We start from the raw sequence: 57,671 nt of genomic DNA, 5'->3' as shown, positions 1-57,671 counted from the left end.
TGGGATAGGCTGGTACAATTTGACCTTTTAGGATTTTTTGAAGTTTGGAAGCCATAAGCCTTTTTGTCAAAGGCTTGAGATAATCGAGATAGAGAACTCCCTCGGTATGGTCGTATTCGTGCTGTATCATTCGCGCGGTTGTTCCACTGAATGTACGGATTTGCTTTTCAAAATTCCGATTATAATATTCAATCGTTATCGCCCAATTCCGCTTTACTTTGTAGAATAAATTTGGGATACTTAAACAGCCCTCTTCGTCTTCCCAAAGCTCTTCAGACCGTTGGATGATTTTGGCATTGATAAAAGTTTCCATTATGCCTTTATCATCTTGGGGGAAATAAAACTTTCTGTCTTCTTCTCCGAGGTTATCAAAAGTGGATTTACTGTCCACGATAAACAATTTAATTGGAAGTCCTATCTGTGGTGATGCCAATCCGCAACCATTGGCATTTTCCATAGTTTCCCACATATCGGCAATTAATTTATCCAATTCAGGATAATCCTTTTCGATGTCGTTGCATTCCTGTTTTAAGATATGGTGTCCGTATGCTAAGATGGATCGTTTCATTATTCTTTGGGTTTTTCAACAAATTTCCAAAGAATAAATATGCTAGGCAATGAACCTATGTTAAGTATTTATGCAGGTTTTTCGTTGATTTCAACGACGTTCGAGATTGCTATACTATTTGTCTGCGAATCCGGCTCAGCGCCTGCGGTGTTATCCCAATATAGGAAGCAACGTATTTTAACGGAATGAATTTTAAAATATCGGGTTGTTCATTGAACAGGTTTAGATACCTTTCTTTTGCCGTATGTTTTAAAAGCGATAATTCCCTTTTGCTTTTTTGCAAAAACAGTTTCTCCGACACAAAACGCCCTAAATAGTTTCCCGCTTTGGTCTGTGCATACACTTTTTGCAAATCATCATAAGATATTTGCCAAACCACGGTTTCTGCCAATGCCTGCAATTCGTATTCAGATGGTGTCCGGGTCAGGAATGAATTGTAAGCACAGGTAAATTCTTTATCAAAACAGAAATTAAAAGTCAGTTCGTTTTCATCATGGGGAATATAGAACCGAACGATGCCTGTTTCCACAAAGAAAAGATAGTTTTCTGTTTCGCCCCGCTGTGTAATGACTTCGTTCTTGGCAAAAAGCCTCCTGTCAAAGTGGGAAGCTATAAACTCCCATTCCGTTTCCTGTAATTTTATTATCCGCTCGTAGTATTCTCTGATGTGCCCCATAAAAATATTCTCTTTTTAGTCTGTCTTTCGAAAAAGAAAATACAAATTTAGTGTTTTTATAATAACCACATTTTCTCGCCATCTCTTTCTACTTCGATTAACTTACATTATTGGGAGGTAATTTAGAGGCTATTTAAAGGCTTAGCCAAATGGGGGGCGTCTCAACTCTAAGAATGTTTTCTTCATCTTCAAGGTCAAAGTTTATTTTATAAATCGGGTATAGTCTTAAAAGTGAGCGTGTTGTTTCTGGAGCCTCTTTTTCGGTTGAGACATTGGTTTTAAATATTTCAACTATTTTCATGTTTCTGTAAATCATAAAAGGTTAATATTTACTCCAAACCAGTTTTGCCTAATATCCAAAATGGTTTTACTTTCACTTGTTTACGGGGAAGACCTAATTCCTTTATAAAAAGGCTGTTTAGTTCCATGCACATGTGGCCGTCTCCTCCAATGTAAACCATAGTATTGTGCTCTATTTCCAAACTCCTACAATACGCAATTAAGCTGGTGTCTGAGCCATGTGCTGTTTTTTGAAAAAAAGTAAACCCAAGTGTTCCGTCAAAATCAGTAAACAATTGTTTTTCATCTTTTCCATAAATGATTCCGTCCATCTCATGTTGTGGTGTCAGATGATGCGTAAAACAATAGAAATGTGACAATGCGGTAATATCTCCTATAAAAAGGTGTTTGGGCATTGAGGTATCTAATGTGAATTTACCGAGCGGACTGGAAATGAGGACTTGACTGCCGATTTCCGTAATTTCTGCCCATTGGCTACCCGGCCCATCCGTATGTGCGCACACGGCAATATCTATATAACTTTTCTTTCCATCTTGCTGGCAACGCCAAATGGAATACGTTCGAACACGGTCTCGCAGTTTCCCCTTTTGATTTGGAAACAGGAGCAATCTTACATGCTGTCCCGGGATTAATTCTGTGAAATTGATATTTACCTCTAAGGTGAAATGGAATATTTTCTCTGCAATCTGTCTTTTTCCAATTACAGTTGCCTGATTCATAAATAACTTGGTGAAAATTCTTTCTTCTAAGTTCATCTTATCTTTATTTTATGGATGCAAACTTAGAAAGGAATATCTTGGATTTCATTCGCCCAGGTTAACAAATCACTTTTTTAATATCCTTTTACGTATCCGGCTTAGAGACTGGGGCTTTACTTTAATATAGGAAGCAATTAGGTATTAGGGAATCCGTTGATTTAAATCGGGATAGCGCTCTAAAAACTTCAAATATCTTTGTTCAGGCGTGTCAACATAGAATGAAGTTATGTTCGCTATCGCTTCCAGAAACAATTGCTCCGAAATCATTCTTCCTATTTTTTCACCTTGAATAATTTGCTCATACAACTGTTGTAGTCTGTCATAGCTAATGCATAACATCTCGACATTTTCGACACATTTAATAGATTTAGAGGAAGGTGTCTTCGTTAGAAAACTTTCATAATTGCAGACGAAGTCACTTTCCTTATCAAAATTATAGGCATGAGGTTCGTCTTCCTCTATAAAGTAAACCACTAAGCCTTTAATTAAAAAGCCGATTTCTTTACACACATCCCCTTGTGCCAAGAAGTATTCTCCCTTTCCCCACCTTTTAAAATGGAATAAAGAGTCTATCAGTATTTTTTCCCGCTCATCAATATTAATAAACCTTGTAATTTGGTCAAAGAGTGCCTGTTTCATATATCAAAGTATTGACTAATGGGTCTATTTTGTATAGTCAATATCTGTCATAAAATTACGAAAAACAAATGGATGGCTAAAGGCTTCATACTCTAGTCGTCAATTCCGAGTACAATAATTTTAGTAAGGTAATTATTGAATTGTAGACAGAATACTATAGTTACGATATATTGCGGAATTAGGCAAATTACTGACTAGATAATTTTTTTACTGGCATGTATTTCAGTAATTTTGATTTATAACATAAACTTTAAGTAAGAATGGAAAAGTATAATTACGGGGTCATTGGTCTGGGTGTAATGGGAAGAAATCTGCTTTACAATATTGCCGACAATGGTTTCTCTGTCGTAGGATTCGATTTAGATGAAGAAAAGGTAATAGAACTTCGTAAAGGAGTGGCTTCAGGTACAAAGGTTGTTGGAACTGTTTCTCTAGAGGAATTTGTGTTGAGTTTAGACAGTCCGCGAAAAGTTATTTTGATGGTTCCTGCAGGCAAACCGGTTGATGCTGTTCTTGAAAGCATAACACCGCTTTTGAGTCCGAAAGATGTTGTCGTTGATGCGGGAAATTCTTATTTCAAAGATACCGAGAGACGTATAGCTGATTTAGCTTCTAAAAACCTTCATTTTATGGGAATGGGCGTTTCTGGAGGAGAGCAGGGCGCAAGAAGAGGACCGAGTATTATGCCGGGTGGAGATTTGGAAGTTTTCAATTTGGTGAAACCTATGCTGGAAGTGATTTCAGCAAAAGTAAAAGGGGAGCCCTGCACCGCTTATATGGGGAAAGGAGCTGCAGGGAATTATGTTAAAATGGTTCACAACGGTATTGAATATGCCATCATGCAATTAATCAGTGAAGCATACGATTTACTGAGAAAAGGAGCTAATCTTAACAATAAACAATTGTATGAAGTTTTCAAAAGATGGAATGAAGGCGAGATGAATTCTTTCCTTATCGAAATAACAAGAGATATTTTCCAGCAAAAAGATGATGTAACAGACGGTTTTCTTGTCGACAAGATTTTAGATAAAGCAGGAGCAAAAGGAACCGGAAAATGGACCTCCCAGGAGGCTATGGAAGTTGGGGTATCTATTCCAACCATCGATATTGCAGTCACATCAAGAATTTTATCCGCTTACAAAGATGAGCGCGTAAAAGCTTCTCAATTATATGCTAAAGAAGAAGTAAAAACTCCTGAAAATACAGAATTGTTCATCAAAGACGTGGGGGATGCTTTGTATTTATCTACTTTAATCAGTTATGCTCAAGGTCTGGCATTATTGGTAAAAGCTTCTGAAGAATATCAGTTTGAAATTCCGTTAAAAGATGTTGTTAAAATCTGGAGGGGTGGATGTATCATCCGTTCGGTTTTATTGGAAAAATTCTATCTGGCTTATTCAAAATACGAGAACTTATCTAATATTTTATTGGATCCGGAAATTTCAGAAATTGTAAAAGATAAAATTTCTTCATTAAGAAAAACAGCTGCTTTTGCTGTATCAAACGGAATTCCAAGCTTAGGAATTCAGTCGGCTCTAGGGTATTTCGAAGCTTACACCACAGCATCTTTACCAGTGAACCTGCTTCAGGCGCAGCGTGATTATTTTGGTGCACACACTTACCAAAGAACTGACAGCGAAGGAGTCTTTCATACGTCATGGCAAAACCCAAATAACTGAATCTAGCAATGAGTGACAATACAATCCTGCATCCAACAACGATCGTTATTTTTGGTGCAACAGGGGATTTGGCAAAAAGAAAGCTTTTTCCTGCCTTTTACAATTTATATATCGATGGCAGAATGCCTAAAGGGTTTAATATTTTAGCTTTAGGAAGAGCCGAAAATACGGATGAAAAATTCAGCGCTTATATTAAAGAAAGTCTGGAGAGTTTTTCCAGGAAGACCGTAACCAAAGAAGATTGGGCTGGTTTTCAGGCTCACATCAGCTATTTTCAGCATCAGCTTGATGAAGAAAGCTCTTATCAGAATTTATATCAGAAACTGGAAAATTTTGATAAAGTGTACGGAATGAGAGGAAACAGACTTTTCTATTTGTCCATTGCACCAAACTTTGTATCAGTAATTTCAAATCATCTTAAAAATACTGCAATAGCATCTGATCCTGCAACAGATCGAATTATTATCGAAAAACCTTTTGGTCACAATAAAGAATCTGCCATTGAGCTAAATAATCTTCTTTCACAAACTTTTCAAGAAGAACAGATTTATCGTATCGATCATTATTTAGGTAAAGAAACCGTTCAGAATATTTTGGCGTTCAGGTTCGGAAATTCAATTTTTGAACCTCTTTGGAATCACAGACATATAGAATCGGTGCAGATTACGGTTGCCGAAGAAGTAGGAGTGGAAACAAGAGCCAGTTTTTATGAGCAGACAGGAGCTTTGCGCGATATGATTCAGAACCATCTTTTGCAAATTCTTTGTATGGTTGCTATGGAACCTCCGGCTTCACTTGAATCGGGTGAGATCAGGGATCGTAAAGTTGATGTTTTAAAATCCATCCGTAGGATTTCTCCCGAAAAAGTAGATCATTATGCGGTAAGAGGACAGTACGGACGAGGCAAAGTAAATGGGGTAAAAGTAAATGGCTATCGCCAGGAAGAGGGAATTGCTCATGATTCCAATACGGAAACATTTGTCGCGATTAAGTTTTATCTGGATAATGAAAGATGGGAAGATGTTCCTTTTTACGTTCGTACCGGGAAGAAAATGAAAGAAAAGCATTCTTATATAACGATTCAGTTTAAGCCACTTCCCAATTCTATGTTTTCAGAAAGCACCTCGCTTCTGTCGGCTAACCGATTGGTTATTAATATCCAGCCACAAATGGACATCAGATTGCAGTTTATGTCTAAAAAACCAGGCTTGTCTTTAGCGCTTAAACCTGTGGAGATGATTTTCGATAATTTTGCCTGTCAGACCGATACTCCCGAAGCTTATGAAACTCTTTTATTGGAAGCACTTGTGGGAGACCCTACATTGTTTATGCGCTCTGATCAGGTAGAAGAAGCTTGGGATGTGATAAAAACGATTCAGGAAACCTGGGAAAAAACCAAAGACCCATCTTTCCCAAATTATGCTTCAGGAGACTGGGGGCCTGATGACAGTGATGCACTGGTAGAGCGGCAGGGACATCAGTGGGTTTAAAATCTAATTGAAAGAAAATGAATATTACGATATTTGATAATCTGGATGCCTTATATAAAAAAGCAGCAGATACATTTGTTGAGCTTTCTGAAAAAGCAATCCAGAAGCATGATAAATTTGTGGTCGCGTTGAGTGGTGGCTCTTCACCGAAAGCCATTTTTAGCTTATTAGCTACTCCCGCGTACGCAGATAAAATAATTTGGAACAAAATCCATTTTTTTTGGGTAGATGAAAGATGGGTTTCCCTTGAAGATGAGAAAAGTAATTTTAAGATGACTCTGGAAGTCCTTTTGAATAAAGTTCCAGTCAATGAAAATCAGATTTTCCCCATGTATAAAGACGGAATTGAGCCTGAAAAATATGCTAAAGAATACGAAGCTCAACTCAGAAATGTCTTGGGAGCTGACGGTATTTTTGATTTCATCCTTTTAGGAATGGGGGATGACGGCCACACAGCTTCGCTGTTTCCAGGTGAAAAGATTTTACAAGAAAAAGAAAAATGGGTTGATGCCTACTATCTAAAGCCACAGGAAATGTTTAGAATTACGTTGACAGAACCTATTATCAATAAAGCTGAAAATATTCTGATTGTTACGTTTGGTAAATCCAAGAAAAACGCTTTGAATGAAGTTCTTAATGGTGTATATAATCCTGAACTATATCCGCTACAGTTAATTGAACGGAAAGCAGGAGTCCAGATTTTTACTGACAGAGAAGCTGGAGTTTAATGTTATTAACTATCGTCTTAGCTTACCCCATTAACGGAAAAAGCCGTTTGAATGATCTTCAAACGGCTTTTTTATCGCATTATCAGTTCTTCATTTTGATCTGACTATTTCTCCCACCATACCTTGGTATGGAAGTCATCACCACCCATCTGCTCTACGGCTTTGGCATAGTTTTCCGGATTAAAGCGGCGTACTTCATTCTTGTACATAAACCGTGTAGGCATAACGCCATCGTAAAACATATACGGTGTTTTAGGTAGTTTAGGATAGCCCGTACGGCGGTACTCAAACCACTGCTGGTAGTCCACCATAAAGAGACCTAAATATTTTTGAAGCATAATCCGCTCCAGCGTACCGTTGAATTTGGCCGCCTCATTGTTAAAATAGTCTGCCGGAACCTCACCGCCATACTGCTTGATCGATGCGCGTACGCCGTTTTCATAGGCTGTTTTTGCCTCGGCATCCATGCCCAGCGACAGATATACTTCTGCTTTGATGAATTCAACCTCTGAATAGGGCATCAGGATCTCCTGGATAGCGGTTCCGACTGCTTCTGGGTACATGAGGTCACCATTCGGCGTGCTCGGACTGAACTTATAAGCAGATAGGTCACCGGAGTGTCCCGCAGGGATCCCTCTATAGCCTATTTTTACGGGTTTTCCGTCGACCATTTCGGTTGCCTCGGTCATGATAAACGGACGGCGTGGATCATCCAGCGTATTCAGATTATCCACGAAAAATTCGGCCATCGCCGTAAAATTGACATAATCCTGCCGTCTTCCCCAGGCGTAATCATAAGGTGACAGACCGGTAATTTTTACTATGGCGGCGTCCTCATTGGAAGTAAAGATCGGGTACTGCATGGGGTTATCCAAGATGTTTTTGATCTTTTCCGCCGCGGGAATACGTTTGGACTGGCGCAGGTAGTAACGCAACAGGAGCGAGTTATTGAATTTACGCCACGACTCTTTCTTGTTGTTGTAGAGCAGATCACTTCCATTCATAACATCCTCGCCGGCATACAGCGTGTTTGCTGTCTCCAAAGCTTTGATCATATCTGCGTAAATCTGCTCCTGCTTGTCAAACTTGGGCTGGCTGATGTGTTCTTCTGCACGCAGTGCTTCGGACATCGGTACATCGCCAAAGCTATCTGTCAGTAGGCCGGCAATATAGGCCTTTAACGTGATAGCAACGGCCTTGTACACGGTCTGTCCGCTTGTTTCGGCTGCCGACTCCATTTCCCGGATATTCCGCAGGTACCGGTAACAGGTATTCCATGTACCGTCGCCGGAAGTCTCGGTAAAATAATACCGGTGCACGCCGTTGGCCGCACTCGGATTGGCCAGGCCGGTCTGCATGATTTCCCAGGTAAAGTCGTTGCTCCGTACAGTGAAATAAGTTGACATGCCATATACCGTTGGGGTAATTAATGCACTGGGGGTCACATTTTCGACTTTGTTAGGATCGATATTGATTTCATCAAAATTTTTGGTGCATCCCTGTAGTCCAACCATGGCCGACAAGAGAAGTGCAATGCTGATATGTTTGATTTTCATTGGTCTCGATTTAAAAATTAGCTCTCAGATTAATTCCGAACGTTCGTGTGCTCGGCATTTGTCCCATCTCTACACCGGGCATGATCGTGGCTCCATTTAACGCAGCAGTCTCTGGATCATACATCGGGAAGTCGGACCACATCCATAGGTCGCGGCCGAAAAATGCAATCGATGCACTGTTCATCTTCCAGCGTGAGACCAGGCTTTTGGACAGCCCGAATTCCAGGCGAACCTCCCGCAGTTTCAGATAGGAGGCATCAAAACTGTTGGTCTCCATATTCGCCCGGCGATAGTAGTCGCCATACCAGGTATTGATAGCCACCTCTTTGGTATTGGGGCGATAGGTACCGTCGCCATTCTCCACCACACCTTCACCGACGATAAATCCTGTCTCACGGCCTTTTAGCGTATGGGTTAGTTTACCTTGCTCGGTCATTTTGTGGTGCGTCTGGGAGTAGACAATGCCGCCGTATTGTCCATCCAACAGGAAGCTAAAGGACATATTTTTGTAACGGAACTCGTTGTGCAGGCCGCCTCGCCAGTCGGCGTAGGCATTTCCGATCTTGACTTTATCCGTAGGGCGAACAGCCAGACCGGTACTTGCATCAATCAGCACATCGCCATGCTCATTGCGTACAAGACCATAACCCCACAAGTCTCCCGTCGAGCCGCCAATGGTTGCCCGGATCTCTGCGGCTCCGGAACCGCTGCTTGCAATGATCTGATAAGGCGTTTCCACGCCTTCTGTCAATTCCAGTATCTTGTTGTCATTCTTCGACCAGTTTGCGGTTGCCGTCCATTGGAAGTTTTCAGTTTTGACGGGTGTTCCTGACACACTCAGTTCCCAGCCTTGATTCCTGATCAAGCCGCCATTAATGAGGGCCTGACTGAAACCGGTACTTACGTCCAGAGGAACGGTCAGGATCTGGTTTCTGGAACGGTTGTAGTAAAAATTGATATCCGTTGTCAACCGGTTATTTAAAAATGCAAGATTCAATCCTGCCTCGGTTGATGTGGATATTTCGGGTTTTAGATTTGCATTATGCAAGACCGAAGGCGCCTCGGCAGATCCCGGAAAAATGGAGGTCTGAAAATATTTCAACGTGCTATAGGGATCCGCGTCGTTACCGACCTGTGCCCAAGACAGTCTCAATTTTGCAAAAGATACCGCTGTTGGCATTGGCATGAGCTCGCTCAACACAAAACTACTGCTCACCGAGGGGTAAAAATATGATCTGTTATTGGCTGGTAGGGTGGATGACCAGTCATTGCGCGCGGTTACATCCAAAAAGATTTTATCCTTCCAGGAGAGGTTTACCAGACCAAATACACTTTGAATTTCTTTTTTTATCAGCTTATTTTCGGCAACCGCATTGGTAAGCGCATTGCTCAATTTGTAAACACCTGGCGAGATCAATCCGCGGGCCACACCGATGTCTTCCTTCATATCGCGCTTCATCACGTTACCGCCCAAGGATGCCCGGAGACTGAAATCCTCGCTTAGCTTGTCAGTGTAGGATAGCAACGCGTCGGTATTGGATTCCATATAGAACAGGTCCTGCTGCTTATAGTATCCCTTTGGAAAATTGGCGGTGTCCCAAGGCCGCTTTTGCTCGCGGCGGTCTGAACGCATATTGATGCCCGATCGTAGCATCAGCTCCCATTTGGGGTTAAAAGTATATATCCCCTGCAGCATACCATCGATGCCGTTGCTCACCAAACTATTCGTCATTTCATGGGCTATGACAAATGGATTTTCGATATACGAGCTAAATGGATGTATCTGTTCGAGATTCTCCATTCCTTTCTTCCATCTTGGTCGGTACCAGTTGAGGTCGATACTTGGATTTTGGAAGATCATGAAGTAAGCAATGGACTGATTGTTGTAGCCCGTTCCGGGGAGATTGTCGCTGTTTTTATTGGTGTAGTTGGCCTTGAAATTAATCTTAAGCTTCTCACTCAGATTGGCCGAACCATTGAAGGCAGCCACAAGGCGCTCAAACCCGGTATTGGGCATGATCCACTTATTCGAGGTATGTGTGAGTGATGTCCTTGCTGTAAATTTGTCCGTACCACCATCAAATGCGACGCTGTTCATATAGGTCGCTCCTGTACGGAAGAAACCTTTGACGCCGTCCTTATAAGGCACCCATGGTGTCCGTTCGGTACCTGTCGTCTCCAGTTCAGGATCGTACTGGAAATACATCTGCCCGTCAAATTTAGGTCCCCAGGCACTGGAGGTCGATCCGGTGTTGGAACCGTCCTCAGTCAGGCCGTAGGAATAATACAGATCACCATTGGCATTGCGGTTTAAATTACCTTGTCCATATTCATACTGAAAATCAGGCCATTTTAACACATTTTGAAAGCTGCTGTTTGAATTGACGGTTACCCCAATGCCTTTACCGTTTCTTTTTCCGGATTTGGTGGTAATGATCAGTGCGCCATTTCCTGCACGGCTACCATATAATGCGGTCGCGGCGGCGCCTTTCAGCACGGATATGGATTCGATGTCGTCGGGGTTGATATCGCCCAGTCCATTTCCAAAATCTACGGGAATATCTTTATCAGCTCCGCTGGAACCAGCGCCATAGGCATCGGTTACACCCGAACTAAATCGGCCATTGACCAGTGGAACACCGTCCACGACAATCAGCGCTTCGTTTTTGGTCGGATCCAATGAGCGGTCGCCCCGTAAGTTGATGCGCGCGGTGTTTAAGGGACCGCTGCTTGCCTGCGTGATGTTCAGTCCGGCGACCTTACCTTTCATGGCATCCACCCAATTGCTCGGTGCCGCATCGGTCATCTGTTGGCCACTGATTTTACTCACGGCATATCCGAGGGATTTTTGCTCGCGTTTGATGCCTAGGGCCGTCACCACGACTTCCTCCATCTTCTGATTGGAACGATGTAAGGTGATGGATGCGTTTGTTGCGTTCGCTGACCATTCTCGTTTTAACGGATCATAACCGACACTTTGAAAAGTCACTTGCTGACCCGCGTCGACCTGAATGGTAAAGCGGCCTTGATTATCTGTCGTTGTCAATGGGCTGCCGCCTGCGGTGATTGTCACGCCGGCTATAGGTTGATGGGTGTTGTCGTCCAGCACCGTGCCAGATACCGAAACTTTCTGCTGGTTCAACCATACGTGTTTGTTCCCGTGAGGAGAAAAGGAATGCGCCACTCCCGGAGCAAAACCTAATCCTACCAACAGTAAAAATGCGCGGCTAGTACGCCCGGAGTATCGGTGGAACGATGAGGTAACTTTTTTCACTTGTTTCATAATAGACAAATCATAAGGCAGAAATCACTGCCATCGATGCGGCAAAGCTAGTTACTCCGTATAAAGTTTATGTTAACGAAGGATTAACAATAAGATAATAAAACGCAAGATCACGCATAGATCGCGCGTGATTAATTCTCGCCAATGAGATGAGCAACCGAAGGGCTTGGAATTATGCAATTAGTGAAGTCTACTGTCCAAGCGGCCTTTTCTTCTTTTTGTTTTAATTTATTTTCAATGGCAGGTTTAACCAAATATGTATCAAAGGATCGTCCAGAGTTCGCGGTATATGGTATATATTGAAGATGATGCAATAATATTATCTGATAAGAAGCACTTCCTTCAATAGGACTTTCGGCTACCAAAAATGAATCATATTCGAAATTGAAAAGTGGTTCTTTTCAAATTATAATTCTTGTTATAAATATAGTATTTCTTTTTGCCCCTATATGGAGAAAAACACTTAATACTCATCTTCAAGGAAAGGCAAGGATCAATAAAAGGCAATCAATATTATTGTATTTAATTGTTCATGTAACTATGGGAGTTTCCCTAGTTAGTCAGATAACTGCGATAGTGAAATCATTTTTATAGAAAAGAATAAAGGCCAAAACTCATGTTTTGGCCTTTATTTTTAAAGGATAATTTGAATTCTTGCTCAGATTATTCATAGCTATTTATGTGTTTTGCATCCAACAATATTGACTAATCTTGATACCTTTTAAAAGAGAAGTAATGCTTTTTATCACATATTTCCTGTTGAAATTTAAATATAATGCCTTCTTCGGTTATGTAAAACATGTCAGCAACATCCCAGTCCTTAATACCACAGTTATTTTTCGGGTTTAATCTCACTTTTATGGTAGGATTGATTTTGTGATAAATAATTCCCTCTTCTATAAATTCATTTATCTTATAAGTACCTTTATTTGGATAATATATCTTTTCAATTTCCAGCCTTTTATCACTTTGTTTAATGTGTAAAGTCGGTACAATATTTCTTTTTTTACGTTGGTTCGTAAAAATGATTTTGTCGCGATGCAAATATCCCATCTGATAAATGATACAGTTGCTTAGGTTGACAATTGTATCAGGTTGATTGGTGTAAATGCTTGCGTATTGAGGCGCGCCTAGCCTTTGTCGGTATGGTTTTATTGGTACTAAATTCAATACTCTTTTTAACGTGTCAGATGTTTTTTCTATAAACAAGTAATGTATCCCAACCTTGGTTGCGGTATCCTGTTCCGGATAAGTATAAAACTCTTCCCGGCTGTAACAACTGAAATTTTTGAAATTAAGCGTATCCAAAATCGTTTCCTCGAATGTTGTTCGGTCAGGGAAGTTAATGTAATAGGTTGAACAGCTGCTAAGTGTAAACAGAATGGAAATAATTAGATATTTAAATAGATTCATTGTCGATCTTTTTATTCGTTTCACTTTGATCTTATTGTCCCATCAACCCCTATATGAAAAGTAGAGTTATCGGGATGATAAGGGTTATTTCTCATGTAATGGATCATTTTCTGTCCCTGAAAAGCCCTAAGTTTTGAGTTGATCAGGTTAAAATTCAACTGACGGTTATGTTTTAATCCAAAGCCCAATCTAAAGTAATCCATATTAAATTGCCGTTCATCCGGGGCGCCATACACCACCATGTTATTGTTTAGCGCGCTAGCCAACTCATAGCTCCCCTCAGAATATCCTGTAAATCTATTGTAGGCAACCTGGATATGATTTACTTCGATATAATCTTTATTCGAATGCCAGGCTACCATGGCGCTGGAAGTAAACCAACGGTCTTTTTGATCGGCCATCAATTTAGGCAGTACGCCATCATTTTGATAAAAGACGTGCACGTTTCCAAATTTTCCATACATTGATCCTACGCGTTGTGTTTTTTTACACAATGGGCCCGGTCGGGATAATAGTAATATATAACCTGTTCCGACAGATAGCGAAAGCGGGTAAACATTTTTAACAGCGGGAAATGAAAGGTCGGCCATGCTATAGAATGGCTGATAGTAACTGTCTGATTTATTGATTTCTTTGGCTTTGTAGGGAGACAGAACTGTTTGTACGGTAGAGTGGACCTGTGCTGCAAATCCCTTCCGTTTACCTGAAAAGAAGTTGTAAGTGCCATTTATTCCTATCTGCGCCACCACACCTCCGTAATCAGGGTTTACACTGCCTCCGAAATTTAGATTACCATAGGCATACAAGTTCTCAGCAAGATTTTTGGGTTTGATCAGTTTAAATCCGATGGTCAACGAGCTGGACATACCATACTGAAATAGGTTACTTTTGCTTCCATAGATTTGGGCACTACTGTCTAGGATGCAGCTAAGTAGTGCAATTGTACTATAAATAGGTGCTAATTTCATGGTATAAAATGTACTTGTAATTGGCTTATTACTTTAATTTTCGTAACTAAAGAAAAAAAATATCGAAATGTGTTGGGATTACCTGTTTTTGATTTAGCTATTAGATGGCTTTGTATTCATTTTTACTGCTATATAATAGGCGATCCAACCAATTTTTTCGGCAACATCGTCCTTATGGTCCGTATGGCAATAGCCAACTGTATGAGCAAACTCATGGCAAATATGTACAGCATAGGCGAGCTCGATAGGCAGGTTAGGCATATCACAAGAGATGGACTTATAATTTGAGGAAATATGCTTCGTGTTGGGACATGTTGCACCCAAAGCGCCACCACACCTGCCGGCCTGTATTGTCAAATCCAGGGTAACATCCGCATTTCTATATAAGCTATCTAGGACAGTTTTACCTTCGATCCTTTCTTTTCTTGATTCCCTTTTACCCCCACAGGAAGTACAATGATTTTTATATGCAAAATCCAGATTGTTTACTTCATCTTGAAACTCTTTTGAGTTCAGGATTTGAGAAGCCAGAACCATGGCCTTGCCAGCAATCTCCTTTGATAAAAGGGTAGGATTATATGTTTTAAAATCACCGACTCGTAAAGTGACATTTAAGGTACCTTTTGCCTGAGAAATAGGTGTTAGGAGGCTAGCATTGGTCTTCAAAAAACTGTCTCTTCCGACTGAATCAGTAATACAGGAATCCTGGCTAGTCAACTCATTCTTGGTTTTCGTCGTTTCGTTACATGCTACCATCATTATATGACAGATTATAGCAAATAAAATAATAATATATCGTTTCATAATTAAATATTTAAATGATATAAACTTATTGACTGGCACATTTCAGTCAATAAGTTTATATTCCCGGCTGAAATTTTAAGGCGATACTGGCAGCTTGGCTTTCCAATAGGTTACTATAACTGGATTTTAGCGGTATATTAAACCCTATTGTGAATTTGTCGGCAATTTTTATCCCGGTATTAAATTGTAACAAACTGAAGTCACGACGCCCGATTCTATCTGCAAATTTTTCATTCCCGAAGTAATATGAGCCTTTGATCCCCGCGAATAGATTCATTTTTGACAATGTCTCATCGGACCGCACAAGGTCTATTGACATAAATAACATGCCGGATAATTCACTAAAACTATAAGAGTTTGCCATGGGTTGATTGTCCTTTACCTCATCGATATTAAACTTATACTCCATGGGCACATATATTCTTAGCAGATGATCTTTTTTACCGGTATTAATTGTAGTGAACACAAATGGATATGTAAACGTAGCGTTAAAAAGCCCGCCATACGGGAGCTTATTTTTGCCTATATTTGTGCTGTCTATTTTTTTCTCATCTACCTGCGTTATTGTACTACCTATGGCTAGTTTGATTGGTAGTGATGGGATAGGAGCGATTGCGGAGATTAGTTCTGAATTTAGGGAATTTGACCCATCAAAATTTCGTTGTATCATAACATCTTGGACCAGCTTTAAATATTCTTGCTTATCTTTTCCAAAAAAATACTTTTTAGCCTGGTCCGGATCTCTAAACGGAAAGAATATTTTACCGCTCGCCCCCGTGTTATTTAAAGAGCTAAAATAATGAACCCCCTCTTGGTAAGCATTTTCTTCATTTTTTAATGCCAACGCAAGAATATTTTTCTGATCTAATGTAGAATTTACAATATTATCAACTTCCCTCTGGCTAAAGTGCATGATTTTATTCTCGGCAATGATGGTATTTGCAGCCTCTGTGTTTTCGCTGAATTCTTGTTTATCTATCTCAGCGATCAATTTAAATTCTTTTCTTTTCGCTACTATTTCCTGAAGTTTTTTCTCGCAATTATGTTGATATGAGGTTACTAAAGTCTCATCGATTTTGTCAGCCCAAAGGCCTTTTTGTTTCAAAATTATTTTTGTATTAGGACTTAACTCTGCTTGCTTGGATTTCACTTCGTTCACATAGCTGCTGCTGAATGAGGATACAAACTGTGCGTGGGAACTAATTGCTAGCATTGCAGAAGTAATGGTCAATAATAGTCTTTTCATATCAATTGGTTTTAGTTGTCAATAGCATTCCAGCATATTCAGGTTAATGGCGAGAATTTTAGCTTTTTATACTATTTGATTAATATTTGTTTGGTTTTTTCGATTATGGCTATGTAAAAGTTGAAAATAAAATTTGTATTACAAAATTTATCTAAAATTTCTGTTCAAGACATATGGTTTAATTCAAAAGTTCATTAAATTAGATTGAGCTAATAACCTATATAATTAAATTTTGAACTTATTTATGAAAACCAAGAAAGTATTATGTATCCACGGAATCGGTGGCAAGGATGCGTTAATGAATGAGAATATGGGATGGGTGAAAGACTGGCGCGAAGCTTTAATAGGACACCTCGGCCTTATGAATGATCAAGATGTTCAGTTTATGCCCTTTGATTCTTTTTTTAAACCATACGACGCAACTGCGACTGATTATCTTCGTTTTTTATCACAATCATTTCTAGGGCTTTGGGGTGATCGAAGGACGCACAAAGGCCTTGTTAAAGACTGGATGGATAACTATCCAGATATGGTTGTTGAGTTTTTTCAACATCCCGACTTAAGAATGAAGTTGCGCAATGAGCTAAAGAAATACATCACAATCTTAAAGCCCGATGTAATCTATGCCCACAGCCTAGGATCGCTGTTGTGCTACGACTATTTTTCACATCCGGAAAATCAAAAAGGACATGAAAATATAATATTGGTCACAGCAGGATCGCAACTGGGAAACCCTGGTTTAAAATATCACTTACCCTATCCAATCGTAAGATTACCATTAAATAAATGGTACAATTTAAATAACAATTATGATAATGTTTTCGCAAGACACGACATCTCTGTAAAGTTCGATAACTTTATGCAGATTGAAACCCTATTCGATGATGAGGATGATCCAATGAACCATAATGGATTGAGTTATCTCAATAATGAACATGCTATTTCAAAAGTTTGGAAACAGATATAAACATGTTTCCAAAAAAATTATTGTACCATTCATCATCCAGATCCGTATAATAACAGATCAACGCGTTAAGTATTCATCCACGATAGGCAGGTCAGCTTCAGCCCAATCGTAGTCCCCTAATTGGTCCACGTCTACCCATATTGCCTGCGCATGTTCCAGAGCTTCCACTTTTCCAGATTGTAAGCTGCATACAAAAGGGTAGAGCTGCAGCGAAAAGTCGGGGTAGTGATGCTCTACCATTGTAAGTGCACTGTGTATAATAATATCGATATTGAGTTCCTCCTTGATCTCTCTGCGTAGGCATTCTTCTTTGGACTCTCCGGATTCGATTTTCCCACCAGGAAATTCCCATTTCAACGGAAGTTTCATCGAGGTCGACCGCTGGCAGATCAATATTTTATTGGCGTGCTCAATGATCGCACAGGTTACTTGGAGCATAGTGGCTTAAAGATAATGATTCAGTTATAATATTGCAGGGCTTATACTAGTTCATCTGGTAATTCAAAAAAAGACCTAAAGCAATTGCTAGATGGACAAGCGTACTATAGCCCCACGAAATTCCATATCTCATTAAAGGCTTCATACTCTTGTCGTCAATTCCGAGTACAATAATTTTAGTAAGGTAATTGTCGAATTGTAGACAGAATACTATAGTTACGATACATTGCGGAATTAGGCAAATTACTAACAGTATCATAATGAGTTGGCTATCTTGTTGTGAACCAATATTATTAAACACCAAGATATCTGTTACTGTGAAAAGTATTGAACTAACAATCAGACATAAATAAAAGCTCTTTTCTGATCCGGTATTTTTCCTGCTCCAAATACCGGATAGCTTTAAATGTTTTTCCAATCCAATGTTTTTACCTTTCAGCCCACAAATTCCGATGTACATCATTATTAAATATATAATTACACACGAAAGAAAGACTGTTGATCTAATGATTATATCGATATTCATTTCAATAAGAGGTTAATTATTTTTTTCAATATTACGTTAAAATTCTATTAAAGCAATACCTGTCAATACAGATTTACTATTTAATCAACGGTAAGTTTTCATTCTCTTGGTCTTTTTTGCTCAAATTATTCACAACAGTCATTTGTTGCAAATGCCACAAAAGTCAAAGTTATTTTTTGAACAACATTTTTAAAGAAATGAACAACAATAATTCCAAATAAGATTTTAACTTTGTATTACCTGCCTAGGTTCAGACTATTGGACCTTAGTTAAAGTTGGGCCTCCCTCTGCCGATTGATGGGAGGCCCTTCTTGTTTTAAACCTATCAACTATGCCGTGCTGTTTTTTATCAGGTTCTGTAGCTAAACACTTTTGTGTAGTATTTTACACGTGGGGACGCTCGGTGCGGTGATAATTTATATTTTAGGAAAAAGCGTGAATAATGATTATAAGAGACTATGAGAAAAATACTCCAATGCATTATTTTAATATTTATTATAACTAGTTGTAGAAAGCAACATGACATTGTTGCTGAAAATGCCGATAAACAGACTATTGAATTTTTGCAAGCGGATTTTAAGAAGCAGACCGGTTACAATGATGTCGACTCCAATTTTGTAAATTCAAATTTTAAATCTGTCATTGATTGGAATACGTACCGTCAAATATCAAGCGATACAGTCTATGTGAAGGTAAAACTACTAGATCGCGTAGAAGTGTTATGGGACACTTTGAGAATAGATATCAAAGAGAATGTATGGATTAGAGCCATAAATAAGGAAAAGAAATGGGATTACAAGTTATTGACTTTTATCAAGGAAGATAATTTAGCCCCTTATTCAGGCGCTATCCTTGCTCGTTCTTTACCATCCACCGGTGATAATCTCTCCTTATTTCAGGATAACCTAAAAGTAGATAAGGAGCGTAAACTACGTGCGGGATGGGCCCCGGTACGAGAATGTATCGAAGCTTATGTAGAAGGACAATTGAATAGGGTAAGTTGTCAATATGATCTAAGTCGTGGAGGGGGAGATGATATTGATTTTGGTCGGCCTTCTCCTGGAGATTATAATAATGTGAACCCCGGTGGATCGGCTGGAGGAGGGGGGAATTCTAACAACAACGCACAACCACCTACAGCTGATGAGTTAAAACTACAACTAGAAGATAAACCGTTTGCATTAATACCTGATATTCCATGTGAGGTAATTAAGAAGTGGATTGCTACTGCTAAACATCAAGTTCAGCAAGCTCAAATAGATAAGTTGAATCAAATCCGGTTTAGCACGACACAAGTTCCCTGGGCTAAGAGCGAAGTAATTGCTAAAGTTCAAAAAATTGATGATGCCCACAGCACAGTAGTCAATATGGATTATTTTCCTATTACAGTTACGGAATTACCTATAGTAAATGGCAAAAGATTAACTCCTGCTGAATTTATCAAGCATATAAGATTAAATATCAATAATTTTATAAATAAAGATTATTCATCTTTTGCTCCATATAATTATCTAGGTATAGACGATACAAATTTATGGAATTCTTCAAATCCAATTAATGCTGTGGTTGGAATTGATATTCCCGGAGTTTTTGGTTCTTCAGATAATTTTTTTGATGACGATGCTGCTGTTATCGTAAGTAAGTCTGATGCTTCCGGATGGACATTTACAACAATATTTGATCCTATTTATGGATCCCATCCAGTATCGGGAAATAGAGATTTTGGGTTTACTCAGAACTCGAATGGTTCCTATACATTTTATACTAGAGGTGTAGATCGACTAACCGATAATTTTGGGGCTGTTCTTCAGCAATTAAGTGGTACACCATTTACAAAGGCTGATCAACTATGGACTTCCTTTCAGGAAATGGTCTCAGAATATGTGAATCAGCATGGAGGTTCTGCTGCTATAGCTCAACAAGAGATTCATAGGCCAAATTGGGCTTTGGTGAAAGATGTAATTGATGGGAAAAAACCGTTAAGTACATTAAGCAATGATTGTAAATAAATATATTTATCGTATGATTAGAAAAATAACGGCCAATTTGATTGTCGCATTTGTCATCATCCCATTTATTCTTACTGCAGGGAGTTGGGCAAATATTATTTCAGGAAACTATAGAATAGAAGATGCATATTACAATTCATTAAGTGAATATATAGGCGTAATCCTTCATGAAACTGCTTTTCCTATATTTTCAATACTTTATTTGCTGGTGATTTTATTGCCTTACCAATTAATCAAAGATCGTTATTATATAAAGAATGGTCATGGCATGAGTTTTTGGAAGAAGTTGCTTATCCTCACTGCCATGATAGCCTTGCTTTGGATATTAATTTTTCATTATCCGATCAGTGACTGGTATATCAAATTTTTATCCTATGTTATCGGAATTGCAATTTCCGTTTCAACAATATTATACTTTTCAGTGGATTGCTATAGCGAGAATAAGGTTTCAGGATAAATAAGCAAGTTTTCTATTTGTTAAGCCAATATATTGTTCGCATCTTTTATTCTTTTATAGTAATATTTGCTGTTAATATTGTGCCAATAATTTGAGTGGTCTGCCCCCTATATATCTAGCTGTTAGCATTACTTTATATTCTTTTTTTGCGTGGTTCAAAAGAATATAATTCTTCTTTTTCCACTTCAGAAAAATCTACTGTTAATGGAAAATCATCTTTGTTTCGATAAAAGCTTGCTTTGTCGAGCAATTCATATAAGCCCATTTCATGGAGGTCATAATTTTTTAAGTCTTTGCCCTGTAACAGACTATTTCAGCATAGTAATCATTTTTGGTAGATTCGTTATCACGCTTGATATCGCCAATTTCTGCGATTGCAAAATAATGAGCAACAGGCGTCATTCGTTTAGAAGCAATGTTCTATAATTCATTTGTGTTTGAGAACCCTTTAAGCTTATCTAAATTGTTTGTTTTTTTGTCTCTAAATTTTTGATATGATATTGAGCAATTTTTTGAAAAAAGAGCTATAGTTTCATCAAATGGCGTTGAGAAGAAATGATCTTTCGCATAGTTTTTATCGTAATTGAATCCTTCAAATAAAGCAATATCACACATGATGTCTTTTGTTAATCTAATATACTTGAGAATCCTTAGATCAGACTTTGTAGAATTTGTTGGATCCAAGTAAATCAGATTATTTTCTATCATTTTTAATGCATGGAAAAAAGATATAAATCGATACACTGTAGTATCTATATAATGTGAATTATCTTCATATTCACCATTTACATTGTGCCATCCCTCTTGATAATTTTGGAATAAATTTAGTAAACGATTTCTTAAAGATTCAGCAGAAGACAATAGGATACTTTTATGTTTGGCAATGTGTTCTTTTACCAACTTGGCTTGGCTAGAACGATGTTCATGTTTAATTTTATGAAGTAATAAACCTTTTTCTACAAATGGTTTGAAGACTATGGTAGTTGCAATTGATGTTCCTGCTGAGATTAATGCAATTAGTATTTTTTCATCCATATGAAATTTTATTAAAATAATTGAATTTTATGATGTTTATTAGGTTTGGCTAATTTTATTAGTAATTACATGGGGTTTATTATATTTGTAGTGCTTTAGGATTTTATATTGTACGGTTAATATCTTTCGAGTTTATGAAATAAATGTAATAAAATCAAGACTGCAATATCCATTAGCCTGGATTTCAAAACTTTCAATTTATTCTTATATTTCGTATCCAAATTAAGTACTTTATTATCGCTATAAGCTAGTGATTAAAGGTTATATTTGTAAGCATAAGTATATTGAAATTGACAAATGCAAAACAACTTTATATATCTTGATAATAATGCAACTACCCCGTTGGATCCAAGAGTTCTTGAGGAGATGATGCCGTATTTGACAGATATGTTTGGCAATGCATCTAGTAGCCACAAAATGGGAAGATTGTTAGATGCAGTGGTTAAGAGAAGTCGAATGCGAATAGGAAATCTTATTGATGTCAATGAGGAAGACATTTATTTTACGGCAGGTGCTACTGAAGCCATCAATATTGCGTTACAAGGATTACCGTCCATAGCAGGAAGAGCAAAACATATCATTACCGTACAGACGGAGCATCCAGCTGTTCTGGATACCTGTCGTTTTCTTGAAAACACCGGTGTTGAAGTGACCTACCTGTCCGTAGATGAGTATGGATTGATAGATTTTGATGAGCTTGAGAAAGCCTTCAAAGACAATACAGTCTTAGTTAGTGTGATGCATGTTAATAACGAGACTGGGGTGATCCAAGATATCGAGCGTATTGCGAGCATTGCACATCATCATTGCGCACTTTTTATGAGTGATGGAACGCAGTCAGTAGGAAAACTTCCTATTGAAGCGAGTTCATTCATTGATATACTTACTTTTTCGGCCCATAAGTTTTATGGACCAAAGGGCATTGGAGGAGCATACTTCAATCCTCGGATGAAAATCAAGTCATTGGTATATGGTGGTGGGCACGAACGGGGCTTGCGCAGTGGAACCCTGAATGTCCCTGGGATTGTGGGCATGGGGAAAGCAGCAGAACTTGCAGCTTCACAAATGACTGAAGATAAAGCACGTGTTGGAAAACTACGTGATACATTAGAACAACAATTATTAACAATAGAAGGAGCAGAGCGGAATGGCTCCAAAGAGCAACGAATTTATACGACAAGTAATATTCGTTTTGATGGTATTGACAATGAAGCTGTTTTACTTGGATTGAAAGATATCTGCGTGTCAAATGGATCTGCATGTCACTCCTTCGTAATGCAACCTTCACATGTATTATTGGCGATGGGTTTAACTAAAGAGGAGGCCAACACGGCTATCCGGTTTAGCCTAGGGCGCTTCAATACAGCGGAGGAAATCAAACAGACCGTAGATGCGGTAGCGAAGACTATTTCCCGATTACGGGCGATGGCTTTCTAAAATGAGGTGTAAAAATTATTAATGGCAAAATTATCATTTTCAGGACACGAAACCTTTTCGTGTAAAATATATTGGTTAAAGAAGGGGTATGACTTTGTCCAAGCAGGGAAGAAGTTTACAGACGATGATGCGGTAGTGGAGCTTGGCGTAGGAAAGAATATGGTTACTTCTATTCGTTTTTGGCTAAAGGCATTTGGTATTATAGATGAATTAGATCAAACAACAGAATTCGCCAATTTTATATTTGGTGAAAATGGTGTTGATCCATATTTAGAAGATACCATGACTTTATGGCTTTTACATTATAATTTATTAAATGTAGAAAAAGCTTCAATTTATTCTATTATCTTCAATGGCCTTAGACGTGAAAGATTAGAATTTACAAAACAACGTTTACTTGGATTTTTAAAACGTCAATTAGAAGAGGCAAAAGTAAGCTTTAGTGATAAGACATTAGATTCTGATGTCAAAGTTTTCTTTGGAAACTATACCAGATTTAGTAGTTCTGATGTAGAAGATGCATATAGTACTATTCTTCAAGAATTAGGGCTTATTGATCATTATGAACGGACTGATAATCAGAATAAACTAATAGATGTCTATGTCTTTAATATGAAGTCCAAAAATATTCCATTGGAAGCTCTTTTATATGCAATTTTAGACAAAAATATCTATGGAAATTCTATTAGTATTGGTCACTTAGCAAATGACTATAATTCTGTAGGTAATACATTTTTAATGACAGAAAGCGTTATTATAGATTATCTGCGCAATATTCCACCGTATTATGGAACATATTCTGAGACTGCAGGAAATCCTGTTTTACAATTAGTTCCTGGATTAGAAAAATATCAAATATTAAAAAACTATTATAATTTGGCGTATGCAGGTATATAGTTATTCTCCGTCCGTCAATATTATTCGTGACAAGGATCGCGAATTGAATTATGTAAAAACATTAAATGGGCAGCGAGCATTTGAACAAATTGTTAGTTCAGCAAATGTAGGTTATCGTACTTTCTCAATTATTGGAGCATATGGAACAGGAAAATCCACTTTCTTATGGGCACTTGCTCACGCTGTACAAAATGAAAATAAGTTTTTTGATCACTTTGATTACTTTATAAAAGGATATCAAAAGTATACAACATTAGATTTTGTTGGTGAATATACATCCTTGCAAGATATTTTTGCAAAGAAACTCAATTGCGAGTCTAAGGATGTACTAACCTCCTTAAAACTATATACCGAAAGCTTAAAGAAAGAAGAAACTGCTCTAATTATCAGAATTGATGAGTTTGGTAAATTTTTAGAGCATGCAGCTCAAAATAATCCTGAGCAAAGTTTTTACTTTATCCAAGAATTATCCGAGTTCGTTAATGACGATAGTGGTAATACTATTATGCTCACAACCTTGCATCAAGACTTCTCCGCATATGCATATCATTTAAGTGAAGCACAAAGGAAGGAATGGCAAAAAGTTAAAGGACGGCTACAGGAGATTCCTTTTAATGTCCCTTCAGAACAGCTACTTTTAATTGCTGCTGAGAGATTAAAAGATCAAATAAATCATAATGATAATTTGCAACTTTTAGAGTTGACAGAAGTAATAACAAAATCAAATGCTTTCCCTTCCAAAGAGTATTTTTCGTTAGATGTTATTAAGGCCTTATACCCACTTGAATTATTATCTGGAAGCATTCTGACAATGGCTTTACAGCGTTATGGCCAGAATGACCGTTCTCTTTTTACATTTTTGGATGCTGAGGACTACAAAGGTATTCGATATTTTCTGAAAGAGGAAAATAATACTTTTTATAGCCTAGGAGACGTATATGATTATTTAATTTATCATTACAGCCAACAGCTTCTTGTCAAACAAAATCTAGATTTTCAGATATGGCGTTTAATGCATGATAGTATTGAAAAAGCTGAGGGTATTTTTACAGGTGAGCAGCTAATTAAGTGTGTTTCTCTTATCAAAGTTATTGGTTTATTACAGTTGTTTTCTCGTAAGTCAATGTCAATTAATGAAGAGTTTTTAGCTGGTTATTCTAGAATAGTACTTGGATATGAAACCATCTTGGAAGAACTAAAACGATTGGCTAATCTTAGTATAATTCGTTACCGAGATAAAAGTAAGAAGTTTGTTCTAGTTGAGGAAACCGATGTTGATATTGATTGGGAGATTGAGCACGCTAAAAAATTTATTACAGAAATTAGGAGTATTGGATCCTATTTATCAGATCATATTGAGCTGCCTTCTTTACTAGCAAAACGAGCGTTATTGGAGAAAGGAACTCCTCGATATTTTACTTTTATATTCTCAGATCAGGCACTATCCTTAAAACCTATAGGAGAAATTGATGGCTATATAAATCTGGTATTTTCCACCAATGAAATCGATAATACGCGTAAATTAAGTGGCTCACAAGAAGAAGCAATTCTGTATGTTGTCTATAAGAAATCAAAAGAAATACTCCGCAATATTACGTTAATAGAGCAAATTAAATATGCGCGAGCAAAATATAGTGATGATAATATAGCGAAAAAAGAGTTTACAATTCAATTGGATCAGATATTGGAACTTTTAAAAGAGATGGTTCTGGAAGCACTTTATCGGATTGATCCAAATGAAATAAGTGTTTTTTATCGAGGAATTGATTGTACTGAAAAAATCAAAACTTGGCGTGAACTTAATGGTTTATTAAGTGATATTATTGATAAAACATATTTCGGAGCCCCTGTCTTTAAGAATGAAATGGTTAATAAGACCAAATTGTCTTCACCAATTCTGACCGCAAGAAAAGCGCTGTTCAACAATATCTGTGATAATATGGGAAGGGAGGATTTTGGCTTTAACCCTAGCCTATATCCGCCAGAGAAAACTATATACTATTCATTATTAAAAAGTAATGGTTTCTATAACAAAGGTGAATTTGGTACTTATGAATTAAATTCACCAAGCTCCGAAGATTTTCGTTTAGTTTGGGGTTTGTTTTTAGAATTTTTAGATGAGGCAAGAGTATCTAAAATTAACCTTCAAGAACTTGTAGAAAGATTATTAGAACGACCTTTTAAGCTAAAGAAAGGACTTATTGATTTTATTTTACCTTTGTTTTTACTTGTAAAGCAATCTGATTTTTCTCTTTTCAACAAAGATGGTTTTATCCCTCAACTGAATGCCAATATTCTTGACTTGATTGTTAAAAATCCTGGAGAGTTCTCAATAAAATCATTCTCTGCAACAGGAATTCATTTATCTGTATTTAATAAGTATCGCGAGTTGTTGAATCAGAATAAAGTTGAGAGAAGTTCGAACACTGGTTTTATTGAGATGATTAGACCTTTTCTGTCATTTTATATACAACTTCCAGAATATGCAAAACAAACAAACAAATTAACCAAAGAGGTTTTAAATCTCAGGAAGGCTATTGCTGATTCAATCGATCCGGAGAAAACCTTCTTTGAAGATTTTCCAAGTGCTATGGGGTACTCTTTGAAGGAACTAGATGAAAGTCCTCAGAAGCTGGAGCGTTTTTTTGTAGAATTAAGGCAGTCAATTACTGACATCCGATCCTCATTTAGCGGGTTAGTTCAAAGATTTGAAGAGTTTGTATTGGAGGAAATCGTTGGTGGAAACTCTATTTTAGAGTTTGTTGATTGGAAAAAAGTTATTCAAGATCGTTTCATAGGATTGAAATCATATATTATTTCTCCGCACCTAAGAGTATTTTTACAACGACTAAACTCAAATCTGGATGATAAGATTACGTTCTTGAGTTCATTATCACATGCTATTATTGGTAAGCAATTAGAAGATATTAATGATGAAGAAGAGGTCGTACTTTTTGTCAAATTTAAGGAGTGGATCCATGAATTAGAAAATTTCACAGAAATTGAAAATAAGGTTACCAATGAATATGTACATGATGCGGTCAAGATTGAGATTACAAGTCTTAAAGAAGGCTTAAATAAACAGGTGTTGAGTATTCCTAAATCTAAGCAAAAAGAGGTCGAAAGGAAAAAAGCGGAATTCATTCAATACTTGACTAATGATCGAGAAATGAATATATTTATATTAGCAAAATTATTAAAAGACCAAATGGATTGATATGGCTGATAATAAAAAGGTAAGGCATGTATTAGGTATTTCTGGCGGTAAAGATAGTGCTGCTTTAGCAATCTATATGAAAAATAATTATCCTGAGTTAGATATTGAATACTATACTGCAGATACAGGGAAGGAGCTTGAGGAGACATATCAGCTCATTCGAAATCTTGAAGCGTATCTTGGAAAGAAGATTATTAAACTAAAGGCTTTTGATGATAGCGTTGAAACGCCTTTCGACCATAAAATGAAAACGCTTGGTGGCTTCCTACCGAGTACAAAAAATCGGTGGTGCACTAAAACACTAAAGTTAGATGTATTTGAAGAGTTTGTTGGTAACGATCAAGTAATTTCTTATGTTGGGATAAGAGGGGATGAGGATAGAGAAGGATATATATCTGACAAATCAACTATTCAATCAATATACCCATTTAGGCAAAATATATGGAGTGTTGATCTTGTCCATAAAATTTTGAATAATGCAAAGATAAACGATCGACTTGCTTGGGCTGAGGAAAATATTGAATCTGATAAATTATTACGATATCTAGAAGTATTGGGACGTCCAATAGATAGTGTTTTGTTAACGGAAAAGGAAAAACTCAATCAGCTTATCAACTTAGGTATAGAAGAATATAATAAGCTTGCACTGCATGTAGCCAATATTGAAAAATATCCAATAGGAAATATGCAAGGAGAATTTCCTTTAGTGGAAAATAAGGATATCTTGATACTTGAAGATATTTTCGCTTTACTCGAAAATAGTGGTGTTGGTGTACCTGCTTATTATAAAGATATTGAGTTTGAAGTAGATGGAGAAAAAGCAACATATAATAGAAGTCGTTCAGGGTGCTATTTTTGTTTCTTTCAGCAAAAGATCGAGTGGGTTTGGCTTCTTGAACAACATCCTAAATTGTTTGCAGAAGCTATGGAATATGAACGCGGCGATTTCTCTTGGAGCCAAGAAGAGTCATTAGAACAGCTTAGCCAGCCTGAACGTGTTCTTGAAATTAAACGAGAGTATATAAAACGCCAAAAAAGATTACAAAATCAAAAGAAATTCAAAAGTTCCAAACTAATGGATATTCTGATGGACAATCCTGAGGAAGAAATTGGTTGTGCTAGTTGTTTTATTTAGCCAAAATTATGTTAGATAATAGTAACCCCAAAGAAGATAACTTATCATTCAAAGTCGATGCTGGTTTAATTGATAGGCTTGGTAGAGAACTGGTTGGTAGAGCTGAAACAGCTGTATCAGAATTGATAAAGAACGCATATGATGCGGACGCTACAAAAGTTAATGTAAAATATATCAATTCAAATTTAATTGGGGGAACTCTTATAATTGAGGATAATGGTCATGGAATGACATTGGATCAATTAAAAAAAGGGTTTATGACGATTTCATCGACGGATAAAATACATAATCCACGGTCGTTGAAGTTCCACCGAAGTAAAGCTGGACGTAAAGGAATTGGTCGGTTTGCAACACAACGACTAGGACATAAACTTACTATTATTACTCAAACAATTCATGGAAATGAGGCTATAAAAATATCAATAGATTGGGATGCTTATAAAATTGATTCCCAGCTGACGGATATACAAAATAAAGTAGAATATATTCCAAAATCTAATATTGAAGGTACAACTCTAATTATTGATAATTTAAGAGATAGTTGGTCTGAGGCTGATATAAAACGAGTATATCGCTATATTTCAGATTTATTGCAACCAGATTATCTTTCAGAGAAAAGCCAGGCTTTAGGTTTTGCCAAGCAATCTGAGGAATCGTTTAAAGTCACATTCAAGCAAATTCTTGACAACCAAGAAAAAACTATTGCTGATACAAAGTCTTTTCTATTTGATAAAGCCTTAGCGGTTATCGAAGGCTATGTTGACAAATCTCTTGATGGTTACTGCATGATCAAAAGTGATAGTCTTGATGTTGATAACGATATTATGTTAATTCCTCGAACGCAGGATGATCCAAAATACCATAATTTAAGTGAAGTGCATTTCAAAGCATATTATTTCATTTATCATCGTGACCAATATTATTCAAATATTTCAAAAATGGAGCTCAAAAGCATTCAAAATATATCCAATGAGCAGGGGGGAATTAGGCTATATCGAAATGGTTTTAGGGTACTCCCATATGGAGAACCAAATGATGATTGGTTAAATATAGATCGTCGTTATTATAATGAGTCAGGCACAAACGCTCCTTTTGGAAATAAAAATTTGTTTGGATTCGTCGAAATTATTGATCCACAAGGAGATCTTTTTGAAGAAACGGCTAGTAGGGAGGGATTGATCGAAAATGAATCATTTAAAGAATTAACTGATTTTCTTCATAAAGCTTTTGAGGTCTCAAGGAACAAAATTAGATATGCTGTAGAGAAAAAGAAAAATGAGACCAATAAAATTGAAAATATTGCGAAGGGAATTAGTGATGAGAGAACTACGCTCGAGAAGCTAATAGACTTAGAAAAGAATGTTGAAGAGTTGACAAATTTTTCTAATTCAGGTAAAGAAGCTGTTGATATAATTAAAAAGGATACACAAAAAATATTTGATGGTTTAAAAGATGATTTTTTAAAATTATTAGACGAACTAGGAATGATAAGAGTTCTAGCAGGATTAGGACTCACTATAGGTGAATTCACACATGAAGTTGTACAGTTTACACCATCAATAATGGGCGATTTAAGCGTTTTAAGTGTGCAAAATCTTAATTCGGCGGGTGTTAATTCACTAGATAATCTTAAGAGAACTATTCAGCTGTTTATTTCATATACATCCTATTTCAATTCAACGGTTTCTGAAAATGTCAGTAGAGAACTGAGGGTTCAGTCTCTCGACAGCGTTGTTGCTAATTTTCAAAAAGTTATTAAGTCAGATCTGAAAAATTTAAATATTGATTTTAATGTGGAGGAATATGGCTTTGACCTGAATACTGTTCCTATGCATACTTCCGAATGGACTTCAATTTTATTTAACTTATATACAAATTCGAAGAAGGCCATCAGAAGACAGAAAGTTAACGGGAAAATTAAAGTTGTTGTAGGAAAGGAAGATAATAGAGTTTATTTAGAATTTTCAGATAACGGAGATGGTGTACCATATGAAAATCGTCATAGGGTTTTTATGCCCTTTTTTACTACATCTTCCCCTGTTGGTTTTGATGCATCAGATGATGAAAAAATTACCGGTACGGGGCTAGGGTTGAAAATTGTAAAAGATATTATTCTTGGATATGGAGGTACTATAGATTTAATTGATCCTGAAGAAGGTTTTTCGACATGCTTTAGAATTGATCTTCCCATTGCAACTGCAAAACAAATAGAAAAATATGGTATATAAGTATATATATGTCGATGATGCACAGCATGAGCTCGAGCAAGGAATGATTAATGCATTACAGGCTGATGGAGATATAAAAATAACTTTTAGCGGCCCTAGAAACTGGGAAGATCTTATTGATTTTTTAAAGTTAGAGCTACCTCAACACAGTGGAATCATTCTTGATTTGCGGCTTGATGATATACCTTACGATGGTAAAAATGCAAGTTATAAAGGAAGTACCGTTGCACAAGAACTTAGAAATCTGACGAAAGAAAATACACTGTCCGATTTTCCAATAATACTTTTCTCAGGCACTGATAATCTAGAATATTATTTAGATCAAACTAGTAAAGACTTATTCGATAAAATAATCGATAAAACAAAAATTGAAGGAGAAGATTATATTAATTATTCTGACTTTAGAGACATATTGAGATGGCTAGCTAAAGGCTACAAATATTTATCTACGGTAGATAGAGATGATCTTCTTTCGGTTTTGAGTATTGATGATATTACCCTCTTAGATACAAGGTTTGTTGAGAGTTATAATGGTATAAGGAATAAACCTATACATATAACAGCACAATTCTTTCTTAAAGAAATGCTAGGTCGACCGTCTTTTTTAATCAGCGAACAAATTCTTGCAGCTCGCTTAGGAGTGAACGTCTCTTCCCTAGGTTGGCCTAAGTTGTTAGATCACTTTTCTGATTGTATTTACAAAGGAGCTTTTGCTAGGGGATTAAATCATTGGTGGATGCCTAAGATTATTCGATTTTGGAAAGATAATATCTCTACTGAAGTAAATATTAGAAATATTTCCGCTAGTAAAAGAGTTGATTTATTGAAAGATGCTTTAAATATACATGATCTAACTGCAATAGAAAAATCTCGTAGGAGCAAAAGCGATGCCTTTTGGACAGTATGCAAAGTAAGAAAGATTGCTATAGATACTATCGACGGATTTGTAATATCCGGACAAGATAATAAATTTCCATGGCAAGATATTGAATATATTTGTATTGATGAAGCTCTTCGACCATCTAAAGGTATTACTATTTCATCTCTGGAGATACCTAGACTAAAAAATTTAAAATCTATAATTGAGAATAATGAACAACGTGAACGTCGATAGTAGGAGTATTGGCCGAGACTTATGTACATTAGCAAGACTTTTGTTTGATCATCAATTATGCTCAGATGTTACACCGTTGGAAAATGCGGGGCAATGTTGCATGTATTTAGATGAAGGGAGGGTTTGGGCATATGATTTGGGAAAAATCAGCTTTAGAATTGACGATGTTGGGGGAAGGATACCATTTGATGCAGTTGATATTTCTGCATCTCTTACTATAGGAATAAAAGGAGCAGAATTTATAAATGACTCAATAATTAGAGACCCTCTGGCACATCTAGTTTTTGATCTTGAAATTGAAGGATTTCGGGTGAACCAGACGAAAGATGTGATTGACAATTTATATTCCGCATGGCATTTAGATAGACATATTTTTGAGGATGGAGATGGAAAAACAAAATATTCTCACCCTATTTATCATTTTACTTTTGGAGGCAACAAAATGGAAGAGCGCGGGGATATCTATGGAGATTGTTTGATCCTCCCTTCACCGAGAATTAGTTATCCTCCTATGGATGCGATTCTGGGTATAAATTTTATTTTACAGAATTACTTAAATAAAGAAAAAATATCAGGAATAACTTCTGACTCCTATTATATAGATATTGTAACTAGGGCTCAAGAATGTTTACAAAAACCATACTTTCTTTCAATAGCAGGATATTGGAACACTAAACTATTCGATAATCCTCAACATTATTTAAATACTTCCTCAAATTTTGGTTGTAAGGATTTGGCTCCTTTAATGTATTAAATACTTGTCGTTTGTTATCATTTGGTGCAACAAAAAAGGCATATGTGGAATATCTAATCCATAGTGTTAGAGTTATAAAAGTATCCATTTTTGTAAATAGTACAATATCCACTTTCTTCCGCCACAAGGGAAATTTGACATTAGACCGTTCAGTCTTCAAGAGTAATTTTTATTTTATACTGTTCAAAACTTCTGACGGTTTGCCATCAAAATCTATTTTAACAGCATAGTCTTTTTTTAACTTTGAAAGTTTGGTTGGAGTAAGCAATTTGCTGTCAAATTTGTATACCAGTAACATTTGTGTCAATGTTGCTGTATTCATTATCATAGTCTTAGTTGCTGGTTCCCACATGACTTTTTCCCATGGAATAGATGATAATTGGAAATCCATTTTATTAAATTTCGAAAGTATTAATCTAAATTTTGCTCCAGAGAGTATTTTAATATCACAGGTGGCTTTTACAAATGGTAAGAGTCCTACTGGTCTAAATAGTAGATTACCACCATTTTCGTTGTTTCTGAGATCTTTTGCAAAAGGTTCGGAATTCTTTAGATAAGTTTTAATTACATCTAATTCCTTGCAAAAAGTGTCCCAAAAATAAAAGATGTATTTTTTTACTTCTTCGATTTCTTCTTTCGATTTCCTGAATTTTAAATAATCAGATAATACTGAAGCTGTCGCTTTCTTTTTTTTGGTTTTAAAGTGCCAAGTTTTAAAGAGTTCTATATTGCATTGATATAGCGTAATTATTGACGTAAGAGCATTAAAATTATTATTAGGTATTCCTTTAGCTTTCGCATAGACAATACGTTTTCCTTGAAAGAGTTTATGATCTTCTAAAAGTTCCCTCGTAATGATCGCTACTGTATCATCTTCATCCAAAGCGATTGTATCATCGAATGAAACAGGTTTTGCATATCTATTTAAAGTCGTAAATAACCGTCTTGTACTTTGCTTACCTTCATCATCATTTTTATGACCAATAAATATAGCTGCGATTTTTTCATCCTTCAAGTCTGGATTTTCTCGAAGAGCGGCCTTAATCCCTTCTACCCTGTGTTGTCCATCTACCGGAAATATTTTGTGTTGAGTAGGAAAGTCTAGTAAACCCACTTGATATGTACTTCCATCATCATACTGCAGTTCAACCTCTTTCCATACAGGGTAATCATCGTAAACTGCTAGTATGAGGGAGTTGAAGAACCTCTCATCTTGATTAAGAATATATTCCTTGATTTTTATATAATTATTTGTAATACTACGTTGAATAAGATCCTTTAAACTTTCAGACTTATGAAGTTCATTATCAATCTTAGAAACATAATCGCTTACTTGCTGAAAAGTAAGGGTAGCGACATAATATGTCCGACCACCTAATTCTGATCGTAAAGCTGGAATTTTCATTATGGGAATGCTAATGTTGCTTGTTTAATTTCTTTATCTGGTATTTCTGTATTAAATGGTAATAATAAAGAGTTTATTAACTCTTTCTCATAATTTATGATATCATGATTGGTTGGTAACGGCAAATAATATAAAAATAGATTTTTAGACCAATATTTAAACATTTTTGTAATTAACGGTCTTTCATTTGTTTTAGAATATTTTTGAAAGTATTCTTTACATCGTTTTCTAAGATTTTGAGTAGCTGTTTTTTGAGCTCTGCCAATATAAACTGGAAACTCAGTCATTCCAGGTATAATGTCACATTTTATTGTGAATAAATAAAGGCCACCTGAATTGTCAGGAATATTTTTTAAATCAGTATGTAACTTGTTAGCCCTCACATTTAAATATTTAATACTTTTCCAGTTAACAAGTGAAAGGTCAACTTTACCAACCTTATTAAATTTATTCCAAAGTCCAGTGTGAAGTTTAAATTCGAGTTTCCGTAATTCTATTTCTTCTCCGAGATCAAATGCTGCATTTGTCATATCAAATCTATCCTAATTAAGAGGTCTATTCACTAATTCCCTGTAATAAGTCATTCGTTCCAAAATTCAAGATAAATGCCGAATAATAGCTTGAAAATAAATCTTGCAGATAAGATTCAACTTCTATAGGTTTATCATCTTGAACAACACTATACTTACGGTTTTTTGTTATCATATAAAGGAATAATGTATGAAAGTACACAGATGAAATATATTTCCGATCCGCTACCTCTAATTGATTTTGGTTTTTATACTGTTTTTTAAAATCTTTCAATACTTTGCTATCCATATTAATGACTACTTTCTCAAGATTATCGTTACTGACTTGGGGGATCATCACTGTATCAAATGAAATATCAGTTCCAATGCCTTCTCCAACTTCATCCCATGTTTGATAACCTTCTTTCTTCTCTTGATAAACGAGTACAAAAGGGGGGAGGCCAAACGGCTCTTCTTCCTCTTTTTTTTCTGTACTAACCTTGGGTGCTTCCGGCTCCGCTACTTTTATTAGAAATATTTCCTCAAATTCTTCTCCAGCACCTGTTAAAGTTACTTTCATTTCCAGTTCATCACCTACTTTGACGGAGTTTTTGGCACTAAGATTTAATCTAATAGTACCATCACGAGGACTGGAATGATTGATGTTGAGTATTTCTTCAATATTATCTATCCCTGGAGATGCATTGCCTCCATCTCGATCATTTTTGTTGTAAGATACTAAAGCGATTTTTAGATCACCCGGTTCTTCAACTCTATCAAAATAGTGATTCTCGACGTCTGTCTGGAAACTAATAGATCTATCTTGACCCCTTGGTAAATTAACAACACTCATCCCATCTTTTTTCGCGTTTTTGAATTTAAAAAATGAGGGAAAACGCTTCGGTAAAAACGGTTCTTTTTCTACAGCTTCAGTTCTTTTTCCAGGTTCCTTTTTTTCAGGCTTTTCTTTTCTTTGTTCAAGCTTAAAAGTTTGTGATAATAGCTTCATCATTTCGCTATCCATTGGAAGATTCCTTGAAAATGACTTAAGCATTTCAGTTGTATCCTCAGATTCAACTGAAATAGAATCTTTCCGCTTTTTTTCAATCTGAGCTAATTGTCCATTTTTACTTCCCAACTTGTTCGCTAGGAATTTGCGAAGAAGAGCTGTATCATCACCATCTTTTAGACGATCCCTAGATGCCATAAAAAGTTCCTTGCGAAAGTTGTATTCCATATTAGTACAATCTATATGGATTAGCAAATGGTTCTTTAGTAAATTAAATTTTAGTGCTCTTGTAATGAATTCGGAAGAGTAACTACCATGTACTTGACCATTCAAAGAGAATATTACTGACATATTATTCTTGAAAAATTCGGTTTGAATGGCTGCTTTTGTCTCTTTAATATTTTTCCCTTCTATTCGGGATCTAAAAACATAAGAAGTCACTTTGAACGAACCAAAAGGCTCTTCACGGAATGTTTCTGAAAAATAGTCTTCTATGTATTTGTTTTCACTCTGTTCTAAGCGCCGCTGTAAGCCATAAAGATCTCTTTCAAGATTTATATCTTTTGGATATCTATATTTGCGGTCTACTGTTAGAATAGGCAATGCAGGATTAAATAGAAACTCGTTGAGACTTTGATTTAAATCACGAGAGATTACTGACCGACTTCCTTCCGGAAGCATGTAGGAATATAATTTTATAATCGAACCAGTTTCGAATAAAGTTTCATGTAAATCTAGGTCAAGCTTATCAATTTCAAATGATGGAATTTTATTGTCGATTTTAAGATATTCATACCAAGTATTTTTCTTCTTACCTTCTTCTTCCTTCGATAAGGGATGCTCACGGATTAATGTAAAGCCAAAATCACCTGTTTTATCAAATCGACGGGAACCTATTAATTGATATCCTTTTTTGCCGCAAAAGATGATCGCACCACTTCCTCCCATATTATATTTGCCTTGAACAAAATGTATTTCATTTTTATTTCCGCGTAATAATGAAAGAAAAGTGTTTTCCAAATCTTCAGGATGCTGGCCCTCACCATTATCATATATCGTAATGCTTGAATTCAACTTGGGGCCATCAGCTAGAATTTGGATATTTTTTGCTTGTGATTTTCTTTGTCCACTTAAATCCCAGTTTTTATAATCAGGAAAAAAAAGTTCGCGTGCCTCCTCCATATTTTTTGGAGCGTTAGATGACTTTGGATCAATTCCTAATTCATAGCATTTACGCATTAGAGTAGCATCTATTGAGTTAGTGACTTTTTCGATAAGTGCCGCAATAGGAGAGGCTTGCTGATTCTCAATAACTCCATAATTATTTTCGTTTCCACCTAGAGGAAACCAGTTATCTTGATGAGATATATCAAATCTTGTGGATAAATATTTGTTTATCTCATCCTCCGTATTACATCTAAAAAGCTCTTCAAATAATTTTCTTGTCATAAAATTTAGATTTTTGAATTATTCTATTCTAAGCATATTAGATTACGTAATGACTCTACCGAATGGTAGTCCCCATTATTTATTCTACGATGTAACATCCTGTGACAATTTGAACACACTAGAGCAAGGTCGTCAATTGATGTCTCTCTTTCGCCTTCTGAAATATGGGATTTATGATGACATTCAATAAATTCCTCCTTATAAGATTTATAGAAATCAAATCCGCAACATTCGCATTTTAAATTCCCATTTTCTTTAGCTCTTTTCTTTGCAAGATTGATAACAACTGGTGATCTTTCCCTGCGATAGTGTTCTTTTATTTCTTTAATTAATCTACCTTCAGAAAATGAAGAATCATAAGGTGATTCGAAAGTATTAGACTCTTGATAAAAAAGGTTTTCAACATTATCTACAAATTGATCCTTAAAAAGTGACCATATTTCATTTTGTATTTGATTAATTGGCTTAGAGTCATTTAATAAAGCCACAGAACAAACTTTGCCTCTATTTGGTTTATAGAAGTTAAGGTTGGACGGAGTAGAGTAAATTTTATTATCTAAAGATGCTCTAGCGATAATTGCAACTTTTCTTTCCCACTTAAAATCATGCTCGATCTTCGAATTGAAACGTATTTCTTCGTCGAGAGGTGTAACTAAATGAGTAAGGTAAGTTTTTCTTTCTACACCCGAAATTTTATCAACTTTTTGAAACAAAAGAATGACTTCTCCTGGTCTTACAAGAGAAGCCCCTTTGACTTGAGTTTTCGAAAAATTAAGGTAAAAAACATTATCTCTATCTTCTTCATAGTATGCCCAAGCTGAGCCTTTATCTCTTTTAACGTTTTTTACCCATATTATGTCCTCCGCTTTGAAAATCATACTATCTGCTATCTTATATATATCGCCAAATTATCTATGCATCCATTAATTCGATCATTAATTCGATCCCTTTTTTCACCTTCATTTACATAAAACCATTCATTTTGTTCGAAATGAGCTATTGCCAAAAAGGTATAATTGTTTTTAGTTATTGAAACAACATAATGTTGATCAAATACGAGTAACTGAGTTCTGATGTCAATCCAATTCATAATTGTGGTTTTTAATATATTTTACTATTTTAGTTAATTAGGTCATAGCTGTTTTCAATTTTAGACTAGCGTATTGAGATTTTGTCATAATCTACATATTGGTTGTAAAAGGATTATTGTTGTCGTTAGGTTTAACAGATTTCACAATATCCCTTAGAATATCATTTTGCTCACGTAGCGCTGCGGTGTGATCGCGTTTGGCGACCAGATATCTATTAAGTAGGCTCGAAAGAACCAGGTAAAGACCGAAGAGGCAAATTGCAATAAATCCTCCGTATATGAGGTACATCAGTAGTCCGAATGAGAACATAATATTATAAGTTTAGTGGTTAATATATTTTGTTTTAATCTGTTCAAGTATTTAACATGATTTATACGATTTCTTCAATAATAGACTTGCCACAAGATTGGTCTCCATTTGTCCATTTCCATTCCTCGTGCAGTCTAATCCTTCCATCTTCAAGAATCTCTGGTCTAGATTTACAAAGCCCCGTCATTATTTCCCCATCAGAATTAATATGATGATATCGCATATCAACGTTGCCATTTTCATCAACGAGACCTAACAAGTGTCCAGAGACAATGCTACCACCAGAATAAATAGAGGTGAGGATATTTCCTTCTTGTTGGTATTGAAATGTCGTTTCACTTGAAGTGTCGCCATTATCTGAATTGGTGACAACTTTGAATATTCGATTGTGATAATTCATTTATCAATTTTGTTCTTAAGCATGGTGGCACACAAAGTGAGTTAGGAAATATCCGTCAACCGATTAATCTTCCCATCAGCCGAGAACTCAAAAATAGATTTGCCTTTTAATCTTATTTCATCGCCTTTTTTCAGACCATTAGGAAAATCGATAGCCGCGATCGCTCTGTAGCTAATTACGATCTCGGTAGAATTGTATTTATGAGTCATCGTCTCAATGGATTGTTTTCTTTCGCTAAAGTAGGATAGGGCTTCGACCGCCTGTTTTTTGAACTCCTCGATTCCTTGCAATTCCATCGTTTTCTCACCATTCATGATATTTAAGAAGACAACATCATCAGCAAAATCCATCGTCATGGCATCTACATCCAAATTATTATAGGTGGAGATGTATTGAAATACCTTATTTGTCCTGTCATTTAATATAGAAGCATCTGGTAGGAGAATATCAATAGTTTTGATAGACCCATAAATTCTCTTAAAAGTTTCTAAAACATTCTCTCCTAATCCTTCAATAAAGCTTATAAATTCTATTGCTTCGAGATCTTTAACTACTTCACTGGCGAGTCTGCTTATTTTACCATCAGACATTTTAATATCTTTTTCAACTTGCTTTTGTGTTAAACAATGTGTCAGTATAAACCTTACCTCTGGCGATAAATTATCAAGTTCTCGAAGGAAGTTTTCCTTAGGTCTATTTGGGAATATCTCATTTATTGCATTATTGAACTCAATTTCTGGAAGATGTTTTAACAAGATTGCGGTAAGTATTATTTTGTAAAATTCTGACGGTGTCGGTTTACTATTATCTTTATTGCAAAGATCACTTATCCTCTGTCTTTTAAGACCAGTAATATCTGCAACCTTTGTTTTGCTCGCTTTTAATTTGTCAAAGTATTTCCCGAATAATGTACTCATAGAATTGCAAGATTGTTTTGATGACTTTTGTAAATTATTTTTGTTAAAGTCATTATTTTGATATATATTTGTATAGTAAATAAAATGCGACAACAGGGAATGTTATTCATTCCAAACGATGTCACTTACGCACGAAAGCCGTCAAATTTTCCACGTAGGTCGACATGGGGTTCGCTTTCCATTGATTTTAGTATCTTTGCATACATCTCAATGGAGCGGGCTTCCTGTCAGTCTTTGTGGAACTAGGATTTCGGTCTTAGAGGCTCTTGACGGCGCCACGTGCAAAGCTTGGAAGTTCGCTTCATTGTTATTACAATATAAGCCAACTATTTCTTAGCTTTCTGAGCACATCGTTTTTTATAACCACAATTAGATTATGATAAAACGAACAGAAAACACTCACCAAAAAACCACAGGTTACCTCCAGGAGGTAGACCATCGGTTTGAACACGCTATTCCCATAAAGAACGCTATCCGCGCGCCAGAATAGTTTATTAAATCACTAAAAACCGAAACAGGAGAGAGCTGCTATCGCAGGTTTGTAACATGACGATAGGATACAAAAAAGGACTCCCTTGTTCATGGTTTTCCGATCTGTCTGTTATACAACATTCTCTTTAGATCAGGTTAACAATAGATTTAAATGCTCTATCCGAGCGTGAACAACTTAAAATTAGCATTTAATATTTATTGTTGCAAATAAACTAAGGAATTTTTGTATAGTTTTTCTATAAAACACAGGTCGGTTTTTTATCTTTCCCGACAGGAAGCACCATAATATCCCCCTAATCAATGCTTTGTAACCGTTTTGAGGTGCTTTTCGGGATTTTGTTTATTCTTAATTTGTGACACCTGCAAGGACTGATAGATCCATGCAATGACACCTCTTTTGAATGCAAATTTTTTGCAATGGGGGATGGTATGTCTTATTCAAACGATAGGACATTACCAAAGTCATCTTTATGAACCTTAAAAATGAATCAAAAATATTCAAATGTGCTCGCCCTAGAGCTAGCCATATACCAAGTACACGAACCAGCGTATGATCCGATTAAAAAGATCGTAGAATTTTGGAGTAAGTACGATATCAATACTATTCAGAATACGATCAATATGCTGTTGAAAAAATCGGCAGACCGTTTGGCAAGCGAGAATGTTCTGGAGATCTGTCACAAACAAGTATTTGCCGTCGACATGATGACGGTGTTAATAGCTTATTTCCATGTACATAAAGACTTTATGGATATCGGTAAAATTGATATTTCCGAAGCTGAAAAAACTTTAATTAGCTTGGATGAGCTCGAAATAACGAAGCGAATCCATGAGTTCTTTGGTCGCATAGCAGAATAACCTTAATAATAAGCAGAATATGAAAAGATCAAACGATATGTCTGCCTTATTAGATAAGGCGGTCAATATTCCAGTTATACAGATTACACTATTTGTAATCTTATTCATTTTAGTTTTTCAATCCTATTTAACTTGTTTTTTAAAGGCATTGAAGAACATAAGAGCATTTATTTTATTAGCTCTTATGTTTCAGATGTTTAGTTTATCAGCTCAGACGCCCCGCAAGGACAGCGGGGCGGATGGGCTCTTAAAAATTGCGCCTCTAAAAATTGGTGACCAGATCCCTCAAGAATTATGGGATCAGGTATTCAATACCATGTATGATCCGGCCAGTTTACAAGGGTTGCAATTGAAGAAGTTGAAAAGCAAAAAGCTGATTATATTGGATTTTTGGGCTACCTGGTGCGGGTCCTGTATCGGATCAATTAAAAAGTACATGGCTTCTAATTCCTACAAAGACAATGATATCGCTTTTATAGGTGTTACATATCAGGATAATGCCGAGGTTAGCAAATTCAATAACCGTTTCGCACTCAATTTTCCTACAATCGTAGCGGATAAGATCCTAAAAAAGTATTTTCCACATCGCATCCTTCCGCATATTGTTGTTTTAAAAGATAATAAGGTATTGGCAATTGCGCAGCCGGAGATACTCCATCAGCAAGCAATGCAGAGGCTAAAAGATGGTACCTATGGAAAGGAGTTGGTTAAAGCTGATATTCTTGATTATGACCCCAAAAAGGAGATCGCAGAGCAGGGTAATATAGCCTTTCAAAAAGCAACGCTTGCCCGTATTACTGTGCTGGGGCCGATAGTAGGGCTGCATGGGGTTACCTCGTATAAAAAGAATGAACAAAACCAACGTATTCTGATTACGAATAAAAGCCTTCAGCTGGCCATGTATGAGCTGCTCGATAGCTATTGGCACAATCGCATTTTTCTTGATGTGAAAAATGAAAATCAATTTAATTACTATGGTCAAGAGCAGGAGCTCCCGCTAAATCAATGGCTCGCAAAATATGCGGTTGGTGTAGAGTCTGTGGCTCCACTGGCGATGCGAAAGTCCGAAATGAAAAAAAATGCGATGATCGCCTTGCTCAATGCAAAAGGCTATGATTTCCAGATGACGGTGCGTGAAGTGCTTTGTAGGGTGATCCATCCTACACGACGAAATAAAACTAAAGAAAATAAAGGCAGTAAGCTGTCTTTCTCAGACTTAGTGCGTCAGCTTAATTATCAGCCGATAGATAAGCCGAGAGGACCAATTTATACAATAGAAAGTACCATAAGATCACAAGATAGTGTGTCTATTGATGAGGCTAGGCTGCAGGAGCCTGGTTATCTGCTCAAGGCTCTGGCGGTGTCTGGCTATGAATTGAAACAGGAATTGCGCAAGCAGCCCATTATTCAGGTCACGGAAAGGAGGGGATTATGAGAATCACATTCTTATTTATATTGATACTATGTACCTTAACAAAAGTAAGTAGTCAAACAATTCGCATTCGTGTTGTCGACCAACAATCTGCTGCTCCAATAAGTGAAGTAAGTGTATCAGGGAAAAACTTTATTGGGAAAACGGATATAGATGGATATTTCAGCTTGTCCACAACTGTAAAGGTTGACAGCTTGGTGTTTTCTCATCTAAACTATGTAAAGCGAGTACTGTCGCTTGTACAGGTGCTGAAAGGCAATATAGTCGATCTCAAAAAATTGGACAATGTGCTTGAGGAGGTTGTCATCAACACCGGATATCAAAAGATAGGACAGCGTATGTCAACCGGGGCGGTAGATAAAATAGCGCTTGACCGTACGCAGGATATTTTTGGAAGCAATATTTTTCAAAAATTGGAAGGCAACTCTCCAATTTTGTTCGATAAGGGATCCGATCGGCGGGCAATGACTATTCGTGGGCTTAGCAGTATTAACAATAGTAATCTACCATTGATTGTCTTGGATAACTTCCCTTTTGAGGGTGACCTCAATTGGATCAACCCAGAGGATATTGCTGATATCACCATCTTGAAGGATGCTGCGGCTGCAGCGATATGGGGTGCGCGAGCAGGGAACGGTGTCGTTGTCATTACCACAAAAAAAGGCCGTTACAAGATGGCCAACAAAATAAATCTGACAAGTGCTATACAGTTTCAGAGCAGGCCTGATCTATATTATCCTAATCAGATATCTTCGTCAGGCGTGATCGATCTCGAACGCTTCTTATTTGAGAAGGGATATTACAAAAACAATGAAAACTCCTATACGATGCCTTATCTTTCTCCTGTGGTAGAGCGCCTGATTGCCATTCGTGATGGCCTTGGAAATGCCGCGGATCATGAGCGGGAGATCGAAAGACTTCGCACACTGGATGTCAGGGATGATTACGCGCGCTATATGTATGGCAGGTCAGTAAATCAAAATCATAATTTGAGTTTTGAAGGTGGTGCTAGTCAGTTGCGCTATCAACTATCGGCTCGTTTGGACGATAATATCGGTACATTGAATGAAAAGTCTAAACGAAGCCTGTTGCGTAGCTTTGTGGAAATTGAATTGCATCCGCGGATCAAAATCTCTTCCGATATCCAATATGTCAACGAAAGGGCGACCTCGGGAAAGAAAGCTTATAGTGCTATTGGCACCAGGCCTTATATCATGTTGGCCGACACCGATGGGAGCGCCCTACGGCATGCGGACTATCGGGTTGGCTATCTCGATACTGTCGGTAGTGGGCTGATGAAAGATTGGTTTGAATATCCTCTAAACGAATACCAAAAGCAACGCAGCACGATACTATCCAATATGGTATTGGCCAATTTGGGCGCTGATATTAAGCTGGCAGATGGGCTCAATCTACAGGGTAGCTACAGGTATCAATACATATCAACGGAGAATAAGTCTACGTACGATGCGGACAGCTATATGGTGCGTGATCTGATCAACCGCTATACACAGATTGACTATAAAAACGGTACGGCCTCTTCCGGGATTCCCAACGGTGGCATAATAGATCAGGCTATGGGATCAAAAAAGTCATATGACCTCCGGGCTGGATTGTCATATCGTAAAGAATGGCGCAATTTTTTGGTAACAGCATTGCTTGGCGCCGAATGGCGTAACACGACGAATGAAAATATGACCAATAGGTTTTACGGATTTGACCCCAATACGTATACGCTCGCTAAGGTAGATTATTTAAATCCATATCGGCATTTTATCAATAAGTCAACTATTTATCTGCCTTATAACGATGGTAAAACTTTGCGGACCGATCGCTTTATGTCACAATATGCGAATGCTTCGATCGCTTACAAAAGCAGGTATATTCTCACAGGAAGTGTGCGCCGTGATGCTTCCAACCTATTTGGTGTGGAGACCAATGAACGTTGGCAGCCGCTCTGGTCTGCGGGATATAAGTGGAATTTGTCGGACGAGCAATTCTTTGGGGTAGGTTGGATCAATTCGTTGAGCATACGGGGTTCTTATGGTGTGAGCGGAAATGTGGATCAGTCTCGTTCGGCGATCACGACGATACGCTATATGAAACCAGATCAATATACCAATCTGCCACGGGCTATTATAGGACAATATAGTAATCCCGATTTGCGCTGGGAACGCAATACAACATGGAATACGGGCCTTGACTTTGCTATCTTCGGTAACAAACTGAGTGGCTCGCTGGATTATTACGTCAAATGGGGCGATGACCTATTTGGAACTGCTCCGGTTGACTATACGGCTATTCCAAGCAAAGGTGTCATGCGCAATATAGCGGCAATGAAAGGTGAGGGGCTAGATATCCGACTGAATGCCAATATTCCTTTCGGCAATAAATTGTCTTTCAGCCCACAGTTGATGGTTAACGTAAACAGCAGCAAGGTCACTGCCTACCATTTTGAAGGTGACTATGCCTATCAGTTTTTAAGCAATGGCTCTTCCGTCAACGGTCAGATAGGCTATCCGGTGTATTCTATCCTGGCTTACAAATGGCTTGGACTCGATGGGGATGGTAATCCACTTGGAGAACTTGCAGGGGAGGCTTCAACAGATTACCAGCAGATAAGATTACAGGACAAGTCTGTATTGGAATATAAGGGATCAGTGGTACCCAAATATTCAGGTTATTTTAATCCAGCTTTGACAATTGGCAATTTTGATGTTTCCGCTAGTTTACTGTATAAATTTGGACATGTATTCCGGCGGAGGTCACTCAATTATGGTGAATTGATTGCTATGGCCGCCTTGGGAGCGGGAAGTGGGGATTTTGAAAAGCGATGGAAAGTAGCAGGAGATGAATACAAAACCGATATTCCAGCATTCCTTTATCCAAATGACAGTCAGCGCAATTCATTCTATGAAAACTCGTCGGTATTGGTTGAAAGTGCAAGCCACATTAGGCTACAAAATGTTAGCCTTGCTTACAGATTTTCGGTGAAAAACAAGTTTTCGGGGCGGCTATTCTGTAATGCTACCAACTTAGGGCTTATCTGGAAAAAGAATAAAAAAGGTATCGACCCGGATTACTTTGAACAGTTAAAGCCGCAGAAGCTACTGGCAGTAGGTGTAAGATTAACTTATTAATACGACAATGATGAAAGCATTATATTTTATATTGGGTTTGTTGTTTTGTGTACAGATCCTATCATGCAATAAATTTCTGGATGAAAAAGTAGACGCAAACTTAAAGGAAGCCGATAATCTGGATGATCTGGATGCGCTATTGAATAGCACCCAAGTCATGAATTACTATGTTATGGGGCTGGGTGAGGCTTCGGCTGACAATTATTATCTGGATAAAGCCAGCTGGGAATCTATGGATATCATCGACCGGGAGATTTATGGTTGGGGCCCTGAAATCTTTTTCCAAAACTCGCTAAGCGCATGGTTGGATTATTACAAGACCATTTATTATAGTAATCATGTGTTGACTAGGTTGAATAAAATAACGGCTTGGTCTGTACAAAACAAGCGGGCAGAAGAAGTTAAAGGAAAGGCCTATTTCTTTCGTGCTTTTGGCTTTTACAAATTAGTGGGGTTATTTTCAAAAGCTTATGATAAGGAAGGGGCAGCAACAGATCTGGGCATTCCTTTGCGCTTGACAGATGATTTTAATGTCCCATCCGAGCGGGCTTCGGTCAAAGTCTGTTATCAGCAGATTTTAGATGACCTATATATGGCCGAAAAGCTATTGCCGATAGAACAGAGCAATCGGCATCTGCCTTCTGTTCAGGCTGCGTATGTCTTGCTGTCCTCCATTTATCAGCATATGCAGGATTTTGAAAAGTCACTTGACTATGCCAAAAAAGCACTCTCCATCAATAGCAAACTAAAAGATCTGAAGACCTATAAGGCAACAGAGCGCTATCCATTTATCGGCTCTGAAGAGGAAATTGTCTTTATAGTAGCCGGAGGTGCTTATACTTTGCTTGATAAAAAATATTGCAAGATTGATACAACACTGTATGCATCTTATAGTCAGCATGATCTTCGCAAAAAGCTGTTTTTTGAAATAAATAAAGATGGAAGCTATTATTTTAAAGGCTCGTACGTAGGCTCGCGGGGACTATTTATGGGCTTGACCATTGCAGACGCTTATTTAAATGCCATTGAAGCATTAGTTCGATTAAATAAGGTAGAAGAAGCCAAAGAATATCTCACTGTATTTCTAAAAAACAGGTATGCCGAAGGATATGTACCTACACTCGCTGAAAAAAGTCAGCATGAATTGCTTAAACTTACGCTCGATGAGAGGCGCAAAGAATTCATCATGCGCGATTCAAGGTGGTCGGATATCAAGCGATTGAATAAGATTGATCAGGAAACGATTATTCCGATGCGGGATGTAGGAGGGAAAAAAGTGTCTTTGCAGCGGAATGATAACCGCTATGCGCTGCCGCTTCCTGCTGAGATTATCGAAATTACGGGGATGCCGCAAAATCCGAGATAGAACAAAAGAGCCGGGCAATTTTTATTACCCGGCTCTTGCGTTTAAAATGCTGTTCTTAACGTTCTGTCGTAATCATCTGGATTATCGCTCACGTTACCATGCGATAGTGCTGGCTGCGAACTATTCGATGGATTTGCGGTATCCTGAATTTCACAGACAATTGGACCAGAACCACATGTGACGTCCTCGTCAGGTTTAGTAAGCGCATAGTTGGCTGGATTGTTAATATCAGCCGGATTGGTACTGTTTAATTGATAGTACCAGGTCATTTCTGTCAACTGATTTTGGTTGTTACCAATTTCAGACTTTTTATCTTCCGGTTGGTTCATTGCTTTAACAACGAAAAATGCTCCTACAAATAGTGCGAATAATGTGGCGACAAGTAGTCGCGTATTTTTTAATGTAATCATAATTTTCTCTGCACTTAGTGCTTTTAATAAATAATTGAGCTATGTGACAAGTTTATATTTTTGGCTCTTCGAACTTGTCATCACGAAGCTTTCTCCTATTTGGCTACCAAATTCCTAGAAATTGGCTAACCTTGATACTCGGGAAGAGGGCAAATTTTCTTTTGTATTGTTTCATAATTTTGTTTTTAATGGGGCATTTCGGATAGCGTTTTACCGGTACATGTTACTTTCTTCGATTAAGTTGAATGGCATTGATCTGCTATATCCGACCTGCTATTACAAAGTTCTAAAGCAATACGCGTTATATTTTGGTATTTGGAGCACTATGATTTGTATGCTTAAATCCAAAATATTGGTATTCAAAAATCCAAAAATTGGAGCCCTAATACTCCCTGTCCCTGAATATCCGGCGCAACAGTTCCATGCTGATGCCCATAAACTTTGCGAGCTCCTTTTGTGTAATATGCGAAAGTATGTCGGGGTATTTATTAAAGATAAAATCATATTTATCTTGATTATGGAGCGACAAAAGCTTGTGCCTGTAATCGAGATAGCTCTGCTGCCTTTCCTTAAGGTTGGCGTAGAGGTAAAAAACTTTGGGATTGCGATCATTAATCTCCTCCAATTGTTTGAGGGAGGTGCGATAGGTGCGGCAATCGCTCAGGGCGGTAAATTGATAAGCGTGCCGATGGTTGGGGATCATCAGCGATTCGCCAGCAATGGCATAGCGTACAGGACAGGTTTTCTCATACTTACCAAAGATCCCATCCACAATTAGATACAGATCGCCCCAGTCATTGATCAGCTGCTCACTCCTGATAAATCGTTCTTCTTCAAATACGGCTGACAGCTCAGGGATTTCATTCTGCCATTGCGGATGAATATTCCCAAAAAAGGGATCGAGTAGGTCTTCTTTACTTTTTTTTATTGTTTAGTTTATGTTGGCATTTTATCATAAAAAAGGAACATGCAATTTAACCATTTGATTAATTATTTATTATTTAAGGGATAGATGACCTATTTGAGGGGTGAACAGCATATAGTAGGGGTGAATGGTATTTTAAACCCTTGTCGTCATCAACTTTTCAGTTCAGTGCCGTTTTTTTGCTCTATTTCCCCCGACTTGCTTTTTTCCCGTTGCTTGTTGCAAATTTGTTTATCAGCTGATCATTGATAAATATATCGTACGATAGAGCAGGATAGATTCGACCTGCATCTTTCGAGTCAACAAAATGAATTTAACATGGAAAATGAATTGCAGACAACAGTAACTGATCTTTTCGCCGGGTACACAGTTTTTGAGATCGTGGGTGAAGACCCGATATTGGGCGATCTGGAAGATGATAAGTGTTGGCCAGGATCTTTATAGGCCTTAATCGTTAAACAATGGCGTCAGGTGATTCAAAATCACCTGGGCCATATTAAACTAAAACTGCATGAACAATCAAAAAAAAGAAGAATTGCAATGTCTGCTGTGGATGGCTAATGTACAAGGCTTTTATCCGGATAAGTCTGCGGTCGAACTGGAGGCCGGTTATCAACGGTGGAAAGATCATCGCCAACGGTTTGCCCTAATGAATCGAGATTTTCCTTTTGAAAATATCCTGCATCAATCTCCTAACGTTGAGCTAGCCTCTTTACCCGGCAGCATCGTATTTACATTTCATTATGGCCCATATCGCCTTTTGCCACGTTATCTGGTCGCAGCTGGGTACCGACTTACCATAGTCGTCTCGGCTTCAGTGCTGGACAGAGAGCGTACGCGATATGCACTTGATCTCGCTGCTATGGGCTTGCCAGCCGATAGGCTCGAATGTCTGGAAGCGAGTAACGCAATGGTCATACGCAAGATACTTCAGGCCATTTCCAAGAGTCGACTGATCCTAGTATTCTTAGATGCGAATGAATCAGCCGGTAACAACGGAAGTAACAGGGAGCATGGCCGACTTCGAGTCTCTTTCGGTGCAAGCTACTTTTATTGGCGTAGTAACCTACTCAAGCTTGCACATCGAATAGGACTACCTGTATACGCCATTCATCTAAGTCCAAAACTTCATCATACCGGACCAACCTGGCAAGTCGGTGATCCGCTCACCGTCTTAACACCTGCGGACAAGAATAATCCGATGGCGCTCTTAAATGCCTTTACCAAACTGCAGGAATACTTTCATGCAATGATGCAGCAGGATTGGACAGCCTGGGAAAACTGGGGTCTGATGCACCATTATAAGGGATTTGACCAGCGGGCTGGTATTGATGCAAGGTGTCAGGGCAGCTATATGGTTCCTTTTTCCTTTGCGGATAAAGGTTATCTATTTGATTTGTCACGAAAGCTTTTCTATGAAATTATTGCTAATAAAGATAATATTAGTTAATTTGGGTTAATAACTTGACCAATTCAGATATGAAAGCTTTATCACTAAACCTTACTTTTTTTAATAATAAATTGCGTTATAGATACTTAGTCGGAGTCACATTGTTTGGCTTACTGTTGGGGATCCTATTCAAAAATTTATGGCTAAATCACCCACTAAACATTTTTATACTGTTCATAATTCCATATGTATTTTATTTTAGTGTCAGTTTTATAATTTTCCATATCATACGACTGCAGAAATATCGACTCTGGTTTGTACTGATGCCCGGAGTTGTACTGATTGTAATGCTTTATCCCATCGTAAAATGGTACTATTATAGTTTTCTGACTGTACATGGCGTGGTGTTCTATTTCCCCTGGACGGATGGGGATGCGCAAAAGCTATTTATTAAAATCGTTCGTGGGCTTGCATTTGTGTTGCTTTTCCTCTCGCTCGATACTGTTTTGTGGCAGAAGAGAGAGAAAATAATGAAAATAGATGAACTTCAGCTCGCCGTAAAAGATATTGCTGATCATGCGCTGCTGTCTGGACATTTTTTGTTTAAACTTTATCAGTTTGCAGCGAAGAAGAAAATTGTTTTTGATCTTAAAGTGCTGGATTTCTTTCAATACGTTATCAATAAAATTGCCGCACATAATCCTAGGGTAGGTTTGATTGAGGAATGGGAATATCTCAAACAATTGATGGATATGTGCACACATCGGACCATAGAGATCAAAGGCGAGGAGCTTGTCCCAGGTCATATTTGGAACAGGTCTGTCCCCGCACTTTCGCTGATGACTTGGATTGAAAATGCGGTTTCCTATAGCCCGATTGGTAAAACTATTCCTATTGTTATAGAGTGGATTCGAGAAAAGGATACCACCATTTTTATGGTACGCAATCGGATTGCGAGCGAAAATAAGAACAAAGGAACTGGCAAGGGACTAGAACTGGTCAATCGTCTTTTTGAACCTTTGAAAGAAGACCGCGTAAATCTTGCGTATCGGATTGAGGAGGAAAAGTATTTTGTGGTGGAGTTAAAATTTATGAATTAATTATGCCTAAATATAGTATTGTCGTGGTCGATGATGACAGAACGGATGCCAATCGGGTGGTAGAGCAGATCTTAAAATTAAAAGATATTCACAAAATAGGTGATTTTGAAGATATAAAGGTGTTTGAGGATGGAAAAGAGGCGCTCAACTACCTGATGCGCAATAAGGTCGATATACTCTTTTTAGATATACAGATGCCTGCGCTTTCGGGATTTGAGCTCTACAAGATCTTGCCGCAGCACATGCGACCTGCGCTGGTCTTTGTCACGGCTTATGTTGAATTCGCCCTCGATAGCTACAAATTGGATGCCTGTGATTACCTCATGAAAAATGTCAGCTTTGAAGCTGTATTCTTGGCATTGAATAAATGCCTTAAACGATTGGGTATGCCAATTATAATTGCTCCAGAAGTACAGCGCCAATACTATGTGTATGAAGTGAAAGACTCCCGTAGTAAACGAGTATTGCACTACCAAGATATTATCTATATCCAGAGCATAGACAACTATGTGGAGATCGTGACCCGCAACGAGCGGCTGATCTGCAGAATCACCATGGAGGAGATCGAAGAAAATATGCCCCTTTCTTATTATGCGCGTATCCATCGGGGATACATTGTCAACTTTAAATTTGTCAAAGATATTGATGGTGCCAAGCTGTGGCTCACCGAAGGTGAAAAAGTTAGCCTTCCGATCAGTCGGTCGCGCCGGAAAAATATTGCAGGAATGAGGAAACCAGCTGAATAACCCGTCTTTTATAAACCCTAAATATATATGTATGCGTAAAAATCAGTACCTCAGGGGCTTTTCCATAAGCCCCGGGCAGTCCCATGCCCACAAATTGATCTTGCTGGAACTATTGGCGGTAAAGCGCCAGCTGGCGAATTATCTAGCCCTACGGGAGCAGCTAGAAGCAGACAATGTCATACTTCGTGATGCGGAATATGTTAAAGCACATGTCGGCATCTCCACCGAGACACTCTATCGCTTGCAGCGGGATGGTTATATCTGCGTAGCCAAACGTGAGCGCAACAAACGCTACTACCGGGATGTGGATGTAGATCGCTTGCGCAATAGCTACCGCGGTCTATAGTACCGCTCGATCAATTGATTTTTACCTGTACGCGGATTACTTTCTTCGGGCGTCTCTCTTACTGGAGAGACGTTTTTTATTTATTTTTTTCCATCACATAGTTTGTCAGCTCCACACCGTTTCGGCTGACCTGTTGCGCACGGATCACCCGATATCCGCGGCGCTCGAAAAAAGGCTTTGCCGTAATCGAAGCGTGGGTGGTAAATTGATCGCTCTCGATGGCATTTTCCAATGCATTGCATAGTGCGGTAGCGATACCCTGTCCTTGATAGTCTTTGTGCACATAAAGTCGGTCGATGTAGCCTTCCATAGTGATATCACCAAATCCGACTATTTCATTATTCACGACTGCAACGAGGGTATAGTGGGTCAAAAAGGATTTGTTCCAGTTGTCCAGGTCAAGCTGACCAGTAGCCCATACATCCAGCTGCTCCTTACTGTAATCTGCTGCATTGACCGTATGCACTGTATCATAAAATAGCTGGCTGATCTGTGTCAGGTCGGAGGGGAGATATCGTCTTAATTCCATTCTATATTTTTATGGGTTTCAAAGCTACGATTATTCGCCCGATTGCCCAATCTTCTTCGGACTTTCTCCTGACCAACTCCCAGCTCCGCGGCAGTCGGCATCGAATTGGCTTCGGGGATTCATCGGGATAAATTGCATCCCCAGCCGAAGCCGGCTCGCAAAATACACGATAAAGGGTAGAAGTTAATAGGGAATTAGTAGGGTGTTGACTGACTCCAAACAGCCCATAAATTACCGTGGAAATGTAGTCTAATTTTACCCTATTTTGCTTCAAAAGAGTGCCTGTTTTGAACCGGATTCGGTCCCTAATCGGTCAAGTTTCCGAAGCCTATCGGTCAGCTGTCGGTCTATTGTTTTTGTAGTATTTGTTATTGATTTAAAGTGTTTTATGTTTGTTATGTCAATCAGCTGTACCGGTACAAAACAGGGTTGATTTTAACACATGGGAACTATTGTAAACGGAGCAAATGGAGGCTTTAAGGGTAAAGCCGGCTCAGTAATCGGAAGTAGTTGGAAGAGTATCAACTACATTAAAGGGCTTTATAAAAAAAGATCAAAGCCCGCATCGGAGGCCCAAATGATGCAGCAGGAAAAATTTAAAACGCTGATGCGTTTTCTGTTGCCGATCAACTTCTTTTTGAAGATTGGCTTCGGTCGTAAAAATACGGAAAAATTGACACCGATCAATGCGGCATTTCAATTTAATCTGGACAAGGCTATCACGGGTGTCTACCCGGACTACGCGCTTGACTATGCCAAGGTCAGTATAGCGGATGGTGGCTTGTACGGCGGTGGGTCGGTAGCTGTCGCGTATGATGCTGGAGATCTTACCTTCACATGGAGTACAGGCGTCAGCGAGACCTTTGAAACCTTCGCGGATGATTTGGTTTATGTGCTGGCTTATCATGCCGAGAAGGATGAGTTTATCTCCACACCGGCACCGAGTACGCGGGCATTGGGCACGGTGACGTTCACAGTGCCCGAGCACCTGGCAACGGGTGCAGTACATACCTGGCTGTTTTTGTCCAACCGGTCTAAAACTAAGGTGTCTAAAAGTGTGTATCTAGGCGAGATACAGCTGATCTAATTGAACAGGGGCTGAGTCATGCTGGCTCAGCCTTTTTATACCATGTATTATGACTAAAAAAATACCTACTCCAGCACAGCAACGTGCACGGGATGCATTTAAAGTCGGACATGCTTTTTTGGCTCCCCTAAATGGATTGATTAAAAAGGGCTTTGCCGAAATGGCGAAACGAAAAAGATCTCTGCCTGCCGGGCTGGCATTGGGCTATACCTTGCAAATGGCAATTAAACATGAAAAGGATGGTCCGCTTGTCGACCCTGCCTTGGTGCGGCTAAGTGAAGGCTCGCTGTGGGGTGTTATTCATGCACAAGTGCATCGTTACGTCGATCGCATCGAGGTGACCCATGAAATACAATGCTCAGGATTAGTTAATCATGACGACCGATTGAGCCTCTGTGCCTACCAGGTGGAAAAGGGTTATGCCTTTGTCAATGAGCAAATTTGGCAACGCCGGGAGGGAAGGGTTATCGTTCCGATCCCTGAAGGTTTCCGGAATGATGGCTTTCATCTCTATCTGTTGCTGTCAAACAGATATGGCTCAAAGTATTCACGGTCAAGCTATTTAGGGTATTCAACTAAATGAAAACAAAACATATTCTGCTGCTCCAACGTAAATATGGAGCAAAGGGAACTAATGGAACCATTACGTATCTGGGCGAAGAAATCTGTCATACAATCGAACTGCCCGATCGCAATAATATACCCCGGCTCAGCTGTATCCCAATTGGACAGTATAAACTGCAAAAGCGGCGCTACCCCAAGCATGGCGAACAGATCGGTATTCCGGTCGTTTTGGGGCGAGAAGCCATCCTGATCCATGCCGCCAATAATGCGCTGGAGGAGCTGCAGGGCTGTATTGCTCCGGTTACCAGTTTAACTGGTGAAGGGACAGGCGACCATAGCGGTAAAGCGCTGGCGAAACTCAAAGCACTGGTCTACAGCCTTTGGGATATGGGGGATGATGTGTATTTAAATATTCGATAATTGGCCGACGAACGATCAATCGCTTATTCCTTGATGCAATTGCTATTGTCCAATGGCTAAATGAATTCAAACTCACTACGTTCAGACAGGAATTCATTTTTAACGCCTTTGGGCTTCATCAATGTGCAGTCGGAATATGATGCTGATGATCGCTCATTCGGTCAGTTTTAATTGCTATCATGAAAAAGATCTTAAATAAAATCGGAAAGGTGCTTCAGGCGGTCCTGATGGCACCCGTTAAGCTACCGGGCAGGACACCGAAGGTACTGCGCTATATCGCGCTGGCATTGGGCATCGTGGAGACGGTGCTGAAGGAGGAAGAACCGGAGCCACCGGATCAGGTGTCAGGTACGGAAAATGGCCAGGTAGAGGAAAGGGGCAAGCCGGATGAAATGGAATGATATCCGCATCTCGGCGCTGGGTGGCACACTGTGTTCCATCTGGGCCAGCTTCTCTTTTGGTGATGTGCTGCACACCATGCTCACCGCTGCCCTGGGCACGCTGGTCAGCTTTGGGGTGAGCCACCTGCTGGGGCGTTGGAAAAGAAAAGAGCGCCATTGATGGATGGCCTTACTTTAATGCATAAAGCACACCACGTCGGTGTGCTTTATGCATATAAGGAGTGATGTATAGCACTTTTTTGTTGCTTTGTTTGTTAAGGACACCTAGGGTATGCTCTTTTCGATCAGTGTGATCACTTGTGCTAGTGGAATGTCCCAGATCCCAGCTTCATTTCGCTCGAAGTCGGCTTTCCACAGATAATATCCCTCACCCAAAGTGGTGGCGGCCGATCCCATTGGTTGTATCACACTTGCCCAAAATGCATCTTCGGCCATGGGTACATGCTCGATAATGCTGCCCACCTGCTCACCCTGGGCATTGATCAGGCTAAGCCCGGTGATGTTAAGGTGTATCATATTTTTCCCGTCTGGTCCCGGCTCTACCGCCAATACGGTGGCCATGGATTGTTCTTCTCCTTTCCGGGTATGATATGACCATACCTGTCCCTTGCTGACCACAGGCCGGTCTGCCGGCCCACTTGCTGCAATAGGCTTGTCGCTTGCTCGGGATGTGCTAAAAAACAAGTTCCTTAATTTTTTTAAAATGCCCATTTAAATAATATTTAGCATTGATAACTAGCTTAATGTGTTGTTTTACCTAATGTATAAATGTAATCTATGTTTGTAGTTCCGATTGTTTTTTTAGCCTGTTTCCATAGGGACTGATTCGACTGTATAGCCGCGGGATGTCCATTTTTAGGAGGTGATCTGTAGCTAAAAAGACAAAAGGCAATATTCGTAATCTCTTACTGAAATTACAAATATTGCCTGATGAATAGTATGATTTTGATCATTGCTTCTGTCTGTTCATTATTTTGAATAGATGCAGGACCTTGGAGCAAAATATTTTTTTTAGTTTTAGAGCATATTTGAAAAGAAGTGATCAGAAAACGTTTTTATAACCCTGCGCAGCTATTTATCTTTAGTTTCCTCCTATTGATTATTGCTGGTACGGTTCTTTTGAAGCTGCCCATCGCATTGAATCAGCCCATATCTTGGCTGGATGCCCTCTTTACGGCCACCAGTGCGGTCTGCGTGACCGGATTGGTCGTGGTCGACACGGCCAGCCATTTTACCCTATGGGGCCAGGTCTTCATCCTGTTGTTGATCCAGGCTGGTGGGATAGGGATTCTTTCCTTTGCCGGGCTCTTTACTTACTTCCTGAAAGGCGGCAGCAGTTACGAAAACCAGCTTGCCATCCGCGATTTTTCGAATACCGAACGGCTGGGTGAAGTATTTGTGCTGTTAAAACGCACTATCGCCATTACCTTTGGCATTGAGCTGGTCGGTGCGGCAGCGATTTATTGGAGCATCACGGGACTGCCCGGCACGACGGTGGCCGAACGTATTTTTATCGCTCTTTTTCATGCGGTGTCTTCCTTCTGCAATGCGGGTTTCTCGACCCTGCCCAAGGGACTGATGGACCAGCAGGTATATTACAACTATGGTTTCCAGCTGGCAGTAGCCTGCATCTATATCTTTGGGGGGCTGGGCTTTCCCATTGTCATCAATGTGATCAAATATATCAAGCACTTGGCAGACCGGTTGCTGCGAAAATGGACGACAAAGGAGAATTATTATCGGCCCTGGGTGATGACCATCAACAGTAAGATCAACCTGATCACCACGGCCTGTATCACCGTTTTTGCGACCATACTCTTGTTTGTCAATGAGTTTGACCATGTCTTTGCAGATCACCAGGGAGTCGGGAAGTTGGTGCTGGCCTTTGCCACGGCAACCACACCCCGGACCGCAGGTTTCAATAGCATTGATTTTGCCCAGCTTCATTTTTCGAGCATCCTGTTTGTGATGCTGCTGATGTGGATCGGTGCTTCACCGAACTCCACGGGTGGGGGGATCAAGACCAGTACCTTTGCACTGGCGGTGCTCAATGTGATCAGCCTGGCCAAGGGCAAGGACCGGACGGAAATATTCCGGCGGGAGATCGCCGGGATCTCGATACAGCGGGCCTTTGCGACCATGTTCTTGTCGCTCATCATCATCGGGATTGCCATCTTCGCCATCTCCTTCTTTGAGCGGGACCGCCCGCTGCTGGACATTGCCTTCGAATGTTTTTCTGCATATAGTACCGTCGGTCTCTCACTGGGCGTCACCGCTGATCTGGTCGGGGCAAGTAAGGTGGTGCTGATACTCTTGATGTTCATTGGCCGGGTCACGATGCTGTCCGTACTGATTGCGTTTATCAAGAAAGTACGCTATACGCATTATCGGTATGCCGAAGAGGAATTGACGATATATTAGTGAAGTGGGCCTGCAGGAGAAACGATCGCTGGGGTTTATTTTCAATGGTTTAAATTAAACATAAATAAAATGAAATTTATTATCATCGGACTTGGGAATTTTGGGGCTTCTCTGGCGGAAAAACTTTCGGCGCAGGGCAATGAGGTCATCGGTGTGGACCGCCGGCTGGAAAAAGTAACGGCACTCAAAGAGAAGATAACGCATACCATATGCCTGGATGCAACGGATGAAACGGCATTTCATTCCCTTCCGCTGAAAAATACGGATGTTGTTGTCAATGCCATCGGCGAGGATGAAGGGGCCAATATCATGGTCTGCGCGCTCTGTAAGGAGGCGAATGTCAAGCGCCTGATCAGCAGGGCAGTCAATAGGCTGCACGAGAAAGTGCTGGGCGCACTCGGCGTGTCCGAAATTGCGCACCCGGAGGAAGAGTCTGCCGAACGCTGGTCCAAACGCTTATGTATGACCGGATTTGTGGATTCGTTTGAACTGAACAGTAACTATTCCATTGTGGAAGCGGTGGTGCCGGTGAAATATGTCGGCAAAACCATCCTGGAGATTGGCTTCCGGGAAAAGTTTGAACTGCTGGTGCTCACCATACTGAAAAATACGGAAAAGGAGACCACCTTTGGC

52 protein-coding genes (2 of these 52 running past the window's edge) are annotated in these 57,671 nt (G+C 38.6%); 28 read left to right on the top strand and 24 right to left on the bottom strand.

What is annotated here, in order from left to right:
• The 5 genes from def to HX021_RS19900 form a co-directional block, all read right to left on the bottom strand.
• Window positions 1–568, bottom strand: partial view of a peptide deformylase gene (def, locus tag HX021_RS19920; RefSeq protein WP_286592345.1) — the 5' portion only. Its footprint begins 17 nt before the window's first position; only the first 568 of its 585 coding nucleotides appear in the window; it begins with the start codon at window positions 566–568; its stop codon lies beyond the left edge, outside the window.
• A gap of 109 nt (window positions 569–677) precedes the next feature.
• Complete coding sequence (locus HX021_RS19915; RefSeq protein ID WP_286592344.1) at window positions 678–1,244, bottom strand: Crp/Fnr family transcriptional regulator; 567 nt, start codon at window positions 1,242–1,244, stop codon at window positions 678–680.
• 133 nt (window positions 1,245–1,377) lie between these two features.
• Entirely contained in the window at window positions 1,378–1,545 is a 168-nt protein-coding gene (locus HX021_RS19910) for a hypothetical protein (protein WP_286592343.1), read from the bottom strand.
• Window positions 1,546–1,573: 28 nt separating this feature from the next.
• Window positions 1,574–2,299 carry a siderophore-interacting protein gene (locus HX021_RS19905; RefSeq protein WP_286592341.1) on the bottom strand — a complete coding sequence of 242 codons (726 nt, stop codon included), beginning with the start codon at window positions 2,297–2,299 and terminating at the stop codon, window positions 1,574–1,576.
• 144 nt (window positions 2,300–2,443) lie between these two features.
• Entirely contained in the window at window positions 2,444–2,941 is a 498-nt protein-coding gene (locus HX021_RS19900; RefSeq protein ID WP_286592340.1) for a Crp/Fnr family transcriptional regulator, read from the bottom strand.
• A 260-nt stretch (window positions 2,942–3,201) separates the two neighbouring features.
• On the opposite strand from HX021_RS19900, the gene gnd reads away from it, so the two are divergent.
• From gnd to pgl, 3 genes are read left to right on the top strand one after another with little or no spacing between them, the layout of a single operon-like run.
• A complete protein-coding gene (gene gnd, locus HX021_RS19895) occupies window positions 3,202–4,620 on the top strand; it encodes an NADP-dependent phosphogluconate dehydrogenase (protein WP_286592339.1) in 1,419 nt (472 codons plus the stop codon).
• Window positions 4,621–4,628: 8 nt separating this feature from the next.
• Complete coding sequence (gene zwf / locus HX021_RS19890; RefSeq protein ID WP_286592338.1) at window positions 4,629–6,110, top strand: glucose-6-phosphate dehydrogenase; 1,482 nt, start codon at window positions 4,629–4,631, stop codon at window positions 6,108–6,110.
• Between the two features lie 17 nt (window positions 6,111–6,127).
• Window positions 6,128–6,838 carry a 6-phosphogluconolactonase gene (pgl, locus tag HX021_RS19885; protein ID WP_286592337.1) on the top strand — a complete coding sequence of 237 codons (711 nt, stop codon included), beginning with the start codon at window positions 6,128–6,130 and terminating at the stop codon, window positions 6,836–6,838.
• Between the two features lie 104 nt (window positions 6,839–6,942).
• Here pgl and HX021_RS19880 read toward each other — a convergent pair whose 3' ends face one another.
• The 6 genes from HX021_RS19880 to HX021_RS19855 form a co-directional block, all read right to left on the bottom strand.
• On the bottom strand, window positions 6,943–8,394 hold the full coding sequence (locus HX021_RS19880; RefSeq protein WP_286592336.1) for a SusD/RagB family nutrient-binding outer membrane lipoprotein: 1,452 nt from the start codon (window positions 8,392–8,394) through the stop codon (window positions 6,943–6,945).
• A gap of 10 nt (window positions 8,395–8,404) precedes the next feature.
• Window positions 8,405–11,677: a SusC/RagA family TonB-linked outer membrane protein gene (locus HX021_RS19875; protein WP_286592335.1), complete on the bottom strand. Its 3,273-nt coding sequence runs from the start codon at window positions 11,675–11,677 to the stop codon at window positions 8,405–8,407.
• Window positions 11,678–12,382: 705 nt separating this feature from the next.
• Window positions 12,383–13,090 (bottom strand): hypothetical protein, encoded by a 708-nt coding sequence (locus tag HX021_RS19870; protein WP_286592334.1) that lies wholly within the window; start codon window positions 13,088–13,090, stop codon window positions 12,383–12,385.
• A 20-nt stretch (window positions 13,091–13,110) separates the two neighbouring features.
• Window positions 13,111–14,058 carry a hypothetical protein gene (locus HX021_RS19865; RefSeq protein ID WP_286592333.1) on the bottom strand — a complete coding sequence of 316 codons (948 nt, stop codon included), beginning with the start codon at window positions 14,056–14,058 and terminating at the stop codon, window positions 13,111–13,113.
• Window positions 14,059–14,151: 93 nt separating this feature from the next.
• Window positions 14,152–14,817 (bottom strand): hypothetical protein, encoded by a 666-nt coding sequence (locus HX021_RS19860; RefSeq protein WP_286592332.1) that lies wholly within the window; start codon window positions 14,815–14,817, stop codon window positions 14,152–14,154.
• 100 nt (window positions 14,818–14,917) lie between these two features.
• Window positions 14,918–16,108 carry a hypothetical protein gene (locus tag HX021_RS19855; RefSeq protein ID WP_286592331.1) on the bottom strand — a complete coding sequence of 397 codons (1,191 nt, stop codon included), beginning with the start codon at window positions 16,106–16,108 and terminating at the stop codon, window positions 14,918–14,920.
• Between the two features lie 244 nt (window positions 16,109–16,352).
• Between HX021_RS19855 and HX021_RS19850 the strand changes: the two genes are divergently transcribed.
• Window positions 16,353–17,075, top strand: a complete 723-nt coding sequence (locus HX021_RS19850; RefSeq protein ID WP_286592330.1) for a hypothetical protein — start codon at window positions 16,353–16,355, stop codon at window positions 17,073–17,075.
• 57 nt (window positions 17,076–17,132) lie between these two features.
• On the opposite strand, the gene HX021_RS19845 is transcribed toward HX021_RS19850, so the two are convergent.
• Window positions 17,133–17,513 carry a (deoxy)nucleoside triphosphate pyrophosphohydrolase gene (locus tag HX021_RS19845; RefSeq protein ID WP_286592328.1) on the bottom strand — a complete coding sequence of 127 codons (381 nt, stop codon included), beginning with the start codon at window positions 17,511–17,513 and terminating at the stop codon, window positions 17,133–17,135.
• 984 nt (window positions 17,514–18,497) lie between these two features.
• On the opposite strand from HX021_RS19845, the gene HX021_RS19840 reads away from it, so the two are divergent.
• The gene (locus HX021_RS19840; protein WP_286592327.1) at window positions 18,498–20,048 is read left to right on the top strand and encodes a hypothetical protein; all 1,551 of its coding nucleotides are present in this window, start codon (window positions 18,498–18,500) and stop codon (window positions 20,046–20,048) included.
• Between the two features lie 13 nt (window positions 20,049–20,061).
• Window positions 20,062–20,505, top strand: a complete 444-nt coding sequence (locus tag HX021_RS19835) for a hypothetical protein (RefSeq protein WP_286592326.1) — start codon at window positions 20,062–20,064, stop codon at window positions 20,503–20,505.
• 420 nt (window positions 20,506–20,925) lie between these two features.
• On the opposite strand, the gene HX021_RS19830 is transcribed toward HX021_RS19835, so the two are convergent.
• Complete coding sequence (locus tag HX021_RS19830) at window positions 20,926–21,540, bottom strand: hypothetical protein (RefSeq protein WP_286592325.1); 615 nt, start codon at window positions 21,538–21,540, stop codon at window positions 20,926–20,928.
• A gap of 297 nt (window positions 21,541–21,837) precedes the next feature.
• Here HX021_RS19830 and HX021_RS19825 point away from each other — a divergent pair, with 297 nt between their 5' ends.
• Genes HX021_RS19825 through HX021_RS19795 form a run of 7 tightly spaced genes read left to right on the top strand, consistent with a single transcriptional unit; the run spans window position 21,838 to window position 32,322 of the window.
• Window positions 21,838–22,977, top strand: coding sequence for a cysteine desulfurase family protein (locus HX021_RS19825; protein ID WP_286592324.1), 1,140 nt, complete (start codon window positions 21,838–21,840; stop codon window positions 22,975–22,977).
• 21 nt (window positions 22,978–22,998) lie between these two features.
• Window positions 22,999–23,874 carry a DUF4007 family protein gene (locus HX021_RS19820; RefSeq protein WP_286592323.1) on the top strand — a complete coding sequence of 292 codons (876 nt, stop codon included), beginning with the start codon at window positions 22,999–23,001 and terminating at the stop codon, window positions 23,872–23,874.
• Complete coding sequence (locus tag HX021_RS19815; protein ID WP_286592321.1) at window positions 23,861–27,091, top strand: hypothetical protein; 3,231 nt, start codon at window positions 23,861–23,863, stop codon at window positions 27,089–27,091. The genes HX021_RS19820 and HX021_RS19815 overlap by 14 nt, the downstream gene beginning before the upstream one ends.
• Before the next feature lies 1 nt (window position 27,092).
• Window positions 27,093–28,226, top strand: a complete 1,134-nt coding sequence (locus HX021_RS19810) for a phosphoadenosine phosphosulfate reductase family protein (protein ID WP_286592320.1) — start codon at window positions 27,093–27,095, stop codon at window positions 28,224–28,226.
• 8 nt (window positions 28,227–28,234) lie between these two features.
• On the top strand, window positions 28,235–30,454 hold the full coding sequence (locus tag HX021_RS19805; RefSeq protein WP_286592319.1) for an ATP-binding protein: 2,220 nt from the start codon (window positions 28,235–28,237) through the stop codon (window positions 30,452–30,454).
• A complete protein-coding gene (locus HX021_RS19800) occupies window positions 30,444–31,568 on the top strand; it encodes a hypothetical protein (protein ID WP_286592318.1) in 1,125 nt (374 codons plus the stop codon). Before HX021_RS19805 ends, HX021_RS19800 begins: the two co-directional genes overlap by 11 nt.
• The gene (locus tag HX021_RS19795) at window positions 31,546–32,322 is read left to right on the top strand and encodes a hypothetical protein (protein WP_286592317.1); all 777 of its coding nucleotides are present in this window, start codon (window positions 31,546–31,548) and stop codon (window positions 32,320–32,322) included. Before HX021_RS19800 ends, HX021_RS19795 begins: the two co-directional genes overlap by 23 nt.
• A gap of 169 nt (window positions 32,323–32,491) precedes the next feature.
• Here the strand turns inward: HX021_RS19795 and HX021_RS19790 are convergent, their stop codons facing one another.
• From HX021_RS19790 to HX021_RS19760, 7 genes are all read right to left on the bottom strand, one after another.
• The gene (locus HX021_RS19790; protein WP_286592316.1) at window positions 32,492–33,727 is read right to left on the bottom strand and encodes a DNA sulfur modification protein DndB; all 1,236 of its coding nucleotides are present in this window, start codon (window positions 33,725–33,727) and stop codon (window positions 32,492–32,494) included.
• On the bottom strand, window positions 33,727–34,257 hold the full coding sequence (locus tag HX021_RS19785; protein ID WP_286592315.1) for a hypothetical protein: 531 nt from the start codon (window positions 34,255–34,257) through the stop codon (window positions 33,727–33,729). The genes HX021_RS19790 and HX021_RS19785 overlap by 1 nt, the downstream gene beginning before the upstream one ends.
• 25 nt (window positions 34,258–34,282) lie before the next feature.
• Complete coding sequence (locus tag HX021_RS19780; RefSeq protein WP_286592314.1) at window positions 34,283–36,694, bottom strand: hypothetical protein; 2,412 nt, start codon at window positions 36,692–36,694, stop codon at window positions 34,283–34,285.
• Between the two features lie 23 nt (window positions 36,695–36,717).
• Complete coding sequence (locus HX021_RS19775) at window positions 36,718–37,572, bottom strand: HNH endonuclease (protein ID WP_286592313.1); 855 nt, start codon at window positions 37,570–37,572, stop codon at window positions 36,718–36,720.
• 303 nt (window positions 37,573–37,875) lie between these two features.
• Window positions 37,876–38,094, bottom strand: a complete 219-nt coding sequence (locus HX021_RS19770) for a hypothetical protein (protein WP_286592312.1) — start codon at window positions 38,092–38,094, stop codon at window positions 37,876–37,878.
• A 61-nt stretch (window positions 38,095–38,155) separates the two neighbouring features.
• Window positions 38,156–38,494: an avidin-fold protein gene (locus tag HX021_RS19765; protein WP_286592311.1), complete on the bottom strand. Its 339-nt coding sequence runs from the start codon at window positions 38,492–38,494 to the stop codon at window positions 38,156–38,158.
• Between the two features lie 41 nt (window positions 38,495–38,535).
• The gene (locus HX021_RS19760) at window positions 38,536–39,411 is read right to left on the bottom strand and encodes a nuclear transport factor 2 family protein (RefSeq protein WP_286592310.1); all 876 of its coding nucleotides are present in this window, start codon (window positions 39,409–39,411) and stop codon (window positions 38,536–38,538) included.
• Window positions 39,412–40,386: 975 nt separating this feature from the next.
• On the opposite strand from HX021_RS19760, the gene HX021_RS19755 reads away from it, so the two are divergent.
• The 4 genes from HX021_RS19755 (at window position 40,387) to HX021_RS19740 (ending at window position 46,699) form a co-directional block, all read left to right on the top strand.
• Entirely contained in the window at window positions 40,387–40,761 is a 375-nt protein-coding gene (locus HX021_RS19755) for a hypothetical protein (RefSeq protein WP_286592309.1), read from the top strand.
• A 193-nt stretch (window positions 40,762–40,954) separates the two neighbouring features.
• The gene (locus HX021_RS19750) at window positions 40,955–42,196 is read left to right on the top strand and encodes a TlpA family protein disulfide reductase (protein ID WP_286592308.1); all 1,242 of its coding nucleotides are present in this window, start codon (window positions 40,955–40,957) and stop codon (window positions 42,194–42,196) included.
• Window positions 42,193–45,333, top strand: coding sequence for a SusC/RagA family TonB-linked outer membrane protein (locus HX021_RS19745; protein ID WP_286592307.1), 3,141 nt, complete (start codon window positions 42,193–42,195; stop codon window positions 45,331–45,333). The genes HX021_RS19750 and HX021_RS19745 overlap by 4 nt, the downstream gene beginning before the upstream one ends.
• 7 nt (window positions 45,334–45,340) lie before the next feature.
• Window positions 45,341–46,699, top strand: a complete 1,359-nt coding sequence (locus HX021_RS19740) for a RagB/SusD family nutrient uptake outer membrane protein (RefSeq protein WP_286592306.1) — start codon at window positions 45,341–45,343, stop codon at window positions 46,697–46,699.
• A 41-nt stretch (window positions 46,700–46,740) separates the two neighbouring features.
• On the opposite strand, the gene HX021_RS19735 is transcribed toward HX021_RS19740, so the two are convergent.
• Window positions 46,741–47,109: a hypothetical protein gene (locus tag HX021_RS19735; RefSeq protein ID WP_286592305.1), complete on the bottom strand. Its 369-nt coding sequence runs from the start codon at window positions 47,107–47,109 to the stop codon at window positions 46,741–46,743.
• Window positions 47,110–47,491: 382 nt separating this feature from the next.
• Window positions 47,492–47,881: a cyclic nucleotide-binding domain-containing protein gene (locus tag HX021_RS19730; protein ID WP_286592304.1), complete on the bottom strand. Its 390-nt coding sequence runs from the start codon at window positions 47,879–47,881 to the stop codon at window positions 47,492–47,494.
• A 706-nt stretch (window positions 47,882–48,587) separates the two neighbouring features.
• Between HX021_RS19730 and HX021_RS19725 the strand changes: the two genes are divergently transcribed.
• The 4 genes from HX021_RS19725 to HX021_RS19710 all read left to right on the top strand — a co-directional run bounded on the left by HX021_RS19725 (window position 48,588) and on the right by HX021_RS19710 (window position 51,616).
• Window positions 48,588–49,484, top strand: a complete 897-nt coding sequence (locus HX021_RS19725) for a hypothetical protein (RefSeq protein WP_286592303.1) — start codon at window positions 48,588–48,590, stop codon at window positions 49,482–49,484.
• Between the two features lie 263 nt (window positions 49,485–49,747).
• The gene (locus HX021_RS19720) at window positions 49,748–50,524 is read left to right on the top strand and encodes a hypothetical protein (protein ID WP_286592302.1); all 777 of its coding nucleotides are present in this window, start codon (window positions 49,748–49,750) and stop codon (window positions 50,522–50,524) included.
• 2 nt (window positions 50,525–50,526) lie between these two features.
• Complete coding sequence (locus HX021_RS19715; protein WP_286592301.1) at window positions 50,527–51,270, top strand: LytR/AlgR family response regulator transcription factor; 744 nt, start codon at window positions 50,527–50,529, stop codon at window positions 51,268–51,270.
• Window positions 51,271–51,301: 31 nt separating this feature from the next.
• The gene (locus tag HX021_RS19710) at window positions 51,302–51,616 is read left to right on the top strand and encodes a MerR family transcriptional regulator (protein ID WP_286592300.1); all 315 of its coding nucleotides are present in this window, start codon (window positions 51,302–51,304) and stop codon (window positions 51,614–51,616) included.
• Between the two features lie 76 nt (window positions 51,617–51,692).
• On the opposite strand, the gene HX021_RS19705 is transcribed toward HX021_RS19710, so the two are convergent.
• Entirely contained in the window at window positions 51,693–52,145 is a 453-nt protein-coding gene (locus tag HX021_RS19705) for a GNAT family N-acetyltransferase (RefSeq protein ID WP_286592299.1), read from the bottom strand.
• A 442-nt stretch (window positions 52,146–52,587) separates the two neighbouring features.
• On the opposite strand from HX021_RS19705, the gene HX021_RS19700 reads away from it, so the two are divergent.
• The 5 genes from HX021_RS19700 (at window position 52,588) to HX021_RS19680 (ending at window position 54,777) form a co-directional block, all read left to right on the top strand.
• Complete coding sequence (locus HX021_RS19700) at window positions 52,588–53,232, top strand: DUF6266 family protein (RefSeq protein ID WP_286592298.1); 645 nt, start codon at window positions 52,588–52,590, stop codon at window positions 53,230–53,232.
• A gap of 49 nt (window positions 53,233–53,281) precedes the next feature.
• Complete coding sequence (locus HX021_RS19695; RefSeq protein ID WP_286592297.1) at window positions 53,282–53,815, top strand: DUF6266 family protein; 534 nt, start codon at window positions 53,282–53,284, stop codon at window positions 53,813–53,815.
• Window positions 53,812–54,216 carry a DUF5675 family protein gene (locus HX021_RS19690; RefSeq protein ID WP_286592296.1) on the top strand — a complete coding sequence of 135 codons (405 nt, stop codon included), beginning with the start codon at window positions 53,812–53,814 and terminating at the stop codon, window positions 54,214–54,216. The genes HX021_RS19695 and HX021_RS19690 overlap by 4 nt, the downstream gene beginning before the upstream one ends.
• 179 nt (window positions 54,217–54,395) lie before the next feature.
• Window positions 54,396–54,617 (top strand): hypothetical protein, encoded by a 222-nt coding sequence (locus HX021_RS19685; RefSeq protein ID WP_286592295.1) that lies wholly within the window; start codon window positions 54,396–54,398, stop codon window positions 54,615–54,617.
• Window positions 54,604–54,777: a hypothetical protein gene (locus tag HX021_RS19680; protein WP_286592294.1), complete on the top strand. Its 174-nt coding sequence runs from the start codon at window positions 54,604–54,606 to the stop codon at window positions 54,775–54,777. The genes HX021_RS19685 and HX021_RS19680 overlap by 14 nt, the downstream gene beginning before the upstream one ends.
• Before the next feature lie 104 nt (window positions 54,778–54,881).
• Here HX021_RS19680 and HX021_RS19675 read toward each other — a convergent pair whose 3' ends face one another.
• Window positions 54,882–55,328, bottom strand: a complete 447-nt coding sequence (locus HX021_RS19675) for a hypothetical protein (RefSeq protein WP_286592293.1) — start codon at window positions 55,326–55,328, stop codon at window positions 54,882–54,884.
• A gap of 327 nt (window positions 55,329–55,655) precedes the next feature.
• On the opposite strand from HX021_RS19675, the gene HX021_RS19670 reads away from it, so the two are divergent.
• On the top strand, window positions 55,656–57,038 hold the full coding sequence (locus tag HX021_RS19670) for a TrkH family potassium uptake protein (RefSeq protein WP_286592292.1): 1,383 nt from the start codon (window positions 55,656–55,658) through the stop codon (window positions 57,036–57,038).
• 69 nt (window positions 57,039–57,107) lie between these two features.
• Window positions 57,108–57,671 carry the 5' portion of a potassium channel family protein gene (locus HX021_RS19665; protein WP_286592291.1) on the top strand. 114 nt of this gene lie beyond the right edge of the window, so the window shows 564 of its 678 coding nt (coding positions 1–564); the start codon lies at window positions 57,108–57,110; its stop codon lies beyond the right edge, outside the window.

The organism is Sphingobacterium sp. N143 (genome assembly GCF_030325625.1).
GTDB lineage: Bacteria > Bacteroidota > Bacteroidia > Sphingobacteriales > Sphingobacteriaceae > Sphingobacterium.
This window is presented reverse-complemented; position numbering and strand designations above follow the sequence as displayed.

Bases quoted from the DNA above. Each gene is read 5' to 3' on its own strand.
- HX021_RS19915 (WP_286592344.1), bottom strand. From the start codon at position 1,244: ATGGGGCACATCAGAGAATACTACGAGCGGATAATAAAATTACAGGAA.
- HX021_RS19910 (WP_286592343.1), bottom strand. From the start codon at position 1,545: ATGAAAATAGTTGAAATATTTAAAACCAATGTCTCAACCGAAAAAGAG.
- HX021_RS19905 (WP_286592341.1), bottom strand. From the start codon at position 2,299: ATGAACTTAGAAGAAAGAATTTTCACCAAGTTATTTATGAATCAGGCA.
- HX021_RS19900 (WP_286592340.1), bottom strand. From the start codon at position 2,941: ATGAAACAGGCACTCTTTGACCAAATTACAAGGTTTATTAATATTGAT.
- gnd (WP_286592339.1), top strand. From the start codon at position 3,202: ATGGAAAAGTATAATTACGGGGTCATTGGTCTGGGTGTAATGGGAAGA.
- zwf (WP_286592338.1), top strand. From the start codon at position 4,629: ATGAGTGACAATACAATCCTGCATCCAACAACGATCGTTATTTTTGGT.
- pgl (WP_286592337.1), top strand. From the start codon at position 6,128: ATGAATATTACGATATTTGATAATCTGGATGCCTTATATAAAAAAGCA.
- HX021_RS19880 (WP_286592336.1), bottom strand. From the start codon at position 8,394: ATGAAAATCAAACATATCAGCATTGCACTTCTCTTGTCGGCCATGGTT.
- HX021_RS19875 (WP_286592335.1), bottom strand. From the start codon at position 11,677: ATGAAACAAGTGAAAAAAGTTACCTCATCGTTCCACCGATACTCCGGG.
- HX021_RS19870 (WP_286592334.1), bottom strand. From the start codon at position 13,090: ATGAATCTATTTAAATATCTAATTATTTCCATTCTGTTTACACTTAGC.
- HX021_RS19865 (WP_286592333.1), bottom strand. From the start codon at position 14,058: ATGAAATTAGCACCTATTTATAGTACAATTGCACTACTTAGCTGCATC.
- HX021_RS19860 (WP_286592332.1), bottom strand. From the start codon at position 14,817: ATGATGGTAGCATGTAACGAAACGACGAAAACCAAGAATGAGTTGACT.
- HX021_RS19855 (WP_286592331.1), bottom strand. From the start codon at position 16,108: ATGAAAAGACTATTATTGACCATTACTTCTGCAATGCTAGCAATTAGT.
- HX021_RS19850 (WP_286592330.1), top strand. From the start codon at position 16,353: ATGAAAACCAAGAAAGTATTATGTATCCACGGAATCGGTGGCAAGGAT.
- HX021_RS19845 (WP_286592328.1), bottom strand. From the start codon at position 17,513: ATGCTCCAAGTAACCTGTGCGATCATTGAGCACGCCAATAAAATATTG.
- HX021_RS19840 (WP_286592327.1), top strand. From the start codon at position 18,498: ATGAGAAAAATACTCCAATGCATTATTTTAATATTTATTATAACTAGT.
- HX021_RS19835 (WP_286592326.1), top strand. From the start codon at position 20,062: ATGATTAGAAAAATAACGGCCAATTTGATTGTCGCATTTGTCATCATC.
- HX021_RS19830 (WP_286592325.1), bottom strand. From the start codon at position 21,540: ATGGATGAAAAAATACTAATTGCATTAATCTCAGCAGGAACATCAATT.
- HX021_RS19825 (WP_286592324.1), top strand. From the start codon at position 21,838: ATGCAAAACAACTTTATATATCTTGATAATAATGCAACTACCCCGTTG.
- HX021_RS19820 (WP_286592323.1), top strand. From the start codon at position 22,999: ATGGCAAAATTATCATTTTCAGGACACGAAACCTTTTCGTGTAAAATA.
- HX021_RS19815 (WP_286592321.1), top strand. From the start codon at position 23,861: ATGCAGGTATATAGTTATTCTCCGTCCGTCAATATTATTCGTGACAAG.
- HX021_RS19810 (WP_286592320.1), top strand. From the start codon at position 27,093: ATGGCTGATAATAAAAAGGTAAGGCATGTATTAGGTATTTCTGGCGGT.
- HX021_RS19805 (WP_286592319.1), top strand. From the start codon at position 28,235: ATGTTAGATAATAGTAACCCCAAAGAAGATAACTTATCATTCAAAGTC.
- HX021_RS19800 (WP_286592318.1), top strand. From the start codon at position 30,444: ATGGTATATAAGTATATATATGTCGATGATGCACAGCATGAGCTCGAG.
- HX021_RS19795 (WP_286592317.1), top strand. From the start codon at position 31,546: ATGAACAACGTGAACGTCGATAGTAGGAGTATTGGCCGAGACTTATGT.
- HX021_RS19790 (WP_286592316.1), bottom strand. From the start codon at position 33,727: ATGAAAATTCCAGCTTTACGATCAGAATTAGGTGGTCGGACATATTAT.
- HX021_RS19785 (WP_286592315.1), bottom strand. From the start codon at position 34,257: ATGACAAATGCAGCATTTGATCTCGGAGAAGAAATAGAATTACGGAAA.
- HX021_RS19780 (WP_286592314.1), bottom strand. From the start codon at position 36,694: ATGACAAGAAAATTATTTGAAGAGCTTTTTAGATGTAATACGGAGGAT.
- HX021_RS19775 (WP_286592313.1), bottom strand. From the start codon at position 37,572: ATGATTTTCAAAGCGGAGGACATAATATGGGTAAAAAACGTTAAAAGA.
- HX021_RS19770 (WP_286592312.1), bottom strand. From the start codon at position 38,094: ATGTTCTCATTCGGACTACTGATGTACCTCATATACGGAGGATTTATT.
- HX021_RS19765 (WP_286592311.1), bottom strand. From the start codon at position 38,494: ATGAATTATCACAATCGAATATTCAAAGTTGTCACCAATTCAGATAAT.
- HX021_RS19760 (WP_286592310.1), bottom strand. From the start codon at position 39,411: ATGAGTACATTATTCGGGAAATACTTTGACAAATTAAAAGCGAGCAAA.
- HX021_RS19755 (WP_286592309.1), top strand. From the start codon at position 40,387: ATGAATCAAAAATATTCAAATGTGCTCGCCCTAGAGCTAGCCATATAC.
- HX021_RS19750 (WP_286592308.1), top strand. From the start codon at position 40,955: ATGTTTAGTTTATCAGCTCAGACGCCCCGCAAGGACAGCGGGGCGGAT.
- HX021_RS19745 (WP_286592307.1), top strand. From the start codon at position 42,193: ATGAGAATCACATTCTTATTTATATTGATACTATGTACCTTAACAAAA.
- HX021_RS19740 (WP_286592306.1), top strand. From the start codon at position 45,341: ATGATGAAAGCATTATATTTTATATTGGGTTTGTTGTTTTGTGTACAG.
- HX021_RS19735 (WP_286592305.1), bottom strand. From the start codon at position 47,109: ATGATTACATTAAAAAATACGCGACTACTTGTCGCCACATTATTCGCA.
- HX021_RS19725 (WP_286592303.1), top strand. From the start codon at position 48,588: ATGGCTAATGTACAAGGCTTTTATCCGGATAAGTCTGCGGTCGAACTG.
- HX021_RS19720 (WP_286592302.1), top strand. From the start codon at position 49,748: ATGCCCGGAGTTGTACTGATTGTAATGCTTTATCCCATCGTAAAATGG.
- HX021_RS19715 (WP_286592301.1), top strand. From the start codon at position 50,527: ATGCCTAAATATAGTATTGTCGTGGTCGATGATGACAGAACGGATGCC.
- HX021_RS19710 (WP_286592300.1), top strand. From the start codon at position 51,302: ATGCGTAAAAATCAGTACCTCAGGGGCTTTTCCATAAGCCCCGGGCAG.
- HX021_RS19705 (WP_286592299.1), bottom strand. From the start codon at position 52,145: ATGGAATTAAGACGATATCTCCCCTCCGACCTGACACAGATCAGCCAG.
- HX021_RS19700 (WP_286592298.1), top strand. From the start codon at position 52,588: ATGGGAACTATTGTAAACGGAGCAAATGGAGGCTTTAAGGGTAAAGCC.
- HX021_RS19695 (WP_286592297.1), top strand. From the start codon at position 53,282: ATGACTAAAAAAATACCTACTCCAGCACAGCAACGTGCACGGGATGCA.
- HX021_RS19690 (WP_286592296.1), top strand. From the start codon at position 53,812: ATGAAAACAAAACATATTCTGCTGCTCCAACGTAAATATGGAGCAAAG.
- HX021_RS19685 (WP_286592295.1), top strand. From the start codon at position 54,396: ATGAAAAAGATCTTAAATAAAATCGGAAAGGTGCTTCAGGCGGTCCTG.
- HX021_RS19680 (WP_286592294.1), top strand. From the start codon at position 54,604: ATGAAATGGAATGATATCCGCATCTCGGCGCTGGGTGGCACACTGTGT.
- HX021_RS19675 (WP_286592293.1), bottom strand. From the start codon at position 55,328: ATGGGCATTTTAAAAAAATTAAGGAACTTGTTTTTTAGCACATCCCGA.